The sequence below is a fragment of the Flavobacterium zhairuonense genome, from assembly GCF_004352915.1.
Classification (GTDB): domain Bacteria; phylum Bacteroidota; class Bacteroidia; order Flavobacteriales; family Flavobacteriaceae; genus Flavobacterium; species Flavobacterium zhairuonense.
Window position 1 is genome coordinate 1 of record NZ_SJSY01000066.1, and the last position, 57,671, is coordinate 57,671.

At 34.9% G+C, this 57,671-nt stretch carries 48 protein-coding genes and 1 tRNA gene (1 of these 49 running past the window's edge); 30 read left to right on the top strand and 19 right to left on the bottom strand.

From position 1 onward, the window contains the following. Positions 1-33 precede the first annotated feature (33 nt). Positions 34-645, bottom strand: a complete 612-nt coding sequence (locus tag EYY60_RS04170; protein ID WP_026727205.1) for a 50S ribosomal protein L25/general stress protein Ctc — start codon at positions 643-645, stop codon at positions 34-36. Positions 646-771: 126 nt separating this feature from the next. After that, the gene (locus EYY60_RS04175) at positions 772-1,713 is read right to left on the bottom strand and encodes a ribose-phosphate pyrophosphokinase (protein WP_012023211.1); all 942 of its coding nucleotides are present in this window, start codon (positions 1,711-1,713) and stop codon (positions 772-774) included. 286 nt (positions 1,714-1,999) lie between these two features. On the opposite strand from EYY60_RS04175, the gene EYY60_RS04180 reads away from it, so the two are divergent. Next, positions 2,000-2,079, top strand: a tRNA-Leu gene (locus EYY60_RS04180). A gap of 105 nt (positions 2,080-2,184) precedes the next feature. On the opposite strand, the gene EYY60_RS04185 is transcribed toward EYY60_RS04180, so the two are convergent. The 14 genes from EYY60_RS04185 to EYY60_RS04250 all read right to left on the bottom strand — a co-directional run bounded on the left by EYY60_RS04185 (position 2,185) and on the right by EYY60_RS04250 (position 23,872). Further along, positions 2,185-2,646, bottom strand: coding sequence for an OsmC family protein (locus tag EYY60_RS04185; protein ID WP_132988142.1), 462 nt, complete (start codon positions 2,644-2,646; stop codon positions 2,185-2,187). Positions 2,647-2,868: 222 nt separating this feature from the next. After that, complete coding sequence (locus EYY60_RS04190) at positions 2,869-4,053, bottom strand: aldose epimerase family protein (protein ID WP_132988143.1); 1,185 nt, start codon at positions 4,051-4,053, stop codon at positions 2,869-2,871. 107 nt (positions 4,054-4,160) lie between these two features. After that, entirely contained in the window at positions 4,161-5,669 is a 1,509-nt protein-coding gene (araA, locus tag EYY60_RS04195) for an L-arabinose isomerase (protein WP_132988144.1), read from the bottom strand. Between the two features lie 136 nt (positions 5,670-5,805). Further along, on the bottom strand, positions 5,806-6,507 hold the full coding sequence (locus tag EYY60_RS04200) for an L-ribulose-5-phosphate 4-epimerase (RefSeq protein ID WP_132988145.1): 702 nt from the start codon (positions 6,505-6,507) through the stop codon (positions 5,806-5,808). Beyond that, on the bottom strand, positions 6,491-8,182 hold the full coding sequence (locus EYY60_RS04205; protein ID WP_132988146.1) for a ribulokinase: 1,692 nt from the start codon (positions 8,180-8,182) through the stop codon (positions 6,491-6,493). The genes EYY60_RS04200 and EYY60_RS04205 overlap by 17 nt, the downstream gene beginning before the upstream one ends. Before the next feature lie 167 nt (positions 8,183-8,349). After that, entirely contained in the window at positions 8,350-10,335 is a 1,986-nt protein-coding gene (locus EYY60_RS04210; RefSeq protein ID WP_132988147.1) for an alpha-L-arabinofuranosidase C-terminal domain-containing protein, read from the bottom strand. A gap of 223 nt (positions 10,336-10,558) precedes the next feature. Further along, positions 10,559-12,547, bottom strand: a complete 1,989-nt coding sequence (locus EYY60_RS04215; RefSeq protein WP_132988148.1) for a glycoside hydrolase family 127 protein — start codon at positions 12,545-12,547, stop codon at positions 10,559-10,561. Positions 12,548-12,561: 14 nt separating this feature from the next. Next, on the bottom strand, positions 12,562-13,542 hold the full coding sequence (locus EYY60_RS04220; RefSeq protein WP_162847847.1) for an arabinan endo-1,5-alpha-L-arabinosidase: 981 nt from the start codon (positions 13,540-13,542) through the stop codon (positions 12,562-12,564). 99 nt (positions 13,543-13,641) lie between these two features. Then, positions 13,642-14,586: a glycoside hydrolase family 43 protein gene (locus tag EYY60_RS04225; RefSeq protein ID WP_132988149.1), complete on the bottom strand. Its 945-nt coding sequence runs from the start codon at positions 14,584-14,586 to the stop codon at positions 13,642-13,644. 200 nt (positions 14,587-14,786) lie between these two features. Continuing rightward, the gene (locus EYY60_RS04230) at positions 14,787-16,412 is read right to left on the bottom strand and encodes an arabinan endo-1,5-alpha-L-arabinosidase (protein ID WP_132988150.1); all 1,626 of its coding nucleotides are present in this window, start codon (positions 16,410-16,412) and stop codon (positions 14,787-14,789) included. Between the two features lie 11 nt (positions 16,413-16,423). Then, on the bottom strand, positions 16,424-17,971 hold the full coding sequence (locus tag EYY60_RS04235) for an alpha-N-arabinofuranosidase (protein ID WP_132988151.1): 1,548 nt from the start codon (positions 17,969-17,971) through the stop codon (positions 16,424-16,426). 60 nt (positions 17,972-18,031) lie between these two features. After that, positions 18,032-19,042: an arabinan endo-1,5-alpha-L-arabinosidase gene (locus EYY60_RS04240; protein WP_132988152.1), complete on the bottom strand. Its 1,011-nt coding sequence runs from the start codon at positions 19,040-19,042 to the stop codon at positions 18,032-18,034. 194 nt (positions 19,043-19,236) lie between these two features. Further along, on the bottom strand, positions 19,237-20,799 hold the full coding sequence (locus EYY60_RS04245) for a RagB/SusD family nutrient uptake outer membrane protein (RefSeq protein ID WP_132988153.1): 1,563 nt from the start codon (positions 20,797-20,799) through the stop codon (positions 19,237-19,239). A gap of 28 nt (positions 20,800-20,827) precedes the next feature. Further along, complete coding sequence (locus EYY60_RS04250; RefSeq protein ID WP_132988154.1) at positions 20,828-23,872, bottom strand: SusC/RagA family TonB-linked outer membrane protein; 3,045 nt, start codon at positions 23,870-23,872, stop codon at positions 20,828-20,830. A gap of 556 nt (positions 23,873-24,428) precedes the next feature. Between EYY60_RS04250 and EYY60_RS04255 the strand changes: the two genes are divergently transcribed. Further along, positions 24,429-25,118 (top strand): NUDIX hydrolase, encoded by a 690-nt coding sequence (locus EYY60_RS04255; protein WP_132988155.1) that lies wholly within the window; start codon positions 24,429-24,431, stop codon positions 25,116-25,118. A 238-nt stretch (positions 25,119-25,356) separates the two neighbouring features. Here EYY60_RS04255 and fsa read toward each other — a convergent pair whose 3' ends face one another. Together fsa and EYY60_RS04265 are read right to left on the bottom strand one after the other, a co-directional pair. Continuing rightward, entirely contained in the window at positions 25,357-26,013 is a 657-nt protein-coding gene (gene fsa / locus EYY60_RS04260; protein WP_132988156.1) for a fructose-6-phosphate aldolase, read from the bottom strand. Between the two features lie 507 nt (positions 26,014-26,520). Further along, positions 26,521-27,519: a GntR family transcriptional regulator gene (locus EYY60_RS04265; protein ID WP_132988157.1), complete on the bottom strand. Its 999-nt coding sequence runs from the start codon at positions 27,517-27,519 to the stop codon at positions 26,521-26,523. A 102-nt stretch (positions 27,520-27,621) separates the two neighbouring features. On the opposite strand from EYY60_RS04265, the gene EYY60_RS04270 reads away from it, so the two are divergent. The 6 genes from EYY60_RS04270 (at position 27,622) to EYY60_RS04295 (ending at position 36,419) form a co-directional block, all read left to right on the top strand. After that, positions 27,622-28,674 carry an aldose epimerase family protein gene (locus EYY60_RS04270; RefSeq protein ID WP_132988158.1) on the top strand — a complete coding sequence of 351 codons (1,053 nt, stop codon included), beginning with the start codon at positions 27,622-27,624 and terminating at the stop codon, positions 28,672-28,674. Positions 28,675-28,679: 5 nt separating this feature from the next. Then, positions 28,680-29,717, top strand: a complete 1,038-nt coding sequence (locus EYY60_RS04275; RefSeq protein ID WP_132988159.1) for a glycoside hydrolase family 53 protein — start codon at positions 28,680-28,682, stop codon at positions 29,715-29,717. 170 nt (positions 29,718-29,887) lie between these two features. Further along, positions 29,888-32,230, top strand: coding sequence for a glycoside hydrolase family 2 TIM barrel-domain containing protein (locus EYY60_RS04280; protein WP_132988160.1), 2,343 nt, complete (start codon positions 29,888-29,890; stop codon positions 32,228-32,230). Continuing rightward, entirely contained in the window at positions 32,230-33,390 is a 1,161-nt protein-coding gene (gene galK / locus EYY60_RS04285) for a galactokinase (protein WP_132988161.1), read from the top strand. Before EYY60_RS04280 ends, galK begins: the two co-directional genes overlap by 1 nt. Before the next feature lie 17 nt (positions 33,391-33,407). Beyond that, the gene (locus EYY60_RS04290) at positions 33,408-34,457 is read left to right on the top strand and encodes a UDP-glucose--hexose-1-phosphate uridylyltransferase (RefSeq protein ID WP_132988162.1); all 1,050 of its coding nucleotides are present in this window, start codon (positions 33,408-33,410) and stop codon (positions 34,455-34,457) included. A gap of 276 nt (positions 34,458-34,733) precedes the next feature. After that, positions 34,734-36,419, top strand: coding sequence for a sodium/sugar symporter (locus EYY60_RS04295; protein WP_132988163.1), 1,686 nt, complete (start codon positions 34,734-34,736; stop codon positions 36,417-36,419). A gap of 208 nt (positions 36,420-36,627) precedes the next feature. On the opposite strand, the gene EYY60_RS04300 is transcribed toward EYY60_RS04295, so the two are convergent. Beyond that, on the bottom strand, positions 36,628-37,881 hold the full coding sequence (locus EYY60_RS04300; protein ID WP_132988164.1) for an NAD(P)/FAD-dependent oxidoreductase: 1,254 nt from the start codon (positions 37,879-37,881) through the stop codon (positions 36,628-36,630). Between the two features lie 101 nt (positions 37,882-37,982). On the opposite strand from EYY60_RS04300, the gene EYY60_RS04305 reads away from it, so the two are divergent. The 22 genes from EYY60_RS04305 to EYY60_RS04415 form a co-directional block, all read left to right on the top strand. Further along, positions 37,983-39,503, top strand: coding sequence for an HAL/PAL/TAL family ammonia-lyase (locus EYY60_RS04305; protein WP_132988165.1), 1,521 nt, complete (start codon positions 37,983-37,985; stop codon positions 39,501-39,503). Positions 39,504-39,533: 30 nt separating this feature from the next. Continuing rightward, positions 39,534-40,643: a WG repeat-containing protein gene (locus EYY60_RS04310; RefSeq protein ID WP_132988166.1), complete on the top strand. Its 1,110-nt coding sequence runs from the start codon at positions 39,534-39,536 to the stop codon at positions 40,641-40,643. Between the two features lie 42 nt (positions 40,644-40,685). Next, positions 40,686-41,909, top strand: coding sequence for a WG repeat-containing protein (locus EYY60_RS04315; protein WP_132988167.1), 1,224 nt, complete (start codon positions 40,686-40,688; stop codon positions 41,907-41,909). A 100-nt stretch (positions 41,910-42,009) separates the two neighbouring features. Then, positions 42,010-42,741, top strand: coding sequence for a 3-oxoacyl-ACP reductase FabG (fabG, locus tag EYY60_RS04320; RefSeq protein ID WP_132988168.1), 732 nt, complete (start codon positions 42,010-42,012; stop codon positions 42,739-42,741). Between the two features lie 208 nt (positions 42,742-42,949). Then, positions 42,950-44,185, top strand: a complete 1,236-nt coding sequence (locus EYY60_RS04325) for a beta-ketoacyl-[acyl-carrier-protein] synthase family protein (RefSeq protein ID WP_132988169.1) — start codon at positions 42,950-42,952, stop codon at positions 44,183-44,185. Beyond that, positions 44,178-44,432, top strand: coding sequence for an acyl carrier protein (locus tag EYY60_RS04330; RefSeq protein WP_132988170.1), 255 nt, complete (start codon positions 44,178-44,180; stop codon positions 44,430-44,432). The genes EYY60_RS04325 and EYY60_RS04330 overlap by 8 nt, the downstream gene beginning before the upstream one ends. Beyond that, positions 44,432-45,310: an LpxL/LpxP family acyltransferase gene (locus EYY60_RS04335; protein WP_132988171.1), complete on the top strand. Its 879-nt coding sequence runs from the start codon at positions 44,432-44,434 to the stop codon at positions 45,308-45,310. The genes EYY60_RS04330 and EYY60_RS04335 overlap by 1 nt, the downstream gene beginning before the upstream one ends. A 325-nt stretch (positions 45,311-45,635) precedes the next feature. Continuing rightward, positions 45,636-46,538, top strand: a complete 903-nt coding sequence (locus EYY60_RS04340) for an NADPH-dependent FMN reductase family protein (protein WP_132988172.1) — start codon at positions 45,636-45,638, stop codon at positions 46,536-46,538. A gap of 19 nt (positions 46,539-46,557) precedes the next feature. Then, positions 46,558-47,691, top strand: a complete 1,134-nt coding sequence (locus EYY60_RS04345) for a beta-ketoacyl-ACP synthase III (RefSeq protein ID WP_132988173.1) — start codon at positions 46,558-46,560, stop codon at positions 47,689-47,691. Then, positions 47,691-48,122: a hypothetical protein gene (locus EYY60_RS04350; RefSeq protein WP_132988174.1), complete on the top strand. Its 432-nt coding sequence runs from the start codon at positions 47,691-47,693 to the stop codon at positions 48,120-48,122. The genes EYY60_RS04345 and EYY60_RS04350 overlap by 1 nt, the downstream gene beginning before the upstream one ends. Before the next feature lie 8 nt (positions 48,123-48,130). Continuing rightward, entirely contained in the window at positions 48,131-48,595 is a 465-nt protein-coding gene (locus EYY60_RS04355) for an ABC transporter permease (RefSeq protein ID WP_132988289.1), read from the top strand. A gap of 281 nt (positions 48,596-48,876) precedes the next feature. Then, positions 48,877-49,281: a hypothetical protein gene (locus tag EYY60_RS04365; protein WP_132988176.1), complete on the top strand. Its 405-nt coding sequence runs from the start codon at positions 48,877-48,879 to the stop codon at positions 49,279-49,281. Further along, entirely contained in the window at positions 49,281-50,279 is a 999-nt protein-coding gene (locus tag EYY60_RS04370; RefSeq protein WP_132988177.1) for a BtrH N-terminal domain-containing protein, read from the top strand. The genes EYY60_RS04365 and EYY60_RS04370 overlap by 1 nt, the downstream gene beginning before the upstream one ends. Before the next feature lie 7 nt (positions 50,280-50,286). Beyond that, positions 50,287-51,039 (top strand): ABC transporter ATP-binding protein, encoded by a 753-nt coding sequence (locus EYY60_RS04375; protein ID WP_132988178.1) that lies wholly within the window; start codon positions 50,287-50,289, stop codon positions 51,037-51,039. Then, positions 51,029-52,312, top strand: a complete 1,284-nt coding sequence (locus tag EYY60_RS04380) for an ABC transporter permease (RefSeq protein ID WP_162847848.1) — start codon at positions 51,029-51,031, stop codon at positions 52,310-52,312. The genes EYY60_RS04375 and EYY60_RS04380 overlap by 11 nt, the downstream gene beginning before the upstream one ends. Further along, entirely contained in the window at positions 52,287-52,736 is a 450-nt protein-coding gene (locus tag EYY60_RS04385) for an acyl-CoA thioesterase (RefSeq protein ID WP_132988180.1), read from the top strand. The genes EYY60_RS04380 and EYY60_RS04385 overlap by 26 nt, the downstream gene beginning before the upstream one ends. 98 nt (positions 52,737-52,834) lie before the next feature. Then, positions 52,835-53,986, top strand: coding sequence for a beta-ketoacyl synthase N-terminal-like domain-containing protein (locus tag EYY60_RS04390; protein WP_132988181.1), 1,152 nt, complete (start codon positions 52,835-52,837; stop codon positions 53,984-53,986). A 30-nt stretch (positions 53,987-54,016) separates the two neighbouring features. Further along, positions 54,017-54,709 (top strand): hypothetical protein, encoded by a 693-nt coding sequence (locus EYY60_RS04395; RefSeq protein ID WP_132988182.1) that lies wholly within the window; start codon positions 54,017-54,019, stop codon positions 54,707-54,709. A gap of 97 nt (positions 54,710-54,806) precedes the next feature. Further along, positions 54,807-55,424 (top strand): 3-oxoacyl-ACP synthase, encoded by a 618-nt coding sequence (locus EYY60_RS04400; RefSeq protein WP_132988183.1) that lies wholly within the window; start codon positions 54,807-54,809, stop codon positions 55,422-55,424. A gap of 2 nt (positions 55,425-55,426) precedes the next feature. Then, positions 55,427-55,684 (top strand): phosphopantetheine-binding protein, encoded by a 258-nt coding sequence (locus tag EYY60_RS04405; RefSeq protein WP_008465883.1) that lies wholly within the window; start codon positions 55,427-55,429, stop codon positions 55,682-55,684. Positions 55,685-55,794: 110 nt separating this feature from the next. Continuing rightward, on the top strand, positions 55,795-56,997 hold the full coding sequence (locus EYY60_RS04410) for a beta-ketoacyl-[acyl-carrier-protein] synthase family protein (protein WP_132988184.1): 1,203 nt from the start codon (positions 55,795-55,797) through the stop codon (positions 56,995-56,997). Positions 56,998-57,207: 210 nt separating this feature from the next. After that, on the top strand, positions 57,208-57,671 hold the start of the coding sequence (locus EYY60_RS04415; protein WP_132988185.1) for a beta-ketoacyl synthase N-terminal-like domain-containing protein. The gene runs 598 nt beyond the window's last position; only the first 464 of its 1,062 coding nucleotides appear in the window; the start codon lies at positions 57,208-57,210; the stop codon falls past the right edge of the window.

Genomic DNA, 57,671 nt, shown 5'->3' on the forward strand with positions numbered 1-57,671 from the left:
AAGATTGAGGCTTTTTGTATAGTTTGAAAAAAATTACTTTTTCTTTCCTTTTGCAGGAGCTTTTGCAGCTTTTGCAGCTTCTTGAGCAGCTTTCATAGCAGCACGAGAGATTCTCACTTGACAAACAACTGTGTTGTCTGGGTGCATAATTTTGTACTCTGGTTTTCCAACTTTAGTAACGTATAATTTGTTACCCATTTCAAGTGGAGTGATGTCAGCTTCAACGAAATCAGGAAGATTTGCTGGTAAAGCTTTAACTTTTAATTTACGTTGGTTCAAACGTAAAACACCTCCCGCAAGAACACCTTTAGATGTACCAACGATTTTAACTGGAACTTCCATTGTGATTTCTTTATCATCAAATAATTGGAAGAAGTCAATGTGTAAAATTTTGTCAGTAACTGGGTGAACTTGGATATCTTGCAAAATTGCATTGAATGATTTTCCTTTTCCAAGCTCAATCACAACTGTGTGTGCGTTTGGAGTGTAAACCAAGTTTTTGAACGCTGCAGCGTCTGCTGAGAAGTGTACTGCTTGATTTCCTCCGTATAACACGCAAGGAACCGCTCCAGCATTACGTAAGGCTTTAGTTGACACTTTGCCCACGCTTTCTCTTTCTGATCCTTTAATTGTAATCGATTTCATTGTAAAAAAATATAGTTATTAAATAAATATTCTAATTTGCTATGGCTTTAGGCAATACGCTTTAAGCTTTAGGCTTTTTAAAATGCGAAACTAAGCTTACGGCTAAAAGCCTACAGCCTACTGATTCTACATAATGAATTTTCCACTAATGGAATTGTTGTGGTGCACCATGTGCATAACTTCTGCAAAAAGAGGTGCACAACTCACTACTCTAATTTTGTCTGAATGTTTCTTTAACGGAATAGAATCAGTTACGATCAATTCTGTTAATTTCGAATTTTCAATTTTCTCATACGCACCACCAGATAAAATAGCGTGTGTACAAATTGCTCTTACACTTAGTGCTCCTTTTTCGATCATTAGGTCTGCAGCTTTTGCTAAAGTTCCTCCTGTATCGATCATATCGTCTACTAAGATTACGTTACGACCTTTTACTTCACCAATCAATTCCATAGTGTCGATAACGTTGGCTGCTTTTCTTTGTTTGTAACAGATTACTACATCTGATTCTAAAAACTTAGAGTAAGCATATGCTCTTTTTGAACCTCCCATATCTGGAGATGCAATGGTCAAATTTTCTAAATTCAAACTTTGCACGTAAGGCAAAAAGATTGTAGATGCAAATAAATGATCTACTGGTTTTTCAAAGAATCCTTGAATTTGGTCTGCATGCAGATCCATTGTCATGATTCTTGTTGCTCCTGCAGCTGTTAGTAAATTTGCTACTAACTTAGCTCCAATCGGCACTCTTGGTTTGTCTTTTCTGTCCTGTCTTGCCCAACCAAAATAAGGCATAACAGCTGTAATATGTCTTGCTGATGCGCGTTTTGCAGCATCAATCATTAATAACAATTCCATCAAATTATCTGCCGATGGGAAAGTTGAACATACGATGAACACTCGTAAACCTCTAATTGACTCTTCGTAAGATGGCTGAAATTCTCCATCACTATACGTTGACATCGTTACTTTTCCTAACGGAATTCCGTACTGCTCTGCAATTTTTTCTGCAAGATAAACACTTTGTGAACAAGCAAAAATTTTAGCTTCTGGTTCTAGGTGCGACATTATAATTTGTTGTTTTATTCCGCGACTTTCCGTCAATTGAGCTAATTTTTTTTTGTTTTAGCCAGATGATGTATTTGCCTCGGTTGTAGTTAGTTGTGTGTGCGTCGTTTTAACGAGCTGCAAATTTATAAAATTTATTGAACACTGAAAGCAAAAAATTAAGTATTTTTATTAGAATGTTTAAATTTATTTTTTACATTTGCACCGTGTTAAAGGAACGACATCATTTATGACTTCGTTCTATTGCGTTAAAATAATCGCTTTTGATTATTTTTTCGTCTGCTAAGCCCGGATGGCGGAATTGGTAGACGCGCTGGTCTCAAACACCTGTGGGAAACCGTGCCGGTTCGACTCCGGCTCCGGGTACTTAAAACCTCTTCTTAACGGAAGAGGTTTTTTTGGTTTTATACTACTCCAATATTAATAGAATATATTGCGTTCCAGTGGTTGAAACCACTGGCTATGTTTATCTTAAACTTCACAACTCACCTCGTGCAAAACCGGAAAATTGCAAGAATTAGCAATAAAACACAATTGATTTGCTTTGTGATGCAGTTCTAAAGCCAATTGAATTTTATCAGGATTTGAGAGTTTTACTTTCGGAAATAATCTAACCTCAACAAAACGCCCGCTTCCGTCTGGGTTTACTTCTAATGTTGCTTCAGCATTGTCTGAATATTCAAGGACTTCTATTCCGTTTTGGGAGCAGACATATAAATAGGACATCATGTGGCAGGAAACCAAACTGCTTAACAACAAATCTTCGGGATTGTATAATTCTGGATCACCTTTGAAGGCTTTTGCGGCTGAAATATCTAGAGCTGGCTTTCCTTCAATTTTGATTTGATGGGTTTTGTTGTAGAATCTTTTTGATGATTCAGTTGGATTTTGTTTGGAAGTCCAATTTAGCTTTGCTTTGAATAAATGTTTCATTTTGCCTTTTTATTGCTAAGTTAAGTTTTTTATGTTGCAGATAAATTAATCTCACAAAGTCGCAGAGTTACAAAGAAAATAAAAACTTTGCGTCTTCGCGACTTTGCGAGATTCAAAAAAATTCACTTTAATTAAAAAACGGGCTTAAAACAAAAAACCTCGAAAGCTTAATACTTTCGAGGTTTTTCAGAGAATTAGAACTAACTAAACAAATTCTAAAGATTATTTTTGAACAGAAAACTTGAATGTAGTTTTTGTTTTATAATTTTCTCCTGGGTTTAAAACCGTTGTTGGGAAGTTTTTCTGGTTTGGTGAATCTGGATAATGTTCTGTTTCTAGACATAATCCTGTTCTGTGCGCGTAAGTTCCGCCATTGCGCGTTGGTAAAGTTCCATCAAGGAAATTTCCTGAGTAAAACTGAATTCCAGGTTCGTCTGTTGTCATTTCCATAACTCTTCCGCTTGCTGCGTGGTATACTTTTGCAATAATTGTTTTTCCTTTTTCAGGATTGTTTAACACCCAGCAGTGATCGTAACCTTTTCCTTTTTCTAACTGATCATTTTTAGCATTGATGTCTTTTCCAATTAATTTTGGTTGTCTGAAATCGAAAGGCGTTCCAGCAACATCGTCTAATTTTCCTGTCGGAATTAAAGTTGCGTCAACCGGAACTAATTTATCAGCATTTAAAGTCAATTCGTGATCTAAGATGGTTTTTGTAAAATCTCCAGATAAATTAAAATAAGAATGCTGTGTCAAGTTAACAACCGTCTTTTTGTCTGTAGTTGCTTCATACAAAACCTCTAACTGATTGTCATTTGTCAAGGTATAAGTCACAAAAACTTTTAAAGTTCCTGGGTAACCTTCTTCCATATCTTTACTTACATAAGACAATTTTAAAAAAGCTGTTTCACCAGATTTAACCTCATCAGCTTTCCAAACTACATTAAAAAACCCTTGCGGTCCACCATGCAAAGCATTTGGCGCATTGTTGATTGCCAATTGATATTCTTTTCCATCTAAAGAAAATTTCCCTTTAGCAATTCGGTTTCCGTATCTTCCGATTAAGGCTCCGAAAAACGGATTTTCTTTTTCATATTGTGCCAAAGAATTAAATCCGATTACTACATTTTCAGAAACACCTTCTTTATTTGGCACTTTCAAATCTGTAATTCTTCCTCCAAAAGTGATGATATCAACTTCCATCCCATTTTGGTTTTTCAGTTTATAACTTTCAACTTTTTCTCCTTTTGCAGTTGTCCCGTATTCTGATTTTTCAATTGAAACTAATGCTTTTTCATCAGTTGCAACTTTTTCTGTGTCAGCTTTTTTATCACCTTTACATTGAACTGAAACTGCAGCCAAACTCAAAAGGCTTAATCCGAAAACACAACGTTTTAATACATTCATAAATGGTTATTTTTTAGTTAGTAAAGTCTTAAAGTCAAAAGTCATAAAGTCTTTTCTTCAAAGTAACTAAAACTTTCGGACTTTATGACTTTCGGCTTTTGACTAATTTATAGTCCGTGTTGAAACAAATGATAATAGGCTTCGTTTGCGTTGATTTTATCTTTGAAATCTCTTACTGTAGTTTTTTCATCAATTACTAATAATTCGATTCCAGCAATATCAGCAAAATCTTCCATATACTCAGTTGTCAATGATTGGCTATAAACCGTGTGGTGCGCTCCTCCAGCAAGAATCCAAGCTGTTGCTGCGATATCAAGGTTTGGTTTACAATCCCATAAAACTCTCGCAACTGGCAATTTTGGTAATTCAGCCATTGGTTTAACTGCCTCAACTTCGTTTACAATTAAACGGAAACGAGTTCCCATATCAACTAAAGAAACATTGATTGCATCTCCAGCTGGCGAATTAAATACCAAACGAGCTGGATCTTCTTTTCCTCCAATTCCTAATGGATGCACTTCGCAAGAAGGTTTTCCATCAGCAATAGAAGGGCAAATTTCCAACATATGCGATCCTAAAACGTATGATTTTTGTGGTGTGAAGTGATACGTATAATCTTCCATGAAAGAAGTTCCGCCTTCTAAACCAATATTCATCACTTTTAAAGCTCTAACCATTGCAGCGGTTTTCCAGTCTCCTTCTCCACCAAAACCATAACCGTCAGCCATTAATCTTTGTGTCGCGATTCCTGGTAATTGTTTCCAAACGCCAAGGTTTTCAAATGTATCCGTGAATGCGCCAAAACCTCCTTCTTCAAGGAAAGCTCTTAAACCTAATTCAATTTTTGCCGCTTCCGCTAAAGAACTTCTTTGCGCCCCGCCTTCTTTTAAAGAATCAGTTAAGTTATATGATTGTTCGTAAACTGCTAATAAATCAGCCAATTGTTTGTCGGTTACTTTTTCGATGTGTTTTGTAACATCAGAAGAATCGAATCCGTTTACCGAAACGCCAAAACGAATTTGAGCTTCAACTTTATCGCCTTCTGTAACAGCAACTTCACGCATATTGTCTCCAATACGAGCTACTTTTAGGTTTTGAAGTTCATCCCAACCAAGAACAACTCTTGACCAAATTCCTAATTTTTTCTGAACTCTTTCGTCTTCCCAATGCCCAACAACAACTTTACGTTTTTTGCGCATTCTTGACATGATGAAACCAAATTCACGATCTCCATGAGCCGATTGATTCAAGTTCATGAAATCCATGTCGATAGATCCCCACGGAATTTCAGCATTGTATTGTGTATGTAAATGACATAATGGTTTTTTCAAAATACTCAAACCGCCAATCCACATTTTTGCTGGTGAGAAAGTGTGCATCCAAGCGATAATTCCTATACAGTTTTTCTCTGAATTTGCTGCCAAACAAACGTCTAAAATCTGAGAAGGCGATTTCACCACATCTTTGTAAACCACTTTTACAGGAATTGAAGACGAAGCATCTAATCCTTTTGCAATTATTTGCGAATGTTCTGCTACTTTTCTAAGTGTTTCTTCACCGTATAATTCCTGGCTTCCTACTACAAACCATACTTCTTTTTGAGATATATCTATCATGTTGTTTAATCGTTTATTTGTTTAATCGTCAAATCGTTTTTCTTTGTCTAAAATCCACTATTACCGAAAATCTTTTCTCTTTGTTCTTTATTCTATTTTCTTTAATCTAAAATCTGCACTCTAAAATCTAAAATAACTACTGTCCGTAATACGAATCTTTTCCGTGTTTACGGTTGTAATGTTTCTTAATTAATGAATCTTTTAATCTTGGTGCGTTCGGATTTATTTGTAAAGTCAAGTATGCCATTTCTGCCACCACTTCTAGAACTTTACTGTTGTAAACCGCTTTTGCAGCATTTTTTCCCCATGCAAACGGACCGTGATTTCCAATCAAAATCATTTCTACTTCTTCGTACGAAAGATTTTTTTCTTTGAAGCAATCTAAAATCTGAATCCCAGTATTGTGTTCGTAGTTTCCTTCAATTAAATGATCCGCCATTGGGGGCGCACACGGAATATCAGCCGTCAAATGATCGGCATGTGTGGTTCCGAAAATTGGAATATCTTGCTGTGCCTGTGCCCAAGCAACCGAATACGTTGCATGTGTATGTGCAACGCCTCCAATATTTGGCCAGTTTTTATATAAATAAGCGTGCGTTTTTGTATCTGAAGATGGACGCATGGTTCCTTCAATAACATTATTATCAAAATCGACAATTACGATATCTTCCGGTTTTAAATCTTCGTAAGGAACACCACTTGGTTTAATGGCAAAAACACCATTTTTCCTGTCCACTGCGCTCACGTTTCCAAATGTATACACAACCAAATTCAATGCATTTAATTGCATATTTGCTTCGTAACATTCTTGTTTTAAATCTTTATACTGAGAACTCATTTTGAGATATTTTAATAGTTGGATCTGCAAAAACACTTAATTGTTCGTAAGCGATAAGCAGTTTGTTATACGCTGCAACTTTGTCTAATTGAGGGAAATATTCTCCGTCAAAATCACTTCCGATTTTCTGGCTTGCTTCGATTACATTTGGATAAATTCCGGCTGCAACGGCTGCGTAAATTGCTGCGCCTAAAGCCGGAGTTTGGTCTGAAGCTGCAATTTTAATTGGCTTGTTTAAAACATTGGCCAAAGTCTGCATGATAAAAGGAGATTTACGAGCAACGCCACCAATTCCGATAACGCTGTCGATTTTTACACCTTCTTCTTCAAAACGATCTACAATTTTCTTCGCTCCAAAACAAATTGCATTTACTAAAGCTTTAAAAATATGAGGCGCTTTTGTTCCTAAAGAAAGGTTTGAAATCGCGCTTTTTACTTCCTGATTTGCATCTGGAGTTCTTCTACCATTAATCCAATCTAAAGCAATTGGAAGACTTTCTGAAACCGGAATTTTCTCCGCTTCTTTTGTTAATTCTACAATTAATTTATCGCTGAATTCTTCTCTCAATTGTTCTTTTTGAGCATCATTTAAAACAGAAGAAGCTTCTAATAAATGTTCTGTTGGCCACATCAATAATTCTTTGTACCAAGCCAATAAATCTCCAAAAGCAGATTGTCCTGCTTCAAGACCAATAAAACCTGGAATAACAGAACCATCAACTTGACCGCAGATGCCGCGAACGGTTTTTGTTCCTACTTCATCATAAGAACCAACTAGGATATCACAAGTTGAAGTTCCCATAACACGAACTAAAGTATTCTCTTCGATTTTAGCTCCAACTGCACCAGAATGCGCGTCGAAAGTTCCAACGGCCACAACTGTTTCTGTAGAAAGCCCTAAACGATCTGCCCATTCTTTGCTTAATTTTCCAGCAACTAAATCTGACGTATAGGTTTCATCATATAAATTACCACGAAGTTGCGCTAAATATGGATGCAGTTTTTCTAAGAATTCAACTGGAGGAAGTCCGTTCCAGTCTGTATGCCACATGGCTTTGTGTCCTGCTGCACAACGGCTTCTTTTGAAGGTTTTTAAATCTTTATCTTCAATTAATAAATAGGTCATTAAATCGCAGTGCTCCATCCAAGTGTGTGCTGCATTTCTAACCGCTTCGTCTTGTCTTGCAATGTGAAGGATTTTTGCCCAAAACCATTCTGATGAATAAATTCCGCCGACATATTTTGTAACGTCTTCTCCGCCCCAGCTTACTGCAAGTTCGTTGATTTCGTTTGCTTCATTAATCGAAGTATGATCTTTCCATAAAACCATCATTGCATTTGGGTTTTCTTCAAAACCTTTTGTCAATGCTAATGGCGTTCCGTCTTTTGTAACTGGAACTGGAGAAGATCCTGTTGTATCAATACAAATTCCGCGAACTAATGACGGATCAACTTTGCTTTCTTTTACAACATTTTGAATTGTAATTTCTAATCCTTCAATATGATCCAAAGGATGCTGACGAAACTGATTTATAGATGCGTCACAATATTGTTTGTTTTTCCATCTTTTATAATGAGAAACATTCGATGCCAATTCCTGCCCATTTTCAGTATCGATAAGCACCGCTCGAACAGAATCTGTTCCGTAGTCCAATCCTATAACGTAATTTTTCATTCGAAATTCATTTTAAATAATGACAAATATAATTATAATTCATTTATAAGTGTACAATAAACACTTAATAAAAATTGAGCTTTGAATTTTTACAAATAATGCATCAAAACAAGCAATTATGACAAAAACAGAAAATAAATGTTTGTTTTACATTTATTCTGTTGCGATTATTTCATCTTAATTTTCAAAACTGTTACTGAATAAGCTGGAAAATCGTACTGAACTTTGTTGCCGCTTACTTTAAATTCGCTTTCTTTCGGACTAATTTTAGTTGGGGCTTCAAAAGAATTTTCATCATTTATTCCGTCTCCTTTTAAAATTATTGCTGTTCCTTTTGAATCTAATTTTGCTCCTTTTAAATCAATTGAAACATTTTGAGAAGCAGCATTTGCATTCACAATTTTCAAAATCACTTCTTTAGAATTCACATCTTTTACTGCCGATGCAAACAAATCATTTTGGCCTGTAATTGCTTTTCCATCTTTTGTAATGTTGATTAAATCGGTTCCTTTATTATTAGAGAATAATTTCTGAACATAATAATTTGGCGTTCCGTATGACTGTAAATTGTTGAACCAAATCATATCTGGTGTCCATTGCCAACCTTCAACGTGAGCCAATAAAGGTGCATAAGATGTTAGCTGAACAACCTCAGCATTACGCTCCATTCCGGTCATAAAAGCCGCTTCAGAGAAAGCGCATTCCCAGTTGTTTTTGTTTTCTGGACTTGCAATCGCAACGCTTTGAGCCGCATATTCTCCTGCAAAAATCTTCGGTCCTTTACGGTCATAATTATCATAACGCGTTACATTTTTACGGAACCAAGCTGGATCTTTATAATAATGTTCGTCAACAATTTCAGCATTTAGTTTTTTAAGTTCTTTCATGCCGTAATCGTAAAAATCGCCATCAGGGAAAGGTCCTGTTCCAGAAACGATCGTGATGTTTGGATATTTGGCTTTAATCGCTTTTTGAAACACTTTGAAACGCTCAATATAATCAGGTCCCCATTGCTCATTTCCAACTCCAATGAATTTTAAATTGAATGGTTTTGGATGTCCCATTTCTGTTCTAAGTTTTCCCCAAACGGTTTCTGATCCGCCATTTGCAAATTCAATTAAATCTAAAGCGTCCTGAACATAAGGATCGATTTGATCCATTGGAACTAATTCTCCCGTATTGAATTGGCACGCCATTCCACAGCTTAAAATTGGAAGCGGTGAAGCACCAATATCTTCCGAAAGTTGAAAATATTCAAAGAATCCTAAACCAAAACTTTGGAAATAATCTGGCGCCGGACGGTGTGAAAATTCCATGTTCCAACGGTTTACTGCTGTTTCTCTGTCTTCAACATTTCCTACTGATTTTTTCCATTGGTAACGCTCTGCCAAAGTTCTTCCTTCAACAATACAACCTCCAGGAAAACGCAAAAATCCTGGTTTCAAATCGTATAATAATTGCACTAAATCCTTACGAAGTCCGTTTTTTCTTCCTGCCCACGTATCTTCTGGAAACAATGAAATATTATCTAAATCAATTACGCCATTTCCTTCAAAAGTGATTTTTAATTTGGCTTTGGCTTCTGTTGCTGAAGAGGTTAATTGAGCCGAATAATTTGACCAATCATTTGATGTCGGAACAACTGAAGTTTCTCCTAAAACTTTATTGTTTTTGTCAATAAATTGGAATTTGATTTTTGAAATATTTCCTGAAATTTTTGAAGCTTTTAAAGTCAGATTGTATTTTAAATCTTTCTTGATTCCCATTCCTCTGAAACCTTCATTAATCAACTCATAACCTGAAGCATCATTAATCGTAACTCGGCAATAATTATGGTTGGTTCCTTTTTGAGAATACTGAATCACGTTTGCAATTCCTGATTCGGTGTTTAATTTATGACGATCGCTTTTTGGCTGATTCCATCCCATTAATGGAAACTGAAATTCGAAAGATCTATTTTTGATCATTTCGGCATACAATCCGCCATCTGCAGCAAAATTGATATCTTCAAAAAACACTCCATACATCGTTGGCTGAATTTTAGTTACTGTTTTGGCAACATCAACTTGAAGATTATTTTTTTGTGCCGATGCATAAACGCCGCTCAGCAATAAACCGCAAAGGGTAATTTTTGTAATTAAATTGGACTTCATTTTTATTTATTTAAATGTGTTTTATGGCACGCGGATGACACGGATAAAACGGGTTTTATTTTTGTTTATCTTTATTTCCTTACGTTAAACCGGATTGAAATCCGGCCCTACAATATGAATCGTTCCTTCGGAACTTTTTAAAGCTTTTCTAATCCATCAATCTCTGGCTAAATCTTGCTTCTTCGCTCTCTATTCTATATTCTTAATACTTAATTCTCAATACTTAATTCCCTTTATAATCCAACCAAACCTTCATTTTTCCTACGCCACGGTTTGACCAAGAATAATATGGAATTGCTTTGAATTTTTCGTTTTCGATTACGTTTACACCATTCAATAAATTAGCTTCTTTTTTTACTTTGAAAGAATCTCCAGAAGCCACATTGATTTGATCAAAATTGTTTTTATTATCGATTTCTTCAACCGCGTAAACGATTGGGCCGTATTCTAAAGAAACTTTGTTTTTGTTGGTTTCAACTTTTGAATTGGTTTGAACTTCCTGAACTTCCATTGGGAAATTAAGAGTGATTTTGTCTCCTTTTTTCCAAGTTCTTGTTACATTGTAATAACCATTTTCTGGCTGAATCGCAACAGCTTCACCATTTATAGTAATAGTAGTTTTTTGAGTCGAAGCTTTTTTATAGGCGTATAAATCTCCCGGCAAAACTTCATTTCTAGCCCAGCCCGGAACGCGAAGTTTAATGGTAAATTGGCTTTCTTTTTTTGGATTAACAGCAATTGCTACTTTTCCGTTCCAAGGATATCCGGTTTGTTGTGAAATCTGTAAATCTGTTTTTCCTAATTTGAAAGAAGCGCTGTTTGAGGCATATAAATTTACAAATAATTCATTATTGGTTTTGGAATAAATCAATCCCGGAATCGACGGAATAAAACGAATCAAATTCGTAGGACAACAAGAACAGTCAAACCAAGCCTGACGCGTGCAAGATCCTCTGTTTGATTTATAAACGCCATCGGCTTCAAGCGCATTTGGGTAGAAAAACTCTTTTCCTGTCAATGAAATTCCCGAAATTAATCCGTTGTACATTGTTCTTTCAATCACATCAAAATACTCTGATTTTCCATATAAATTATGAAGTCTGTGATTCCAATAAACGTCACCAATTGCTGCGCAGGTTTCGTTATAAGCGGTTAAATTTGGAAGTTCATAATTGGCTCCAAAAGCTTCGCCGTCGTGTCTTGAACCAATGCCGCCAGTGATGTACATTTTTTTGTTCACCATATTATTCCATAAAGTGTTTACGGCATTTTCATATGATTTGTCTTTTGTCATTGCCGCAATATCCGTCATTCCTGCGTACATATACACCGCACGCACGGCATGTCCAACTACTTCATTTTGCTGGATTACCGGCATATGATCCTGTGCATATTCGCCATATAATTTATGATTGTTTGGATTACCACGATTGTCTAAAAAGTATTTCGCTAGTTTTAGATAATCCTCTTTTCCTGTAATTTGATATAATTTGATTAATCCCGTTTCTATAATTTGATGTCCTGGAACTCCTTTTACCTGACCTGGACCATCGCCAAATGTTTTCACAAACAAATCGGCATTTTTGATGGCAATGTCAAGGAAATTTCGTTTTCCAGTTGCTTCATAATGGACCACTGCGGCTTCGATCAAATGTCCTGCGTTGTAGCATTCGTGGCTGATTTGCAACGATTCCCAACGTTTTCCTTCAATAACCGGAACCCATGTTGCTGGCGGTTTTGCAGGATTGATTGTTCTCCAAGTTGTCAAATAACCATCGGCTTCTTGACCAATTTTTACAATGGCAATCAATGAATCTAAAACTCTTTCTAATTTCGGATTTGGAGCAGAAATTAACGTATTCGAAGCACCTTCAATTATTTTGTAAACATCGGTATCATCAAAAGGCATTTCGCCTCTAACTGTTCCTGTTTTTTTCTTTCCTGCGATTAGGAAATTCTCAAAACGACCTTCTTCATTACATTTTTGAATCGCATAAGCAATCGTAACTTCCTGTACTCTTTTGATAATTGGCAACCAAAAAGAATCATTCAGTTTTACATTTTGAATGTTGACTGGTTCTATTTGATAACCTGCTTTTAAAACCGAAGTTTTATCAGATGGTTGTACCGAATTGTTTTTAGTTTCTTTGCACGAAACCAAAATCAAAAGCGAGAGGAAAATGGTAATAATTGGAAAGGTAAATTTTTTCATTGTATTTGATTATTCTATTTTAAAATCGGCCATAAATCAGCATCCCATTGCATTTCTTTGACTACTAATCTTGGTGTTCCGTTAGTCTTTTTTTCGTAAGCGTGATAGAAAATATAATCTTTGCCGTCAAACGTGTAAGTGCTGTTATGGCCTACGCCAAAGTAATTCTCATCGCCTTGAACTACGATACTTCCACCGCCTTCGGTTAATAATTTTCCGTCTTTATCGACATAAGGTCCGGTTACGTTTTTAGATCTTCCAACAACAACTTTGTAGGTGCTTTTTTCTCCGCGACAGCATAAATCCCAAGAAAGAAATTGATAATAATAACCGTTTTTCTTAAAGATAAATGGAGCTTCAAGCGCGCCATCTCCGGGATCTGAATCGGCTAATTCGAAAGTTCTTTTTCGTTTTGAAATCGTGTGCCATTCCTGTGGCTGTGCAATCGATTTTAAATCGGGATTTAATTTTACCATTTTTAATCCTTCCCAAAAAGAACCGAAAGATAACCACGGCGTATTGTTTTCATCGAAGATTAAATTCGGGTCAATGGCATTCCACATATCTCGATTTGGCTGTGACTGAATCACAATTCCCTGATCGACCCATTTGTAGTTTTTATCGTTTGGATCTAAAGTCGTATTGGTCGCAACGCCAATCGCCGAAGTATTTTTGGCGAAAGCCGAAACGGAATAATACAGATAATAAACATTGTTATGAAACGAAATATCCGGCGCCCAAATATGATTTTTAAAATCGGCTGCAACGCCATCGGCCCAAACGGGTTTTTCTTTGAAAACCTGAGGTTGTTTGTCCCATTTTTTTAAATCTTTTGAACTGAAAACACTGATTCCATTTCCGGTGCAGAATAAATAATAAGTGTCTTTTTGTTTAATGACAACTGGATCGTGAACTACAATTTCCTGCGCAAATGAAACTGAAGCAATCAGCAACAAAAAACCAGAAAATGCATGTTTTATATTTTTGTAAACCATATAAGTGATATAAGTAAATTTAAGTTTTGGCTAACTGAAAACTATTTTTAAATCATATAAGTTAAAACTGCAAACTGCGACTGCGACTGTGACTGAAAACTATTGAATTCCTTCAGAAGTCATGACAACGCGTTTCATTGTTCCGTCTTTGTTATAATATAATTTGTCTACACAAACTGATCTTCTAAAACTTCCTCCATGTGGAATTGACGCTCCGTTGTGATAAATGAAATACGACTGTCCTTTAAAATCAATTATCGATTGATGATTTGTGTTGCTGTTTCCTGCCAACTCATTTAAAATTCCTTTGAATTCCCATGGACCAGTAATTGATTTGCTCATGGCGTAGGCAATTTTCTCTGGAAACTCATATGCATATGACAAATAATACCAATCATTATGTTTGTGAATCCATGGTGCTTCTGTATAATTTGGAAGTTTTATATGATGAATTTCTCCATCTATTTCGGTCATATTTTCTTTTAATTTGGTGTAATGACAAGAGGTATTTCCCCAAAACAAATACGCTTGTCCATCAGTATCAATATAAACTGTTGGGTCGATGTCGTCCCAGCTTATATCGGTATATTTGGTCATATCATTTGTAATCAAGGCTTTTCCTAAAGCATCTTTAAAAGGACCAATTGGACTGTCTGAAACCGCAACACCAATTGCTTTTCCCGGAATTGTTCCGTGTTCAACTGTTACATACCAATAAAACTTTCCATTTCTTTCAATTACCTGTGAAGCCCACGCATCGCTTTTTGCCCATTTAAAATCGGTTACTTTTAACGGAACTGGATGCGATTCCCATTTTTTCATGTCTGAAGAAGAATAAACAACCCATTCATTCATCTTATAAAAATTAAAATCGTTTGGCGCTTCGTCATGACCGGCGTACAAATACACTTTGTCCTTATAAACCAATGCCGCAGGATCTCCGGTATATTGATCCTTAATAATTGGATTATTGAATTTTATCGATTGCGCAGTTCCTGCTATCGATAAAAGCAAAAAAGACAAGTTTATAAATAGGTTCCTCATTGTTGTTTTGTTTTTTTGCCACGAAATACACAAATTTTCTCGAATTAAAATTTGTGGAAATTTGTGCAATTCGTGGCTTAATTTTTCTCTCACAGATTGAGCAGATTTTTTTTAGAATTTTAAAAATTGTAATTTTCTAATTTTCTAATTTTCTAATTTTCTAATTTTCTAATTTTCTAATTTTCTAATTTTCTAATTTTCTAATTTATCTTTTTACCCCAAACAGGCAATCCGGCTGCTGTATAACCCGAATAACTCAATGTTACTTTTCTGGTTGACAATTCCCAATCCCAAGAATCTGAGACATTGCATTTTACTCCGTTTACCGTTAAGATTTTTTTAGTGCTGTCGTACGACCAAGTTCCTGTTGCGTCTCCGCTTACTTTTTTATCGGCAGTCAAATAAATTGTTCCTGCTTTTTGCATGGTTTTGTATTGGTAATTCATTGTAATCTGTTCCCAAGTTCCTACGAAATTGGCATCCGTAATTGTAGTTGCTGGAACTCCTGCATAACGCTCCGCTTCAACAACTGGCCAGCCATCTTCTGTCCATTGAATGGCGCGAACATGTCCTATCATAACGGCATTTGAAACTGCAATTCCGGCAACACCTTCAGGCAAACGCGCTTGAGAAGCATAATACCATTGTTTTGTATCTGGATTTTGAAAAACCGCACAATGCGAAAATCCCACCCAACCTGTATGATTTTTAAATTGGTACGGATGTGTCACCATCGGATAACATTCCGCTCCAGTTGTGATACTGCTTCCGCTGATTGTCAAATAAGGTCCGAGAATGTTTTTTGAACGTGCTACACGAGTATTGTATGCAACTGATAATTCGTCATAAGCCAAAAACAAATAATAATATTGAGTATCTGGATTGTAGATAATTTCCGGACCTTCGAGTGCTTGCCAGCGGTTTGTGCTCACGTTTCCGCGTCCTGCAATTCTAACTCCATAATCGTCGATTGTTTTTAATTTATCTGGTTTTCCGGTTGCTGGATTTAGTTTTAACGCTGCAATTCCAGAATGCCAAGAACCATAAATTAAATATTGATCGCCTTCTGGAGTCTGAATAAAACTCGGGTCAATGGCGTTGAATTTAAAATACGCGTCCCAATCGTTTCCTCCGTTTCGAACATAACTTTTTACGCCATCAGGTTCTGAACAAACTACCATTCCTTTGTCAACCCAATTATTTGAAGCTAAATCTGTGGTTTCAGCCAAACCAATAAAAGCACGCTCTGACCAAGACGTATTTGTATCTGTTCCTGTGATAGGATTCGTAACTACAATGCTGTAATACATTCTGAAAACATTCCCCACTTTACGAACGCACGGCGCCCAATATCCGTAACTCGGATTTGTGATTGGAGGAAGTGCCGGATTCATTCTGGCTCTTTTGTTATTCAAAGAATCTTTTACCCAAGCTGGAGCCTGTGTCATTGAAGATCCCATGAATTCCCAATTGATTAAATCTTTTGATCTTCTGTAGAAAAAATGTCCATTTCCTTCATGTGCATTTCCGTAAGAGGCATCCGTTTGGTACATATAATAATATTCCCCAGATTTTTCTACCGATGGATCATGTACGTTGGCCAAATTCCATTGCGATCTATTTCCCCAACTCGAAATTGAAGTATAATTATCTGCATAAGTTGGCCCCGGAAAAGCCGGCGTAACCACTGGTGGATCAACCACAACAGGCGGATCTGGAGTTACAGGTGTGTCAGGACTGTCGCTTGAACAGCCAAAGACCAATAACGCACCTAAAAACATTCCGATATACGGCGCTATTTTTAGAATGGAATTTGATTTTTTCATCTTTATATTTTTTATTTTCCTTCTAAAACAACAACTGAGAAAGGAGGAATTGTGATTTCAAGTTTTCCTTTTTTGTTTTCGAAACCTTTAAAAACTGTTGGAACAATTTTATTTGGCGTATCAAATGAATTGTAATCTTGTAATTTCGCCGATGTTAACACGATTCCAGTAAACGTTTTAACACCAAGATCGTTCACATCGATTTCTATTTTGTTTTTATTTTTTGCATCCACATTTACTAAAGAAATATGAACTGCACCGTTTTTATCTTTTGAAGCCGAAGCTGAAACTGCAGGAAGTGTTTCTCCGTTAAAAGTATAATTTGGAGAAGTGAAACTTACCGGCAATAATTTAGCATCTTGATGAACGCTGTACATTTTCATTACGTGATACGTTGGCGTTGTAATCATTTTTGCTTTGTCTGTTAAGATTACTGCTTGCAAAACATTTACACATTGTGCCAAGTTTGCCATACGAACTCTGTCCGAATGATTATTGAAAATGTTCAACGTTGATCCAGCCAAAACAGCATCACGCATCGTATTTTGCTGATATAAAAATCCAGGATTTGTTCCTTTTTCAACTTCGTACCAGCCTCCCCATTCGTCAACTATCATAGCTACTTTTTTCTGAGGATCGTATTTGTCCATGATAGCTGCATGTTTTGTAACTAGCTCTTCCATTTTTAAGGCTGATTTCATTGTTTTGAAATAACCTTCTTCTGTAAAGTCTCTGTCATCTCCTTTTTTAGCCCATTCGATTACAGCATAATGATGTACTCCAAGTCCTCCTAACATATTGATTGGAATGTTTTTCATTAAAACTTCTGTCCAATTGTAATCAGCGCTGTTTGAACCTGACGCGATGCGTGTTAATCCTCCGGTGTTTTCCCAATCCGACATGAATGTTGCAAATTTTCTATATTCTCCAGCATAGTATTCTGCTGTCATATTTCCACCGCATCCCCAAGCTTCATTTCCAATTCCCCAGAATTTAACTTTCCAAGGTTCTTTTCTTCCGTTTTTTTGACGCAAGTCGCTCATCGGGCTTTTACCTCCAAAATTGGTGTACTGCACCCAATCCGCTAATTCCTGAACGGTTCCGCTTCCAACATTTCCTGATAAATAAGGTTCTGCACCAAGCAATTCGCACATATTCAGGAAATCATGAGTTCCAAAACTGTTGTCTTCAGTAACTCCTCCCCACCATTTGTTTACAATAGTTGGTCTTTGTTCTTGTGGGCCAATACCGTCTTTCCAATGATAAGTATCCGCAAAACAACCGCCAGGCCATCTTAAATTCGGAATTTTCAAATCTTTTAAAGCAGCAATAATATCATTTCTTACCCCCTTCGTATTTGGTATTTTTGAAGTGTCTCCCACAAAAAATCCGCCGTAGATACAGCGTCCTAAATGTTCGGCAAAATGTCCATAAATGTTTTTGTTGATTACCGGGGCATCAGGATTATTTTTTATAGTTACAACTGTGGTTTGATTTTGGGCAAAACTAACTTGATTACAAAGGGTAATAAGAAATGTGATTAAAAGTGCTTTTTTCATAATGGTTTTATAAGTTTATAAAGAGGAAAGCTCTTAAGAACTTTCCTCTAAATATTAAAATTAATAAGAAAGTGTAGGCCATCCTGATGACCATGTAAAATATACAATTTCTAGTTTTGGATTTCCGCTATCGGCTCCGTCATAATAATGAACAGATCCTTTTTGGGTTCCGGTAATTCTTGATAAATGTCCAGGACCTATATAGTTTCCTTGAGTTGCTAAAACTGTTGTGCCTCCACCATTTGTTAAAGCTACTCCGTTTTTATCCAGATAAGGTCCATATACATTTGTTGAGCGTCCAACTACAATGTAATAAGTGCTATTAACACCGTTACAGCAAGTACCTCTGTTTACAAACATATAATAGTAACTGCCTTCTTTGATCAAACAAGGAGCTTCCCAAGATGCGCTGTTTCCGCCAGCAACGATTGTTCTTGTTGCACTAGGTTTTCCTGTTGAAACGTTTATTGGAACAACTCCAATTCCGGCATGCCAAGAACCATAAGCCATGTAAACATTACTTCCGTCAACTAAAATTGAAGGATCTATTGCATTTACATCTGAAGCTGAAGAAGAAGAAACTACAACGCCTCTGTCTGTCCAAGTTGTTCCTGCGCTTTGAGAAATTGCCGGTGTAGTTACCAATCCAATGGCTGAAGTCGCTGATCCAAAAGTGGAGCAAGAATAATACATGTTCCAACGATTGTTAAACCAAGCTACATCTGGCGCCCAAAATGTTTTGGTAAAGCCTGGAACATATCCTGCAATCCAGCTTGGCGTTGATGAAAACACTGATGTTCCCCAAGTCCAACTTGTTAAATTTGTTGAATATGTCATCGGAATATTATCGCCTGTTGTGAAAACATAATAATTGACGCCGCTTTTTACAATTGTGCTGGGGTCATGTGAGGCAACTGTTCCTGTAACTGTTTTTGCTGTTAAATTTTTTACCTGAGAATTTTGAGTTTCTACAACTGCAGATGCCTCATCATTCGAAGGGATTATAGTATCTTCATTTTGACAACTTCCTAATAATAATGCTAATAAAACCAAACTTGTAATTGTTTTCATTTGTAATAATTTTAGTAAATGTTAATAATTTAATCTCTCTATAATCTCATTCTCTTTTAAAGATAATATCACATGGCAGCTTTTTTTAACCTGCCATATGATATTAGGTATTCTAACTAATTCAAAACATTATTTAGTCGCAGTTTTCAGTCTCGGTCTCAGTTGATACTGTGACTGAAAACTGCAAACTATTTTTAATAACTGTCATTTTGTTTTGTTCCCGGATTGTTATCCATTTCCAATTGTGGAATTGGGAAATATTCTCTTCCTGGCGCATATGAATTAAACTCAGCGTCTCTTGATTTCAACCAAGCCAATTTAGTAGCATCCTGAAGCCAGCCCCAACGACGGATATCGTCAAAACGGTGTCCTTCAAGAGGGAATTCCAAGAATCTTTCGTGACCAATCTGATCTCTCATTTGAGCTTGATTCATTCCTGGTTTTGCAGTTGCTAAATCAGGCAAGTTTACTCTGTTTCTTACCATTTGAATGTAAGTGTAAGCTCCCGGAGTATCTCCTGTTTCGTTTAAACATTCTGCATACATCAATAAAATATCAGCATATCTTAACAAACGCTCGTTGATTCCTGATCTCCAATCATATTCATCGGCAAATTGACCATCTGAGTTTTGATATTTTCTGCAGAATAAATCATTTAAATCGGCTGGACTTGTTGCGTAAAAAGTCGCAAAATCTTTGCCGTATAATTGCATTCCGCCTGGTTTGTTATAGAAAATTGTAGCATCTAAACGAGGATCTACAGCATTTGTTTTTGTTTTTTCTTGCTGATATTCATTAAATAATGCCCATGAAGGTTGAACGTCTGTCCATCCAAAAGCTCTTGGCGCATACGTAATTGCACGTGCAGATGTTTTTCCCCAACCTGACGCTGGCGCACCTCCCCATCCTAAGTCAACTCCACCGGCATCTCTACTGAATTGTACTTCAAAAAGAGACTCAGAATTGTTTTCATTTGCTGTAGTAAAGTTGTCACGATAGTTTGAAACTAAAGAGTAAACTCCTAAATCAATTACTTGTTTGAATGTTGTTTTAGCATTTGCAAAATCTTTAGTAAACAAATAGGCTTTTCCTAAATATCCTAAAGCAGCTCCTTTTGTAGCGCGTCCTTTTTGACCTTTATCAATTCCTGTAATGGCATCGTAGGATGTTGGAAGCAATTCTGCAGCAGCTTTAAAATCAGCTATAACTTGAGCCCATCCTTCAGCTTCTGTTTTTTGTGGAGTGTAAAGTTTGATTTCTGTTGGCAACGGAACATTTTTAAACATGTTTACTGCGTGGAAGAAATATAAACCTCTTAAAAAATAAGCTTGTCCTAAAATTCTGTTTTTAAGCGCTGCATCTTCAAATTGTATCTCTGGAACATTTGTCAAAACTTGATTTGCACGGTAAATTCCTTGATAATACGTTTCAAAAGCCCATCCATAAATTGCAGGATCTGTAGGGTTTGAGTTGAAACGACCTACATTGTACATTGCTCCCCAAGGGCTATTACTGCGAGTATCATCACCTTTTAAGTCTAAAAGCAAAGGCGTGCTTCTCATATACGTCCCATCAGTAAGCAAACTTCCATAAGCGGCGTTTACTCCTTCGATTGCATCTTGATCTGTTTTCCAAAATGAACCTGCAGTTTCAACGTTAGGATCCACTTGGTTCAAGTCTTCATTATCAACGCAGCTTGTGGTTACAAGTGCCAATGAAAAGAAAACTGTTATATAATTAAATACTTTATATTTCATTTTAATTCGTTTTAATGGTTAGGATAGATTAAAAAGTTACTTCAACACCCAAAGAAATTGTTCTTGGATTTGGGAATGATCCAGCGTCATATCCTCTAGAAAATAATCCGTCATTGTAATTAAAATCTGGATCGTAACCTCTGTATTTGCTGATGATCCATAAATTTTGACCATTTACATATACTTTCGCTCTTTGAATAAACAAATCTTTTGGCATTGGAATTGAATACCCAATTTCCAATGTCTGCAATTTGATATAATCACCACTTTCAATAAATCTGTCAGAATCTCTTGCGTTTCCGTTTGGATCTCCAATAATTGGACGAGGAACGTTTGTATTTGTATTTGTTGGTGTCCAGTAATTCAATGCATCCACACTATGGTTTCCATATTGCTCTGTCATTAAATTACGATACAATCCGTTGAATACTTTGTTTCCTCCTGAACCTTGCCAGAACATAGAGAAATCCCAATTTTTATAATTTGCACCAAAATTGATTCCGTAGCTGTATTTCGGAATTGAAACTCCCATAAACTTTCTATCAGCATCAGTAATCTGACCGTCACCGTTTAAATCAGCGAATTTAAGATCTCCAACACCCGCATTAGTCTGAGTAGGTGATGAAGCTAAGTCAGCAGCATTTTGGAAAATTCCAGCAACTTGATACGTATAAAGTTCTCCGATGGATCTTCCAACCTCTGTTTTAGATGCGGCTCCATAAATTGGATTTCCGTCAAGACCAATTTGTAAAACCTCATTTTTCAAGGTTCCTAAGTTTGCCGAAATATTGTATTTAAACTCGTGGTGATTGTTGTTGTACGTTGCTGTAAACTCAAAACCGCTGTTTTTAACCGCACCTGCATTTGTTGTAATACTTGCTGGGAATGCTCCTGTAGAATATGGCAACGGAACTCCAATCAATAAATCTGTTGATTTTTTCTGATAGTATTCAGCTGTAATCTGTAAATCGTTATCTAAGAATCCAAGTTCAACAGCAACGTTTGAAGTAGCTGTTTTTTCCCAGTGAACATTTGGGTCAATAGCGCTTACAACTGTTGTTCCTGGTGCTAATTGGTTGTTAAAATCATATCCTGCAAAAGCATTGATTGTTGGTGAATAGGCATAAACTCCAAGCGTATTGTTTCCTAATTCTCCGTAACCTCCTCTAAATTTGATGGTATTAAACCAATCTGGTAAATGGATGAATTTCTCGTTGCTTAATTTCCAAGCTCCAGAGAAAGAGTAGAAATTTGCTGTATTGTTGTCTTCGCTAAAAAGTGATGTTTTATCTTGTCTGAAGTTTCCAGTAATGAAATAACGATCATCATAAGAATAGTTCAAACGGCTTAAGTAAGAGATATTTGTAAGCGTATTTTTGTATTCACCAGCACTTGTAGCATCAGCATACTGAATTTGGCTGATTTCTCCAGGCGTATATCCAACACCTCTTGACCAATGTCTGTAGTAATCATTTCTTTCTTGAATCCATCCTCCTAAAGCATCGATTTTATGTTTGTCTAAAGTAATTTCGTAAGTCAATAAGTTGTTTACGAAAGTTCTTTGTTGGTTTCCGTTGTCAACATCTAAAGAAGCTTCATCATTTGTAGTAATATAATACCATCCTAAATCACTTGGCGGAATGAATTTTCTGTTTTGGAAATCTAATCTATCGTAGCTTAAATCTAATTTATATTTTAAGCCTTTGATGATTTCAAGTTCTCCCCAAATATCTCCAATAAAACGGCTTCTTTGACCATTGTTGGTAATCAAGTTATTGTAACCAATAACGTTCATAGAGATTGCTCTCTGCGTTAAGTTGTCAGTTCCACCGTAACCACCAAGTCTGTTAGAATCATAAACTGGCATTGTTGGAACAGCTCCTAACAAATCAACAATTGCTGATTCTCCGCCGTTGTATTCATTAAAGTTTTCTTTATCAGATTTTGTATATCCAATTTTTGAACCGTATCTGAATTTTCCTTTTTTACCATATAAATTCAAATTCATAGAATATCTCTCGTAATCCTGAGGCGAATTCAAATAACTTGTGTTTTTGAAATAATCAGTATTTAAGTTATAGCCTAAAGTTTCAGCTCCTCCGCTAAAAGTAAGCGAGTGATTTTGAACTAGACCTGTCTGAAAAGCTTCTTTTTGCCAATTTGTATCAACATTTTTAATATACGAAGGGCTGTTTGGATCATTTCCTGGCGCAATTCCTAATCCTGCATTTTGCTCAGCAGCCGAAGTGATTTTTTGATACCCTACACGGTCCGTTACATCCCATGTTTTAGCTACGTTCTGAAAACCTACAAGCGATTTATATTTAATGTCTAGTTTACCTGCTTTACCTTTTTTAGTAGTAATAATTACAACACCATTTGCTCCTTGAACACCGTAAATAGCCGCTGCAGAGGCATCTTTTAAAACCTGCATCGATTCGATATCTCCTGGTGCAAAATCATTTGGGCTTGATACAATCATTCCGTCAATAACAAAAAGCGGGTTATTATTTGTAAACGAATTGATACCTCTAATCTTCACATTTACAAATCCTCCAGGCTCTCCAGACGATTGTACTGTTACACCGGCAACTTGTCCTTGAAGCATTTTTGCAGGATCATACGTTACTGTTTTCTTAGCCGCTTCCATATCTACTACACCAATCGAACCTGTAAGGTCTCCTTTCTTTTGTGTACCGTATCCTACAACTACTACTTCGTTAAGTTTGTTTGTATCTTCTCCTAATTCAAGATCAATTTTTGATTGATTTCCTACTGTGATTTCTTTATTCTGAAATCCTATAAATGAAAAAACTAAAACATCACCTTGAGATGCTTTAATCGAATACTCTCCGTCAAAACCGGTTGTGGTAACGGTTTTGGTTCCTTTAATCATAATATTAACACCCGGCAAAGGCAGTTTGTCCTGAGCCGAGGTAACAACTCCGCTAATCGTTTTGCCTTGAGCCGACATTTGATTAACAGAAAAAAGCAGCATTACTAATGCTAAAATCCATTCTTTTTTTGGCAACAAAAAGTTGCAATAAAAAAATAATCGTTGGTTTGTTATCATAAGGTTTAATTAAGTTGGTTAGTGTATAATTATAAGTGTTAATTTTACATTTGTAAATTTAACTAAAAAAAAACCTCAAAAACAAATTAATATCATAAAAAAAACGCTTAAAAAAAATACATATCATAAATTAAGTGTGAAATACACATTAATAAATCGATGTTTTTTTCAAAAAAAAGACCTTTTTTGAAAGTTATTTGTGTAAAATATACACTTTTTATCAAAAAGCTTCTTTTTAAGCAAAAAATCGGCTTTTGAAAAAAAAATATAAATAGGCTGTTTTAGAATAATTTGAAGGTCAAAAAAAATTTTATTTGTAAATAAAATCCTGTTTATCGAGCGGCTTTTTTATATGGAAATGTTCTTATTTAGAAAAAAAGAGTTTATTTTTGTTTCGAAAACGTTTGAAAATGACAAAACAAGCGTCAGATTTAAAATTCGTCTCCTTTTTTTAACTTCCTTTTTTGATAATTTTTTGTTTTAAGTGTAAAATCTACATTAATAAATTATGAAACGTATTAGGAAGTTTATATATTTACAATCAAAATATTGATTTATGCTAAACAGTTATAGCTCTGCCGATAAAGCGTTATTAGCAGTAGATTGTATCATTTTTGGTTTCGACAATCAGGGTTTGAAAATACTTTTGATCAAAAGAGACTTTGAGCCAGAAAAGGGCAAATGGTCTTTGATTGGAGGATTTTTGAAACGTGACGAAGTACTGGACAATGCCGCGATTAGAATTTTAAATACATACACAGGTTTAAACGACATTTATATGGAGCAGCTTTATGCCTACTCTGAAATTGATCGTGACCCTGTCGAAAGAACTATTTCAGTTTCTTATTATGCTTTGATTAATATCGAAAATCATAATGCCGAACTGATCAAAAATTATCATGCACAATGGTTTAGTATTACCGATGCGCCAAACTTGATTTTTGACCACAATGAAATGGTGGAACACGCTATCAGAAGATTACGTTATAGAACTTCAATAAAACCAATCGGATTCGAATTGCTTCCTGAAAAATTCACCATGCGCCAGTTATTAGAATTGTATGAAGCAATCCTGAGCAAAGAATTGGACAAACGAAACTTTATCAGCAAAATCAACTCATTGGGAATTCTGAATAAACTAGATGAAAAAGATATGGGCTCTTCTCGAAAAGGTTCTTATCTGTACACTTTCAACAAAGAAAAATATGAAGAAAAATTACTCAACGATTTTGTTCTGAATTTATAAAAAAGTTTAGCCAAAGATTTCACAGATTAAAATGATTAAAAAATCTGTGTTAATCCGTGTAATCTGTGGCTGAAAAAAAACAAAACCCTGAAAGCCACAAACTTTCAGGGTTTTTACTTCAATAAAACTACTATTAAAAAACTAAACAAATTTTCTTTTTATTCTTTGCCACAGATTAAAAGGATTTTAAAAATCTGTGTTAATCTGTGAAATCTGTGGCTAAACTTTCAAATAAATATTAGCTATTCCCTTTTTGGTAATCTGCTAAAAATTGTGCTAAACCAATGTCTGTCAACGGATGTTTCAACAAACCTTCAATCGCGCTTAATGGTCCAGTGATAACATCAGATCCAATTTTTGCACAATTGATAATGTGCATTACGTTGCGAACTGAAGCGGCAAGAATTTGAGTTTCAAATCCAAAATTGTCATAAATCAATCTGATTTCTTCAATTAAATTCATTCCGTCTGTCGAAATATCATCAAGGCGTCCAATAAATGGCGAAACATAAGTTGCGCCCGCTTTGGCCGCCAATAAAGCCTGACCCGAAGAAAACACTAAAGTACAGTTGGTTCTGATTCCTTTATTCGAAAAATATTTGATTGCTTTTACACCATCTTTTATCATCGGAATTTTCACTACAATCTGAGGATGCAAAGCCGCCAATTTTTCACCTTCGGCAATCATGCCTTCAAAATCAGTCGAAATTACCTCAGCACTTACATCTCCATCTACCAATTCGCAGATTTTCACATAATGATCCAAAATATTCTGTGCTCCTGTAATACCTTCTTTTGCCATTAATGACGGATTTGTGGTTACACCATCTAAAACGCCTAAATCATTGGCTTCTTTAATATCTTTTAAATTTGCTGTATCTATAAAAAATTTCATTTCTCTGTTTTTTGGTTGGTTATAATTATTTTCTGTGCAGCTATTTTTATTAGAAAATCCGGAATTTCAAATAAAATAACTGGCCTTAAAATGTTTCTTTTGCAAAATTTCGGAAGAAAATCATTCTGTCAAAATGAAACAAATAAATAAGTGTAAAATTTACATTTACAAATGTATGTAAAATAATTCCACAAAAACAAAAAAAATTTTTCCTTATTTTTTTAATTAAAAAAGCGATGATTTAGCAAGCAAAAAGAAAATTGCTTGAAATAAAAACACAGAAAAGATAAAATTGTCTTTTGTGAAAAATTATTTTTAAACACATAGAAACATAGATTTTTTCTCTCTTGATCTAAAGAATAAAGAAAAGAAACTAATTTCTTCACACATAGCCAAAAAAGTATTTCTATGTTTATTTATGCAAGTGAAACGCCTTTTTTACAAAGCAACATAAGCTATGTGTCTATGTGTTTAAACAATTGTAGGCAAAGGTTGTTTAGCAAAACTCTACAACGAATTTCGCATTATCAATGACGATTTGTTTTCGATTTGCTCTTTTTTTCCTTTCAAAACCATTTCTGCCAAAATTTTTCCCATGGTCTCAAAATGTGTTGAAATAGTCGTAATTCCATTTGCTACGATTTTTTTTAATCGGGTTTCGTTATAGGAAATAATCCCAAAATCAATTCCTAATTTTAAATTCTGATTTCGTGCATTCTCAATTACATGAACCAATTCACGATCAGTTGGAATAATATAAACATCGCCAATATTGATTTTTCGATCTGTAAATTCACTTATAATTTCGTGTTCAAAATTGTATTCTGAGCAAAAAGCTTCAAAACCCATTTTCATACCAAGCGGTTCTCGAAATCCGGGGAAAATTAAAATTAGCTTTTTGTAATTTTTCAATCTTCCTTTTGCGTTATACAAACCTTCAAAAATGTCTTTCTCGTGATTTTGATAAATGGCTGGATATGCTTTCAAATCAGGATTCGTCTGATCCAGTATAATAACATCACCTACTGGTAGGGTTTTTATTGAAGGAGCCGTATCAAGCAAATTTGTTGGCATGATAATATATTTCGTGTAATTACCATTGCTGTCATTAATGAGCTTTTGAAAAACCTGAATATTGAAATGATGAAAGAAAATATCAACCTGGACATTTTTTCCGATATTTTTTAAAAACGAATTATAAATATCTTCCTTAAAAATATTCAATTCATCAAAAAGCAAAAAAACCTTCTGTTTTATAGTGGTTTCAACGCTTTTAACATAATAGCCTTTGCCCGGAATGGCATAAATAATTCCTCTTTTTTTTAAGTCATCATAAGCCAATAATACCGTATCACGAGACAATGAAAAAGCCAGGCAAACCTTATTTACTGATGGAAGTCTGTCGCCTTTTACTAATTTTTCATCGTCAATCGCTTTTTCAATTGAAAGAATTATCTGCTTATATTTTGGCAAACCAATATTATTCTGAATTGAAATTATATTCATAGAAATTGAAATTTTGGCGCAATATACAAAAAACTGGTAGGTACTGGTATGTAAAAGTAGAAAATGTTTCTAATTTTGAATTTCACTTTTGTCAAAAATAACATGGAAATAAAACATATATCGCATTTTCAAGATGCATCCGCTTTTAAATCTTTTGGTTTAACCCTTGATAACGAAGAAATTCTCTCTTTCGAATTATCAAACAAAAACGGAATGAAAGTACAGCTAATCAATTACGGAGCAACTGTAACTTCATTGCAAATTCCTGTTGACGGAAAACTGGTTGATGTGGTTTTAGGTTTTGATACATTAGAATCTTATATCGCTTCGTACAATTTGCCGAGTGCGCCATATTTTGGAACAACCGTGGGTCGTTATGCAGGAAGAATCAATAAAGGTGCTTTTTCTTTAAATGGGAAAGAATTTCAATTGGCTGGAAACAATAACGGAAATGCTTTGCACGGCGGAAATGTTGGTTTTGGAAAAAAAACTTGGAATGTAGCCGATATAACTTCGGACGAAAATCCTTCAATTACTTTTAGTCTTTTAAGCGAAAACTTAGACCAAAATTATCCAGGAGCTTTACATGTTGATTTAAAATATACTTTGACAGAAGCAAACGAATTGCAACTCGAATATAAAGCAACAACTACTGAAGACACGATTATAAACCTAACGCATCATAGTTATTTCAACCTAAATGGTCACGATTCGACTGTTTTGGATCAGGAAATGACTATTGTTTCGGATAAATTTTTAGAAACAAATTCAGAGAATATTCCAACGGGAAAATTCACGCCAGTTTCTGGCCACGATTTTGATTTTAGAACTCCGAAAAACTGTCCGGCATCAATTGACAACTCCTTTGTAATTGAACCTTCAAATGATGTTGTAGCAACATTATACAGTCCGAAAACGAAATTAAAAATGAGTGTTTACACGGATCAGCCAAGTGTGCATATATATGTAGGCGGAAATTGTTTTGACACTTTGAAAGGAAAAGAAAATGCAAATTATCATCCGTCAAGCGGAATTTGTTTTGAAACCCAAAATTTCCCTGACGCACCAAATCAGGAACATTTCCCAAATTCGGTTTTGAGAAAGGGTGAAGAATATCGTCAAAAAACAATTTACAAATTTGAAAATGTAATTTAAGATTTATGAAGAAGATCAAATTATTAATTAGCCTTGTTACTCTTGCAGTTTTTGCTTCATGCACGACAACAAAAGACAGCAAGGAAACAAAACCTGAAGAAAAAGGTTTTGCAAAAGGAGCCGATGTTGGCTGGTTGCCACAAATGGAAGCAACAGGCTATAAATTTTATGATACCGACGGAAAAGAAAAAGATTGCCTTCAATTATTAAAAGATAGAGGAATCAACACGATTCGTCTGCGTGTTTGGGTGAATCCAAATGATGATAAAGCGAGTGGACATTGTAGTCCGGAAGAAACAGTTGTAATGGCAGTACGCGCTCAAAAAATGGGAATGCGCATTATGATCGATTTTCATTACAGCGATTCTTGGGCAGATCCTGGAAAACAAAATAAACCTGCAGCTTGGGCCAAACATTCCTTTGCTGAACTTTTGAACGATGTTTACAATCATACATTTGATGTTTTGACTTTGTTGAAAAAGGCTGGCGTTAAGCCTGAATGGGTTCAAGTTGGAAATGAGATTCCGGGTGGTATGCTTTGGCCGGAAGGAAGTTCAGACAATTTTGGGCAATTGGCACAATTACTAAACAAGGGATATGATGCAACAAAAGCAATCGATTCAAAAATAAAAGTAGTCGTGCATCTTGACGAAGGAAACAAGAGTGAAAAATTCAGATGGTTTTTTGACAAAGCAACTGCCAATAATGTAAAATACGATGTAATCGGAATGTCATATTACCCGTATTGGATAAAAACCGATTACAAAAGCACCATTTTAGATTTAGAAAATAACTTGAAAGATATGGCTTCGCGTTACAATAAAGAAGTTATGGTTGTTGAAGTTGGCGGTGATTATACTTTGGTACAAAATACAAAAGAAATGCTTGAAGCAACAATAAAAGCAGTAAAAAGTGTTCCAAATAATAAAGGATTAGGTGTGATTTATTGGGAACCAGAAGGCGAAAAAAGCTGGAGCGGTTACCAATTAAGCGCTTGGCTTTCTGACGGAAAACCTTCACCAGCTTTAGATGCTTTCAAATAATAAACAATTAAAAATTTACCATTAAGACATTAAGGCTCATTAAGCTTTGTGTTGAATGAAAGATAATTCAGTTTTGTGTTTACTTAAAATACATTTATAGCTTGGCTTAATTCTCTTGACAAAGCTTAGACTTAATTTTCTTACTATCTTAATGGTTAAAAAAACAGAAAATGAAATTAATTTTTAAATCGATATTCTTCTTATTTCTGCTGACTTTTTCTTTCGGAAAAGCTCAGGCGCAATCCCGCACAAAAGTAAATTTTGGTGCCGATTGGGAATTTAAAAGAGAGGAAACTCCTGCGCAAGATTGGGAAAAAGTAACGATTCCGCATACCGCTAGATTAGAGAAATTAGTTGTAATCAAACAATTTCAAGGAACTTCTTGGTATCAGAAAAAATTCAAAACCAACATTTCAAAAGACCAAAAAGCCTTTATCTATTTTGAAGGTGTAATGCAGGAAGCAGATGTTTGGATAAACGACAAGAAAGTAACCAATCACAAAGGCGGTTATTTGCCATTTACGGTTGATGTTACGCCGTATTTGAATGCCAATAATGAAAACACAATTAAAGTAAAAGTCAACAACGAAGACAATCCAAACTTTCTTCCGGGAAAACCAATTAAGGATTTGGACTTTAATTATTACGGCGGAATTTATAGAAATGTTTATTTCATCACAACTTCAAAACTGCATATTACAGATGCTGTAAATGCTAATAAAGTAGCGAGCGGAGGAATTTATGCAAACTTCAATAACATCAGCAAAACTGAAGCTTCAGGAACGGTTCAGGTTCATTTGAAAAATGATTTTGAAGCAGAACAAAAAGCATCTCTAAAATTTATTCTGACGGATAATGCAGGTAAAAAAACAGAATTTAAGTCGGAAAACTTTTCTGTAAAACAGAATTCAGATTATACGCTGACACAGAAAATTTCAGTTAAAAATCCAAAACTTTGGTCAACTTCTAATCCGAATTTGTACAAATTAGAAGTTCAGATTATTTCGAACAATAAAGTTGTTGATTCTTATTCTGAAAAAATCGGAATCAGAAAATCAGAATTAAAAGCTGACGGTTATTATTTGAATGACCAAAAAATGTACATCAACGGAACAAACGAACATCAGGAATATCCGTATTTAGGATACGCACTTTCTGATGAAGCGCAATATCGTGATGCCGTAAAAATTAAAAATGCAGGTTTTGATTTTGTTCGTATGTCGCATTATCCGCACGCCGAAGCTTTCTTAAATGCTTGCGACGAATTGGGAATTTTGGTTATGAACAGTTTAACAGGCTGGCAGTTTTTTGGTGGAGAACAATTCCAAAAAAGCGCATATCAAGATATTCGCGATATGGCAAGAAGAGACAGAAATCATCCGAGTATTATTTTTTGGGAAGCTTCATTAAATGAAACTAATATGTCGCCAGAATTTATGAAAGAAGCGACAAAAACTTTAAAAGAAGAATTGCCTTTTAATGCTAATTATAGCGCAAGCTGGATTGACAACGACAATTACGACATCTTTATTCCGGCGCGCCAGCATGCAAAAGCGCCAGATTATTGGACAAAATACAACAAAGGAAATCGTAAAATTTTCATTGCAGAATATGGCGATTGGGAATATTATGCGCAAAATGCAGGTTTCAACCAAACAGAATTTGCCAACTTAAAAGAAGAAGAAAGAACTTCTCGTCAATTAAGAGGCGCAGGCGAAAAAAGACTTTTGCAACAAGCTTATAATTTTCAAGAAGCTTCAAACTCTAATCGAAGAGGAGCATCAACAATTGGAGAAGCAAACTGGTTAATGTTTGATTACAATCGTGGTTACAGTCCAGATTTAGAAAGTTCTGGAATCAGCGATATTTTCAGAATTCCGAAATTTGCTTATTATTTTTATCAAAGTCAGCGCGATGCTAATGTGGTTTTGGATAAAAAATTAACTTCTGGACCAATGGTAAATATTGCCAATTTTTGGACTCCAGAATCTCCGTTAAATATTACTGTTTACAGCAATTGCGACGAAGTAACTTTGTATGTAAATGATATTTTAATCGCAAAAGAAAAACCAACCGTAAACGGCAACAGCGATAAGTTGGCACATGCGCCTTTTATTTTTAAAGTAAGCGCGTTTCAAGCTGGAACTTTACGCGCTGAAGGATTTATCAATGGCAAAAAAGTCGCTTCGGATATTGTAAAAACTCCAGAAAAAGCTTCGAAAATAGAATTGAGCTATGATCTTTCTTCAGTAAAAATCAATCCTGATTCTCCAGATATGGTTTTTGTTTATGCTAAAATTACTGACGCAAACGGAACAGTAATACCAACTGCTACAAATGAAGTCACTTTTGCTTTAAGCGAAGGAAATGCTGAAATCATTGGTCAAAATCCTGTTCAAGCCGAAGCCGGAGTTGCAACGATTATTCTTAAAACGAAAGACCTAAAAAAGAAAATTATCCTAAAAGCAACATCAAATAATTTACAAGAAAATACTATTACAATTACCAAATAATGAACGAGATTTTAATACAAAACACCACAGCATTTTTTGAGAAATCCTTTGGATCTGCTCCTCAAAAAATTGTACTTTCTCCGGGAAGAATCAACATCATTGGAGAACATATTGATTATAACGACGGTTACGTTTTGCCAGCCGCAATTGACAAAGTAATTTGTTTTGCTTTTGAGAAAAACAACACCAAAAAATCGAAAGTAATCGCGATCGATTTAAATGAAGAATTTGAAATCGATTTGACTGAAAAAATTGAATTGAATGATGCCGTTTGGACCAATTACATCCGTGGTGTAATCAAACAGCTTCAGGATAATGGTTTTGCTTTTGAAGGCTTCAATTGTGTTTTCAGTAGTAATATTCCGGTTGGTTCTGGATTATCTTCTTCCGCGGCTTTAGAATGCGGCATGATTTTCGGAATTGCATCACTTTTTGATTTAAAAATTGAAAAGAAAGACATAGCATTATTAGGACAAAAAGCAGAACACTGGGTTGGAATCAACTGTGGGATTATGGATCAGTTTTCAAGCGTTCACGGTCTTGACAACAAAGTAATCAAATTAGACTGCAACACACTAGAATTTGAATATCACAATGCCGACTTTAAAGATTATTCTTTGATTTTAATGGACAGCAATGTGAAACATTCTCTTTTTACTTCAGAGTACAATACCAGAAGAATTGAGTGTGAACAAGGTTTAGCTATTATAAAAAAGAATTTCCCAGAAATAAAAACTTTTAGAGACTGCAAAGAAGAACAGCTTTTGAGCATTCAAGATCAGTTTGACCCAACAGTTTTTAAAAGAGTACATTTTGTTGTAAAAGAAATCAACCGTGTAATCAAAGCTTGTGAAGCTTTAGACAAAGGAAATATAGAACTTTTAGGACAATTGCTTTTTGAAACGCATTACGGATTATCTCAGGAATATGCAGTAAGCTGTGAAGAACTAGATATGCTTGTAGATACTGCAAAAGCTGATGATAACATAATTGGTTCTCGTTTAATGGGAGGCGGTTTTGGTGGGTGTACCATAAATTTAATTAAAAAAGGTCACGAAAATGAGATAAAACGTAAGTTTTCAAACCTTTATTTAAATACATTTGGAATTGAATTAAAATTCTATGATGTAAAAATCTCAAACGGAACACAACTACTTTAATACCACAACAACATTACATGAAAAATTTTGACATTAACGAAGATCCTCACAGACGTTTTAACCCTTTAATCAATGAGTGGGTTTTAGTTTCACCTCATCGCGCAAAACGCCCTTGGCAAGGACAAAACGAAACTATCACTACTGAAGCTTTGCCAAAATACGACCCAACTTGTTATTTATGTCCGGGAAATGTTCGCGCTAACGGAATGAATAATCCTAAATATGAAAGCAGTTTTGTTTTTGAAAATGATTTTGCTGCCATGAAACAAGATGAAATTATTTTTGAAGAAGATATCAAACACACTTTCTTTAAAGCAAAACCAGAACAAGGAATTTCAAGAGTAGTTTGTTTTTCACCAAGACACGATCTGACTTTGCCAGAAATGGAAATTGACGGAATTGAAAACATCATCAGAACTTGGCAAAAAGAATATACCGATTTAGGTAACATCAAATATATCAATCACGTTCAGATTTTTGAAAATAAAGGAAGCGTGATGGGTTGCTCTAACCCGCATCCGCATGGACAAATCTGGGCGCAATCATCATTGCCTACTCAAGTTGAAAAAACACAAAACAGCTTAAAAGCTTATTTCGATAAAAATAACAGAACACTTCTTGAAGATTACCTTCAGGCAGAATTAAAATCAGGTGAACGTATTGTAATCGAGAACGAGCATTTTGTCGCATTGGTTCCATTTTGGGCAATTTGGCCTTATGAAACTATGATTTTAAGCAAAAGAGCTTTTGGAAAAATCACCGATTTTACTTCTGAAGAAACTACTGCTTTTGCTAAAATCTTAAAACAGCTTACAATTAAATACGATAATTTATTTAGTACTTCCTTCCCATATTCATCAGGAATTCACCAAACACCAACAGATGGTTTGAAACATCCTGAGTGGCATTTTCACATGCATTTTTACCCACCATTGTTGAGATCGGCAACGGTTAAAAAATTCATGGTAGGCTATGAAATGATGGGCGAATCACAAAGGGATATTACTCCTGAGAAAAGTGCCGAAATTTTAAGACAGCAGTCAGATGTACATTATAAAAGTCTTTAAAACTAAGACAAAATCAACTCGATTTTAAAATTTAACATAATAAATCGATTATAAATGTAAAAAACACATTTGTAAATGGTGTAGATATGGAATTTTATTATACTTTTGGCTTTCGTTCTTATTTTCATAAAAAAATAACAGAATAAAAACGGATATCTTAGTTTTAACAAGATAAAAACAACAAAATAACAGGTTTCGAAATTATATTAAAAAATGAATTCATAAAACCACTTTACAAACAATCACCTATACTAATTTTTTAAAATACTATTAACAATGAACCAGAACCTCGCTTTCGCCGATTATGCGGTTTTTATTATTTATTTTATCGTAGTCTCTGTCTACGGTTACACGGTTTACCGCAAACGTAAACAAGACGAACATGATGCTAAAGCTTACTTTTTGGCTGAAGGAAACTTAACTTGGTGGGCTATTGGAGCTTCATTAATTGCTTCAAATATTTCAGCAGAACAATTCATCGGGATGAGCGGTGAAGGTTTCTTTTTAGGAATCGCTGTTGCTGCTTACGAATGGCTTGCTGCTATTGCGCTAATTATAGTAGCGGTTTGGTTTATTCCTGTATATCTTAAAAACAAGATTTACACGATGCCTCAATTCTTAAAAACACGTTACAACGAATCTACAGCTTTGATTATGGCTGTTTTCTGGTTGTTTTTATACGTTTTTGTAAACTTGACTTCTATCCTTTACCTTGGAGCTGTTGCTATTAACGGTCTTGCTGGAGGTGAATATTTGCACGTAATCATGATTGGATTGGCTGTATTTGCCTTATTCATTTCGTTAGGAGGAATGAAAGTTGTAGCTTATACAGACGTTATTCAAGTTGCTGTATTAATCATTGGTGGTTTAGTAACTTCATACATTGCCTTAACAACTGTTGGACGTTATTTTGGTGTTGGAGAAGATGCTATCGCTGGATTTAATGTTTTAATGGAAAAAGCTCCTGAACATTTCAAAATGATTATTCCGAGACCAACTGCAACTTCATCTCAACTTGAAATTGACAAATATTTGACTTTCCCAGGATTATTGTCTTATGCTGCTGGTATTTGGATCATCAACTTAAACTATTGGGGTTGTAACCAATACATTACGCAAAGAGCATTAGGTGCCGATTTGCAAACTGCTCGTACAGGTATTTTATTTGCTGGTATGTTGAAATTATTAATGCCACTTATTGTAATGTTGCCTGGTATTGCTGCTTTCGTTTTATACCAAAACGGACATTTACCTCAATTAGTTGGAGGAAAAGACGGTGCTTATTCTGCAATCTTAACGTTCTTGCCAACGGGTCTTAAAGGGCTTTCTGTAGCGGCTTTGACTGCTGCAATCGTTGCGTCGTTAGCGGGTAAAGTAAACAGTATTTCTACTATCTATACATTAGACGTTCATAAAAAATACATCCAAAAAGATGCTGGCGAAAAACAACAAGTAAATATTGGTAGAATCGCCGTTTTCGCTGCAATGTTATTAGCTGTTTTATTTACATGGAATGACCTTCTTGGAATTGGAGGAGTTGGTGGATTTACCTATATCCAAAAATATACAGGATTTATCAGTCCTGGAGTTTTTGCCATGTTCTTCTTAGGTATGTTCTGGAAAAGAACAACTGGAACTGCAGCTATCGTTGGGGTAATTCTAGGATTCTTATTGTCTGTTTTATTCAATGAATATGCACCAATGTTATTCGGAAACGATACTTTATTATACACAGCATACTCTAACGGGAAAGGAGCTTTCGAAATTCCATTCCACATTTGTATGGGATTATCATTCTTCTTTACAATGTTAGCGATGATTGCAATCAGTTTTGCGGGGCCAAAAGTAAATCCAAAAGCATTTGAAATTGACTCTGAAATGTTTAAAGTAAAACCGCAAACTACAGTTTTAATTGTAATTACATTATTGATTATTGTTGCGCTGTACGTTAAATTCTGGTAGTATAATTTTTTACTATATTATTTTTTGAAGATTAAAAAGGCTGCTCGATGATTGGGCAGCCTTTTTTTAACAGTTTGAATTTTGCAGTATTTTGTCAACATAGCCAATGGTTTCAACCATTGGGACGTATTGGATTAATTCGATTCGTTTCTCCAAGGTTAAAACCCTTGGCTATATATTGTCTCTCTGAAAAATAAAAGCCCTGAAATCACTCAGGGCTTTTTTGTTCTTTCTGCATATTCAGCAAATACGCCATATTTGCTATCACATGGTCATGCTTCTTGACAAACGGATTTTCTTCGTTCCAAACATATCCAGCCAAAACAGAACATATTTTCTCTTTCACATCTGGATTTTCCGGCTGATGAAAAAACAAAGTCTGTAAATTTCCTGTGTACCATTCTTGAACATAAGTAGTGAAAACTGCAATACCGCGTTTCATATATTGAGTAAATTCAACTTCCCAATCTACTTCAATTCCTTGTGATTCTTTTAAATATAGTTTCGCTGCCAACATTCCTGATTCGGTTGCAAAAGCAACTCCAGACGAAAAAACCGGATCAAGAAATTCAGAGCTGTTTCCTGTTAAGGCAAAACCATCGCCGTACATTCTTTTTACGGCTCTTGAATAATTTTCTAATTTAACGGGTTCGAATAAAAACTCCGTTCCTTTAAATCTTTTAATATAATAATCTGATTTCTGAATGGCGTTTCGCAACGCCTCCGCATTGTCTTTATTTTCTGAAAGTGAATTAATAAAATCTGTCGGACCAACAACGCCTAAACTCGTATTTCCATTCGAAAACGGAATTACCCAAAGCCAAACTTCAGTTTCTAAAATATCAAAAGAAATCTGCGTTCCCTCTTCGCCTTCTTCTCTATTAATATCTTTTACATGCGTAAAAATTGAAGAATGCGGATCTAGTTTTGATGGCGTATCCAAATCTAAAAGTCTTGGCAAAACACGCCCGTATCCGCTGGAATCAACGATAAATTTGGCGTGGATTTCTTTTAAATTTCCGTCCTTATCTTTTACAATTGTTTTCGAATTTTTTCCTTCAAAAGAAACTTCCAAAACTTCAGTTTCAAATTCCAAATCAATTCCTTTTCGCACTACTTCCTGCGCCATTGTATTGTCAAAATCGGCCCTTGGAACTTGCCAAGTCCAATCCCAGCCTTCTCCAAATTTCTGGCTAAAATCAAAAACACAAATTTCTTCGCCACGAATAAAACGGGCACCCAATTTTTTTTCAAAGTTCATTGCATTCAACGCATCATACAGCTCCGCCTCGGCAAAATGATCCATCACTCGCGGTATAAGGCTTTCACCTACTACAAGTCGAGGGAATTTTGTTTTCTCAACAACTTTTACCTTGACATTATTTTTATGAAGATATGATGCCGAAACGCATCCTGAAGGTCCTGCACCAATCACTAAAACATCAACAAACTCCTGTGTCATAATAGAAATGTTATGAATTATTAACTTACATTTGCGTTCATCAAAATAACTACATTTATTTTGATAAATAAAATTAAATTAGCACAATCAAATACGGTTTAATGAACACAATTAATGAATATTTAAGTTTAGCAGAATTCGAGTCAATCATTTTTGGAAATAACAAAGTTGCAATCAGTGATGTAGTTTTAAATCGAGTAAATGAAAGCTTTAATTTCTTGAAAGAATTTTCAGGAAACAAAGTAATATATGGTGTAAATACTGGTTTTGGACCAATGGCTCAATATCGAATTAAAGAGTCAGACCAAATTCAGCTTCAATATAATTTAATTCGAAGCCACTCTTCGGGAACAGGAAAACCTTTGAGTCCGGTTTGTGCGAAAGCGGCTATTTTGGCACGTTTGAACACACTTTCTTTAGGAAATTCTGGAGTTCATCCATCAGTTATTCATTTAATGGCCGAATTGATTAACAGAGATATTACGCCTTTAATTTTTGAACATGGTGGTGTTGGTGCGAGTGGTGATTTGGTTCAGTTATCACATTTGGCTTTAGTGTTAATTGGCGAAGGCGAAGTTTTTTACAAAGGCGGAAGAAGGCCAACTAAAGATGTTTTTGCCATTGAAGATTTAAAGCCGATTAAGGTTGAAATTAGAGAAGGTTTAGCATTAATTAATGGAACTTCTGTGATGACTGGAATTGGTGTGGTGAATGTTCATCATGCTAAAAAATTATTAGATTGGTCATTAAAATCTTCTTGTGCTATAAACGAATTAGTTCAGGCTTATGACGATCATTTTTCGGCAGAATTAAACCAGACGAAACGCCATAAAGGACAACAGGAAATTGCAGAAAGAATGAGACAAAATCTTTCTGATAGTACTTTAATCCGTAAAAGAGAAGACCATTTATATTCAGGAGAAAATACAGAAGAAATTTTCAAAGAAAAAGTTCAGGAATATTATTCTTTAAGATGCGTTCCACAAATTTTAGGACCAGTTTTAGAAACCATCAATAATGTCGCTTCAATTTTAGAAGACGAATTCAACTCGGCAAACGACAACCCGATTATAGATGTAAAAAACCAGCATGTTTATCACGGCGGAAATTTCCACGGCGATTATATTTCGCTTGAAATGGACAAACTGAAAATCGTTATTACGAAATTAACAATGCTGGCTGAACGTCAATTGAATTATTTACTGAATTCAAAAATCAACGAAATTCTTCCTCCATTTGTGAATTTGGGAACATTAGGATTTAATTTCGGAATGCAGGGTGTTCAGTTTACTGCGACCTCAACAACAGCCGAAAGTCAAATGTTGTCGAATCCAATGTATGTACATTCGATTCCAAATAATAATGACAATCAGGATATTGTAAGTATGGGAACAAATTCGGCAGTAATTACGTCAAAAGTAATCGAAAATGCTTTTGAAGTTTTGGCTATCGAAATGATTACCATCGTTCAGGCAATTGATTATTTGGGTCAAAAAGATAAAATTTCATCGGTTACTAAAAAATGGTACGATGATGTTCGCCATATTATTCCAGAATTTAAGGAAGATCAGGTTATGTATCCTTTTGTTCAAAAAGTAAAAGATTATCTCATTAACAGTTAATTTAAGACCTTAATACAGCTTTAAACAACCATGAAAAAAATATTTTTTTTACTCTTAATATCTATTCAATTAATCAATGCTCAAGAACTTGCCTTAATAAAAAAAGAAGGCAAATTTGGACTTATCAAAAACGACGGAAGTTTTGCTATTGCTCCAAAATTTGATAGCGCAAGAGATTTTTCAGATGGTTTAGCAGCTGTTAAAGAAAATGGAAAGTGGGGATTTGTAGACAATACAGGTGCTTTTGTAATTCCGCCAACTTTTGATAATGCTAAAGATTTTGACAGCGGAATATGTGTAATAGAAAAAGATGCTGTTTGGCATTACATCAATAAAAAAGGTGAAATATTAGATGGCAATCCGAAATCTGATAAATTATTTGATTTTCATTATGGTGTCGCATTTTTTAGACAAAATGACAAAGTTGGATTGATCAACAATAAATTTGAAATTGTTCTTGCTCCAAAATATGATGTCATCAGAGCTTTTTACAAAGGCTATGCGAGAGCAGCACTAAATGACAAGTGGGGAATTATTGATCCATCAGGAAAAGAAGTTGCAGAAGTTGTTTACGATGAAGTTGGTGATTATTTTAATAATACAACATGGGCTAAAAAAGGAAAAGTATATGGCCTAGTACACAATGGCGTTTTTATTGAAATACCAGATGTTACAGAATTCGGACCTTTTGGCACTCAAGATTTTATAGCGGCTAAAAAAGGCGGAAAATTTGGATTTGTAGATTTCGAAGGACATTGGGTTCTTAAACCAATGTTTCAAAAAGCCAAAGGATTTTCGCATGATTTAGCACCAGTCTTCTTGAGAGAAAAATGGGGTTATACCAATTTAAAAGGAGAATGTGTTGTTCAAGCAATATATAATGATGCAGAGCCTTTCAGCGAAAATGGTCTGGCAGCTGTTAAAATTCTTAGTAACTGGGGATTTATAGACAAAACAGGAAATTTAGTTATTCCGGCTGATTATGAAATTTCTGCTGCTTTTGGAAACTATACACGTGACGAAAAAGGATTCATCAATGGATTAGCAAGAGTTAAACGTAAAGGAAAATGGAGCTTTCTTAAACCAAATGGAGATCTTTTGATTGAATGGTCTCAGAATGCCGAGCTCTTTCAGAAATAGCAAGAATAAAATTTCACATATTAATTATTGAATCTTAAAATCATGAAAAAACCACTTATTTTTTTATTGCTAGTTTTCATTCAATTTGTTAATAGTCAAGAACTGGCATTAGTTAAAAAAAATTCAAAAATTGGATTCCTGTCAAAAGACGGATCTTTTAAAATCGAGCCTCAATTCAAATCTGCTCGAAGTTTTTCTGAAGGCCTTGCCGCAGTAGAAAACAACGGAAAATGGGGATTTATCGATGCAAAAGGCGCTTGGGTTATAGCAGCCGATTTTAATAATGCTAAAGATTTTAACAGCGGAATTGCAATCGTTCAAAAAGATAAGGAATGGGTTTACATCAATACAAAAGGCGAAATCCAAAAAGCTCCAGCCTCTGAAAAATTATTTGATTTTAATGATGGTGTTGCTTTTATCAGACAAAACAATAAAGTGGGTTTGATCAACAATAAAATGGCAATTGTTTTAGAACCAAAATACGATCAAATCAAACCTTTTGAAAATGGTTTTGCCCGAGTGGAACTAAACAAAAACTGGGGAATTATTAATACCGAAGGAAAAGAATTAGTTGAACCTGCTTATGCCGAAGTTGGAAATTATTTCAAAAACACAACTTGGGCCAGAAAAGACAAGACTTTTGGTTTGGTAAGTGCAGGAAAATTTATTCCTGTTGATGGCGCCGAAAAAATCTGGGATTTTGAAACTCAGGATTTGACATTTGCCAAAAAAAATGGAAAAATCGGTTATATTGATTTAAAAGGAAATTGGGTAATTCTACCGATATATGATAAAGGAAAAGCATTCTCAAAAAACCTAGCTCCGGTTTTAGTCGGAAAAAAATGGGGATTCATTAATCCAGAAGGAAAATTTGTAATTGAACCTACTTATAATGATGCCGAAGTTTTCAGTACAAATGGATTGGCTCCGGTAAAAGAAAACAACTGGGGGTTTATAAATGAATCAGGAAAATTAGTTATCCCTACACAATACGGTATTACAACAAATGCCATCATTGCCATGTTTACGCAACAAGACAAAGGATTTATCGACGGCGTTGCGAGAGTAAAAAATGAAGGAAAATGGGGATTTCTCAAACCAGACGGAACAGTTTTAAGCAACCAATGGTTCGAAAACGCCGAATTATTTTCTAAATCAGAAAAAAAACAAGTTGCTGAAGCTGCAGCCGAAAAACCGAAAGAGGAAACAAAAACAGTAAAAACTGCCACAAAACCGGTAAAAAAACCAGTTGGCAAGAAAAAATAAAATCAACATAAATGAAATTGCCACTAATAAAAATTGCGTTAGCAAAACCATTATAAAAGGCAATACCATTTATGACCTATTAAAAATAAAATCAACATAAATGAAATGTGTATTAGTAACAGGCGGTTCGAGAGGAATTGGAAGTGCAATTTGTAAAAAATTAGCCGTTGAATCTGATTATCATATTCTGATAAACTATCATTCCAACCAAACTGCTGCTGAGGAAACACTTCAGGAAATACAAAAATTAGGCGCAACTGGAGAAATTCTAGGTTTTGACGTTTCTAATTTTGAACAAGTACAAGATGTTTTAACTAAATGGCAGGAAGCAAATCCTGAAGCCCTAGTTGAAGCTATTGTAAACAATGCGGGAATTACAAAAGACGGTCTTTTTATGTGGATGACACCACAAGACTGGAATAGTGTAATGAATACAAGTACAAACGGATTTTTTAATGTTACGCAGTTTTTTATTCAAAAAATGTTGCGCAACAAATATGGCCGAATCGTAAATATGGTTTCGGTTTCTGGAGTTAAAGGAACTGCTGGACAAACCAATTATTCTGCAGCAAAAGGTGCTATTGTTGCGGCAACAAAAGCTTTGGCTCAGGAAGTGGCAAAACGCAACATTACCGTAAATGCTGTTGCACCAGGCTTTATCAGAACTGATATGACAAGCCAACTCGACGAAAAAGAATTATTAAAGCTGATTCCTGTAAATCGTTTCGGCGAAGCAGAAGAAGTTGCCGATTTGGTAAGCTTTTTGATTTCTAAAAAAGCAAGTTATATTACCGGCGAAATTATTAACATAAACGGAGGAATATATTCTTAAAGAATACTATGTTTGCGAAGTTTATTTTTAAGTTTTTTACTTAACAAAAAAAATGCTCGCAAAGTCGCAGAGTCGCAAAGTTTTATTAAAAAAAGACTTTAAAAAAGAACCTTTGCGACTCTGCGACTTTGCGAGATTAAAAAATAAAAACTTTGTGCCTTTGTTTTAAAAATTACACTTTAAGGATAAAAAATTACTTTGAAAGACGATGAATAAGAGAGTTGTAATTACTGGAATGGGAATTTATTCTTGTATCGGAACTTCTTTAGACGAAGTAAAGGAATCTCTATACCAAGGAAAATCGGGTATTAAGTTTGATTCTGAACGAAAAGAATTTGGCTTCCAATCGGCTTTGACCGGAATGGTTCCAAAAGCTGATTTAAAAAATTTATTGACACGCAGACAACGTATGAGCATCGGTGAAGAAACCGAGTATGCTTATATGGCAACTATAGAAGCTTTAAAAAATGCTAATATCGACGACGCTTTTTTCGAAAGTCGCGAAGTTGGAATTATGTATGGGAATGACAGCGTTTCTAAAGCAATTATTGATGCTACAGATATTGTCCGCGAGAAAAAAGATACTGCATTAATAGGTTCTGGAGCGATTTTCAAATCGATGAATTCCACGGTTACCATGAATCTTTCGACAATTTTTAAACTTCGTGGTATCAATTTAACAGTAAGTGCGGCTTGCGCGAGCGGCTCTCATTCTATCGGATTGGCTTATTTTTTAATTAAAAGCGGATTTCAAGATATCATAATTACCGGCGGAGCACAAGAAATCAACAAATATGCCATGAGCAGTTTTGATGGCTTAGGCGTTTTTTCAAACAGAGAAAGCGATCCTGAAAAAGCTTCTCGCCCATTCGACAAAGATCGCGACGGATTAATTCCGAGTGGCGGTGGCGCAACTTTAATTTTAGAAAGCTACGAATCTGCAATTGCAAGAGGCGCAAATATTATCGCCGAAGTTTCTGGCTACGGATTTTCATCAAATGGCGGACATATCTCGACTCCAAATGTCGAAGGACCTGCAACTGCAATGCAACGCGCACTCGACGAAGCAAAATTAAAAGCATCAGATATTGAATATATAAATGCGCATGCAACTTCAACTCCGGTTGGAGATGCAAACGAAGCAAAAGCAATCTTTGAAGTTTTTGGCGAAAAAAACCCTCCTGTAAGCTCTACAAAATCAATGACAGGCCACGAATGCTGGATGGCCGGAGCAAGCGAAATCATTTATTCTATTATAATGATGCAGAACGATTTCATTGCACCAAACATCAATTTGGAGAATCCAGATGAAGATGCCATGAAATTAAATTTAGTTAAAACTACGTTAAACAAAAAATTTGACATATTTTTGTCCAATTCTTTCGGTTTCGGAGGAACCAACTCTGCGTTGGTGGTTAAAAAGTTTAAATTGGACAATGAATAAAGAAGAGATTATAACGAAAATTAATGGTTTTTTGGTTGATGAATTTGAAGTAGATAATGACGAAATTGAACCAGATGCTAATTTAAAAGATACACTTGGGTTAGATAGTTTAGATTATGTTGATTTAGTAGTTTCAATAGAATCTAACTTTGGTGTAAAACTAGTAGAGGCAGATTTCGTTGGTATCGCAACTTTTCAAAACTTCTATGACCTTATCGAAACCAAATTAAAAGCTAAAACCGCTTAATGAGTCAATGGGATGGCAAATCAAAAGGTACAGTTTTAGGCTATAGAATATTCGTTTTTTTGATACAAAAAGCGGGTGTCAAATCTGCTTATGTCTTACTTTATTTTGTCGCTTCTTATTATTTTCTGTTTTTAAAGAAAAGCAATAAAGCTATTTTTTACTATTTCAGAGAAAGACTTCAATATTCTAATTTTCAAGCAAAAAAAATGGTTTTCAAAAGTTATTACACTTTTGGACAAACTATTATTGACAAAGTTTCCATTTCGGCCGGGCTTCGAAATAAATTCACTTATGAATTTGACGGAATCGAAATCCTGAAAAAACTTTTGGCAGAGAAAAAAGGTGGCGTTTTAATCAGCGCGCATGTTGGAAATTTTGAAATCGCCGAACATTTTTTTGGAGACATTGACCTTGATTTCCAAATCAATTTGGTTACAACCGATTTAGAACATTCTGCAATTAAGAATTATCTGGAAAGTGTTACACAAAAATCTGCGGTAAAATTTATCATCATCAAAGACGATTTGTCTCATATTTTCGAAATTAATTCGGCTTTAGCGAACAACGAATTGGTTTGTTTTACTGGCGATCGTTATTTTGAAGGAACTAAATCATTGTCTGAAGAAATTTTAGGTAAAGAAGCTAATTTTCCTGCCGGTCCTTTCTTAATCGCTTCAAGATTAAAAGTTCCTGTTGTATTTGTTTATGTAATGAAAGAACCAAATCTTCATTATCATTTATACGCACGCGAAGCAACTGTAAAACATCGCGACGAAAAAGGTTTATTAAAAGAATACGTAAAAAGTGTTGAAAGTATTCTGCAAAAATATCCTTTGCAATGGTTCAATTATTTCGATTTTTGGAATGATTTGACATAATGCAAAAAGAATCTCGCAAAGGCGCAGAGGCGCAAAGTTTTTCTCATTTTTGTCATTTCGATGGAGGAGAAATCTCCACGAAAAGCTCTACAAAGATTGGCTTATAGGAACGGAGTTACTTGCGGAGATTTCTCCTCCGTCGAAATGACAAACTGCACTTTAAAATTCATTTTAAATTTAACCTTTGCGCCTCTGCGTCTTTGCGAGATTAAAACTCAACGTAAATCCGAGCTTAAAAAAAACTTATAAAACGAAACATTAAACAAGAAAATTCGTTTAAAATAATTTCCCTATTTTTGTTTGCAACCAAAGACAGCAAACCTAAATGAAAAATGTTCTCGTAATTTATTATTCGCAATCCGGACAGCTGGAATCTATTGCACGAAACATTGCAAAACCCTTTTTAAATTCAGAAGAAATCAACGTAACTTTTCACGAAATACAGTTAGAAAAGCCCTTTCCTTTTCCGTGGAATAAAACTACTTTTTTTGATGCTTTTCCTGAATCTTTTCTGCAAATACCAACAGCTTTAAAACCAGTTCCGGAAGAAATTTTAAACACAAAATTTGATCTTGTTTTGCTTCATTATCAAGTTTGGTATTTAACGCCTTCAATTCCGATGAACTCTTTCTTAAAAAGTGCTGAAGCCAAGACTATTTTAAACAATACTCCCGTTATTACTATAAACGGTTCCCGAAACATGTGGATAATGGCGCAGGAAAAAGTGAAAGTTTTATTGAAAGAAGCCAATGCAAAATTGGTTGGAAATGTAGCTTTAGTCGATCGCGTTGGAAATTTAATCAGCGTCATTACGATTGTAAATTGGATGTTTTCGGGGGTAAAGAAAAGATATTTAGGTTTTTTCCCGTTGCCTGGAGTTTCGGATAAAGACATTCAGGAATCAGATCAATTTGGCGAAGTGATGCTTTCGCAATTCAAACAAAACAAACTGGAAGATTTACAGCCAAAATTAGCCGAAATTGGAGCAGTAAAAATCAGTCCATATTTAGTGACTGTGGACAAAACCGCTAACAAAATCTTTGATAAATGGTCTAATTTCATACATAAGAATCAAAAAAACAGAAAACTGCTTCTTAAATTATTTTATGTTTATTTATTCCTTGCAATATGGGTAATCTCGCCAATAGTATATATATTGCATGTTATTAGCTATCCGTTTAAAATTAAAACTATAAAAAAAGAAACTCAATACTATCAAGGAGTTTAGAAGAGGAGAAAATTATATTATGTTTGACGTATATATTACCAAAGCTGCAAAATATTTGCCAAATGAAGCTGTTTCAAACGATGAAATGGAGAATTATTTAGGGCTGATAAACGACACTGCTTCAAAAGCAAGACGTATTATTTTGCGCAATAATAAAATTACAAGCCGATACTATGCCGTTGACAAAAACGGCAAAAGCACACATAGTAATGCCGAATTGGCAAAAAGTGCAATTGAAAAATTGTTTGATGAAAATTTCACTGACCAGGATTTAGAAGTGCTTTCTTGCGGAACATCGTCACCAGATGTTTTTGCACCTTCGCACGCCGCAATGGTTCACGGATTGCTGAGAAACAAATCGGTTGAATTAAACTCTTCTTCTGGAATTTGCTGTTCTGGAATGAATGCTTTGAAATATGGTTTTCTTTCTATAAAATCTGGAAATTCAAAAAATGCTGTCTGCACAGGATCTGAAAAAGTTTCGACTTGGCTTTCGGCACAACAATACAATCAGGAAATCATCAACTTAAAAAATCTGGAAGAACAGCCAATTATTGCTTTCAAAAAAGATTTCTTGCGTTGGATGTTGTCTGACGGAGCTGGTGCTTTTTTATTAGAAAATAAACCAACCGGAAATATTTCTTTAAAAATCGAATGGATGGAAGCGTATTCTTATGCATTCGAATTAGAAACCTGCATGTATGCCGGTGGAGATAAATTGGAAAACGGCGAAATAAAACCTTGGAGCGAATACAAACCTGAACAATTGCTAAACGAATCTATTTTGGCTGTAAAACAGGATGTAAAATTATTGGACGAATTTATTCTGCCAAAAGGTGTCGAAAGTATGACCGACGCTATGGCAAAACATAATGTTACTGCCAATGATGTTGATTACTTTTTGCCACACGTTTCTTCGTACTTTTTTGTTGAAGGATTGAAAAAAGGTCTCGACGAAAAAGGAGTTGTAATTCCATCTGAAAAATGGTTCATGAATCTTTTACAAGTTGGAAATGTTGGTTCTGCCTCAATTTATATTGCAGTTGAAGAATTAATGAATTCTGGAAAATTAAAAAAAGGAGACAAAATTTTATTGTCGGTTCCAGAAAGCGGACGTTTTTCATTTGCTTATGCGTATTTAACTGTTTGCTAATGGAAACCGTTGTACTTTTAGAAAAAGAAGCCGTTGAAAATCTACTTCCTCAAAAGTTTCCTTTTGTAATGGTAGATCGCATGTTTTCTTATTCAGAAACGGGATTAATTTCTGGTTTGAAAATTCAGAATGACAATATTTTTTTAGAAGAAAACACTTTTTTAGAAGCTGGATTAATTGAACATATGGCGCAATCTGTTGCCTTGCACACCGGTTATCAGTTTTTTTTGAAAAATGAAATTGCGCCAACTGGTTATATTGGTTCTATTAAAGATATTCAGATTAAAAAATTGCCTAAAACAAACGATACGATTCAATCGAATGTTACCATTTTACAAGAATTTGGCGGAGTTACTTTAGTTGATATTGTGACTTTTTTAAATGATGAAGAAATTGCAAGCGGACAAATGAAAACCGTTTTAGCAAAATAATTAGGATGATGAAAGTTGGAATCGACATACAAAATTATTTACCGCACCGCGCACCAATGCTGATGGTCGATTTGATTTTGGAAATTGACGCCACTTCTGTTGAAACCGAATTTTTAATCAAAGAAGACAATATTTTCGTAGATAATGGCATTTTTATAGAAGCCGGCTTAATCGAAAATACGGCACAAACTTGTTCGTCAATTGTTGGAAAAAAATACTTTTTTGAAGAAGACGGAACTGAAAATGAAAACGTAAATGTTATTGGTTTCATCAGCGCTTTAAAAAATCTAAAAATACATGCATTGCCAAAAGTTGACGACGTTATTACGACCAAAGCAATTTTGGTTTCCAAATTTGTTGGCGACGATTATACTTTGTGCACAATGAAATGCGAAAGTTTATTGGCAGACAAAATACTGTTAGAATGCGAAATTAATTTGTTTATTCAAAAGACGATTTCGGTTGAAAAATAATTAAATATCGAAATGGATAGAAAAAAACCGCTTTATCATTTATTAATTCGATTAGGAATTTTAATATTGGTACTTATTGCTGTTTTCAAAATAAACTCTGATGAATTAGCTTTCTTTTTAAGTCAAGTTTATTGTCTATTTCTCTTAGTAGAAATGATTTATTTTTTTGTCAAAAAAAAGAAAAATTTAGCCTTAATAAATCTTGCCTTATTAATTATAATTGAAATATTACCTGTTTTGGTTTTGATACGTTTACTGGTATAGATTAAAAAAACACCGTCATGGAAAAAGAAAATGTACCTCAGCACGATGGAAATTTAAGCAAAAAAGATCTTAAAGAACTCGTTTACGCCACAGACGAAAACGGCAATTATACAACTGCTTTGAGTACGGGCTGGGAACCAAAAGCCATTGCACTTTCGAATGCAATTGAAGATATAAAAGAACGCGCCGAAGAAGCCAGAATTAAAGTTCAAAACGGAGAAGTAAGTCCGATTTGTTATTTTATGGAATTGAATAAAATGGATTTAGGCATTCTTGCGGGTTATGTCGAAATGTGGAAATGGCGCGTAAAAAGACATTTTAAACCGTCCGTTTTTGCCAAACTGAACGACAAAATTTTACAAAAATATGCCGACGCTTTTGACATTTCATTAGCCGAATTAAAAAACTTTAAAACAGATTAATGCAAGTTACTTTTACACATCATCAATCTGCTCATTGTGAAAACGGAGTAGCTTCAAACCTCTTAAAAAACAGCGGACTCAATATCAGCGAACCGATGGTTTTCGGAATTGGTTCGGGACTTTTTTTCGTGTATTTGCCTTTTTTAAAAGTAAATCACGCGCCGGCAATCAGCTATAGAACTTTGCCTGGACATATTTTTAATAAAGTTGCAAATCGTTTAAATCTTAAAATAAAAAGACAAAAATTTTCTTCAGTTGCCAATGCGAATAAAGCTTTAGAAGAAAATTTAAAAAACAATATTCCAACCGGACTTCAAGTTGGTGTTTATCATTTGAGTTATTTTCCTGACGAATATCGTTTTCATTTCAACGCGCACAATTTAGTCGTTTACGGCAAAACCGAAACCGATTATTTAATCAGCGATCCGGTGATGGAAACCGTTACGACTTTGACACACGAGGAAATGGATAAAGTGCGTTTTGCCAAAGGTGCTTTTGCGCCACGCGGACAAATGTATTACCCAATTCAGATTCCGAGTGAAGTTGATTTAAAAAGCGCGATTATTAAAGGAATTAAAAATACCTGTCGCGATATGCTAGCGCCAATGCCAATTGTAGGCGTTCGCGGAATCAAAATGGTTTCGCGTCAAATTCGAAAATGGCCTAAAAAACACGGTGTTCGAAAAGCCAATCATTATTTGGCACAAATGGTTAGAATGCAGGAAGAAATTGGAACCGGAGGTGGTGGTTTCCGATTTATTTACGCCGCATTTTTACAAGAAGCTTCAGTTGTTTTAGGCAACGAAGAATTGAAAACACTTTCGAAAGAAATGACACAAATTGGAGATTCATGGCGCGATTTTGCCGTTGAAGCTTCGAGAATTTATAAAAACCGAAGCGCCAAAGAAGACGCGTACAACGCCATTGCCGATGAACTTTTGGACATTGCGAATCGCGAAGAAATCTTTTTCAAAAAACTAAAAAAAGCAATCAGCTAATTATATTTTGAATTCCATTATAAAAATAGAATCCCTTTCGAAAAAGTACAAAGATGCCGATCAGTTTTCTTTGAACGATGTTTCGCTGGAGATAAATGAAGGGCAAATTTTCGGATTATTAGGCCCGAATGGCGCTGGAAAAACAACTTTAATTTCAATGCTCTGCGGATTGATCAAACCAACTTCGGGACATTTTTCAATTGATGATTTGGACTATCATCATCATTCATCCAAAATCAAAAAAATCATTGGCGTTGTTCCTCAGGAATATGCTTTGTATCCAACTTTGACCGCAAGAGAAAATCTGCATTATTTTGGAAGCATGTACGGTTTGAAAGGTTCAGACTTGAAAGATAAAGTAATCGAAACTTTAGATCTTTTGGGTTTATTGAAATTTGCTGATAAACAAATTCACACCTTTTCTGGCGGAATGAAACGCCGTGTGAATTTGATTGCCGGAATTCTTCATAATCCAAAAGTTTTATTTTTAGATGAACCAACTGTTGGTGTTGATGTTCAATCAAAAAATGCTATTTTGGATTATCTGAAAATATTAAATCAAAACGGAACTACAATTATTTATACCTCGCATCATTTGGCTGAAGCCGAAGATTTCTGCACGAATATTGCCATTTTGGACCGAGGCAAAATTTATGCAAAAGGAACTCCTTCAAGCTTAATTGAAACGACAGAAAATGCTCGAAATCTCGAAGACGTTTTTATTTCATTAACCGGTAAAGACTTGAGAGATGCTATATAAAATTTGGATGTCAATAGTAAAAGAATTTCTTTTATTAAAAAGAGATTTAGGCGGTTTGATCATATTATTTATCATGCCATTGGTTTTGGTTATTACGGTTACCATCATTCAGGACAGTACTTTTAAAACCGTCAGCGATAATAAAATTCAGATTTTATTGGTTGACAATGATAAAGGTTCGGTTTCGAAAACGGTTTTTGATAATCTTCAAAAGAATAATTTATTCAGCGTTGTAACGCAACTTGACAATAAAACAATTACCGAAGAAGTTGCCAGAGAAAATGTCTACAAAGGAAAATTTCAATTGGCGATCGTAATTCCGAAAAACCTCAGCGCCGATTTGCAAGCTAAAGTTGATCAGAATGTCGAAAACATTGTGAGCAAAATGGGTTTTACAGACAGCGTTGCAAAACCGGAGAAACCAAAAGTTATCGCGCAAAAAGAAGTAAAATTATATTTTGATCCGGCAGTGCAGCTGAGTTTCAAAAACTCCGTGATGAGTTCGATTGACAAAATGATTTCGCAAATTGAAACCAAATCAATTTATACTGCTTTCCAGAATCAGTTTGGCGAAGAAAACACCGAATTTGATCAAAAGAGTTTTATTACGTTCAAAGAAATAATTCCAAGAATCAACAACAAAGAAGTATTGCCAAATTCGGTTCAGCATAACGTTCCGGCCTGGACACTTTTTGCTATATTTTTTATCGTGATTCCGCTTTCAATCAATATTGTAAAAGAAAAATCACAAGGAACTTTTGTTCGATTATTGACCAATCCGGTTTCTAATTTAGTAGTCATTATTGGTAAAACGATTACCTATTCTGTTATTTGCATGATTCAGTTTTATATGATGGTTGCTGTTGCTATTTTCCTGTTTCCGCACATTGGTTTGCCTCCTTTAAATGTTGAAGGACATTTATTTTTAATGAGTGTTGTCGCTTTATTTTCAGGTTTTGGCGCCATCGGATTCGGAATTTTATTGGGAACCGTTGCTAGCACTCAGGAACAATCGGCTCCGTTTGGTGCAACAAGCGTTATCATTCTAGCCGCAATTGGTGGAATTTGGGTTCCGGTTTTTGCAATGCCAAAAATCATGCAGATTATTGCCAAATCTTCACCTATGAATTGGGGATTAGAAGCCTTTTATGACGTTTTATTACGCAACGTTTCTTTCGTCGAAATCATTCCAAAAATAAGTTTGTTATTTTTGTTCTTTATAATCACAACTTCCATTGCCTTATTTTATGACAAAAAGAAAAGAACAGTATAACGAAGCCTCAGACTTAACCGTTTCACACGAAATCAGAATTCGTTTTAACGAAACTGATCCGCTTGGAATTGTTTGGCACGGCCATTATATTACTTATTTTGAAGATGGTCGTGAAGCCTTTGGACGCCAACACGAACTTACGTATTTAGACATTGCAAAAACAGGTTACACGACTCCAATTGTAAAATCAAAATGCGAACATAAATTGTCTTTGCGCTATGGCGATGTTGTCACAATCGAAACCACAGTTGTCGATACTCCGGCCGCAAAAATAATTTATCGTTTTAAGATTATTGATGATAAAGGCGAAGTTGCCTGCACTGGCGAAACGACTCAGGTTTTTTTAGATAAAGAAGGAAATTTAATGCTGACAAATCCTCCTTTTTATGAGGAATGGAAAAGGAAAGTTGGGCTGTTGAAATAAAACACGAATTTCACAAATTAGCACAAATTAAAAATTAAAATAATCCAAATGCGTTTCCTGCAAGGTTTCCAAAACCTTGCAGGAATAAAAAATATAAAATGTCAAAAGAAATATACATCAACGAAACGAATTGTATCACACCTTTAGGTTTTGATATTGAATCGAACATCGAAGCGATTTTGCGTGGTGATTCTGGAATTCAGCTTCATAGCGATATTTCTTTAATGCCGAATTCATTTTATGCTTCGATTATTTCTGATGAAAAAATAAACAGTGCTTTTGCAAAAATCAGCACTAAAAAAAAATATTCCCGTTTAGAGAAAATGATGATTTTGGCTTTAGAGCCGATTATCAAAAATTCGAAAGTTGAATTGAATTCAAAAACTGCTTTTATACTTTCGACCACAAAAGGAAATGTTACGGCTTTAAAAAAGAATTCGGAAGAAAATTTCAACAATGCACATTTAAATGTTTTGGCTAAAAACGTTGCCAATTTCTTCGGATTTCAAACACAACCAATTGTCGTTTCAAACGCCTGCGTTTCTGGAATTTTAGCCGTTTCTGTTGCTAAAAGGATGATTCAATCTGAATTGTATGATAACATTTTTGTTGTAGCCGGCGACGAAGTTTCAGAATTTGTTTTGTCTGGATTTAATGCTTTTCAGGCGATGAGCGAATTGCCTTGTAAACCCTATTCTAAAAACAGAACCGGAGTAAGTTTGGGCGAAGCAACTTCAGCAGTTTTAGTTTCGGCGGAAGCCAAAAATTCAAAAATAAAAGTAATTGGCGACAGTTCAATAAACGATGCAAATCATATTTCGGGACCTTCAAGAACTGGCGAAGGTTTGTTCAGAAGTATTCAAAATGCTTTGAAAGAAGCAAAAATTGAAGCCAATAAATTAGATTATATTTCCGCACACGGAACTGCAACGCCATTCAACGACGAAATGGAAGCCATTGCCTTAAATCGATTGGATTTACAAAATGTTCCCATCAATAGTTTAAAAGGATTTTACGGTCATACATTAGGCGCTTCGGGATTATTGGAAACGGTAATTGCGATTGAATCAGCGAATAAAAATATGCTTTTTGAATCAAAAGGTTTTGATGAAATTGGAGTTAGCGAAGTTGTAAATGTTATTGAGAAAAATAAAGAAGCAAGTATTGTGTATTTTTTGAAAACGGCTTCTGGATTTGGAGGTTGTAATACGGCTGTGGTTTTTGAAAAAGTGAAACACGAATTACACTAATTTTCACGAATTAAAATTAGTTTTAAATAAATGAAGCTGTCAAAATTTATATTTATAACTCTAATTCTTCTTTCTTCTTTTGGATGTAAAAAGAAAGAAGTTGAGAAGGTAGACGAACTACAATTTGAGAAAGGCGTCTTAAACAATGTCTTTGTAGAAATTGTAGACTCTATCTATATGGATCGAAGAATAATTGTTCCGCCACCGCCACCAAGATTTAATTCAGAAACAAATAAAGTGGATACAACCGGTCATCATAAAGAATTAAAGGAATATTGGCGTAACCGAGATAGAATCAAAAATGATAAAACAAGAATACTTCTTGGCGTTTATACCGATATAGAGAAAATTAGTTCTTTTGAAACTGAAATGATTCTTAGGCAATTAAATATCGCAGGCTATTTATATGACAATTCAAAAGAAACAGACAAATACAAATTGGATTTAAAACCTTTTGAAAATAACAAAAAATTTAATTTTCAGAACTCATCAAAATACCCTCATGAAAAAAATTGGGACTTAAATGATAAAAGTAATGTACGATTTCCTGTTGGAACAATTTCTGTATCAAGAATTCAATTCAATAAAGCAAAAACGAGAGGAATTTTAACAGCTGGAGCTTCTTGTGGTGGCGGAAAATGCGGAAGAGGTTTTTTAATTATAATTGAAAATAATTCTGGAACGTGGAAAATTGCCGAAGTAATTCATACTTGGGTTTCTTAAAACACAAATTGCACAAATTTTCACGAACTAATTAGTGTAATTTTTAGCCAAAGAATAATCTGTGTTAATCTGTGAAATTCGTGTTTAAATTAAAATAATGACTCAAAATAAAACCCACATACAATCCTATATCACCATTCAAAACAACGAAATTGTTTTGAACGGAACTTCTGTATTCAAAATTGAACCGACGGATTTCGCTGATTTCTCCAAACAAGCATTGCGTAATTTTGAAATCCAATATCCAAAGTTTTTCAAAATGGATGCTTTGAGCAAATTGGCTTTTTTAGGTTCAGAATTGCTTTTGAGTGCGATAACTTCTTCGGAAGAAGAAAATAATATCGCTTTAGTTTTGGCCAATAAATCATCGAGTTTAGATACCGATGTAAAATATCAGGAATCGATTTCTGACAAAGAAAACTATTATCCGAGTCCGGCAGTCTTTGTTTATACACTACCAAATATTTGTTTGGGCGAAATAAGTATCCGTCATCAGCTAAAAAGTGAGAATTCTTTCTTTATATTTGATGCTTTCAACACTGAATTCATGTCGAATTATTCGAATATTTTATTGAATTCAGATAAAGCAGATAAAGTTCTTTGTGGCTGGGTGGAATATTTTAACGAAGATTACAAAGCTTTTCTCTGCGTAATTGGCAAAGAAGAAAACGAGAAATATAGAGACGAAAATATCAATACATTATACAATAAATAATCATGGAAGCATTAAAAGAAGAATTAAAAAATAAAATCATTACGACTTTAAACTTAGAAGATATCGCTGTTGAAGACATTGCAGACAACGATCCTTTGTTTGGAGACGGTTTAGGTTTAGACTCGATTGATGCACTTGAATTGATCGTGATTTTGGATAAAGATTACGGAATTAAATTAGTTGACCCGAAAGAAGGAAAAGCAATTTTCCAGTCAATCGAAACTATGGCAGCATATATTAGCGCCAACAGAACTAAATAAATTTTAGATTTTAGACTTTAGATTTTAGATTGCCGAGGGTAATCTAAAATTTAAATTTATCAACTTTGACAAAGTTCTAAGAATCTACAATCATAAATCTAAAATCTAAAATGGCAAGAGGTGTCGCAATAACGGGAATGGGAATTATCTCTTCGATTGGAAATTCAGTCGAAGAAAATTATATTTCCTTGATCGAAAATAAAATCGGTATTTCCCGAATTGAAAATATTCCGACGGTTCATGCCGATGTCATCAACGTTGGTGAAATCAAAAAAACCAACGAAGAATTGATTGCCGAATTACAACTTTCGGAAAATAATAATTTTTCGAGAACCGCAATGATTGGCGCTTTGGCAGCTAAACAAGCAGTTGAAAATGCTGGAATTACTTCCATAAACGAATTTAGAACCGGACTTATTTCTGCGACAAGCGTGGGCGGCATGGATATGACCGAAAAACATTATTTCGATTATTTCGAAAAACCAGAATTGGTCAAATACATAACTTGTCACGACGGCGGTGATGTTGCACAAAAAATCGCTGAAGAACTTGGTTTAAAAGGAATGGTTACGACAATTAGTACGGCTTGTTCTTCTGCGGCAAACTCGATTATGTTGGGTGCTAGACTGATTAAAACCGGAAAACTCGATCGCGTAATTGTGGGCGGAACAGATGCTTTGGCAAAATTTACCATCAACGGATTTAAGACTTTGATGATTTTATCTGACGATTATAATAAACCTTTTGACAACAACAGAAAAGGTTTAAATCTTGGAGAAGCGGCTGCGTTTTTGGTTTTAGAATCGGATGAAATTGTGGCGAAGCAAAACAAAAAAGTCTTGGCACGAGTTTCGGGTTACGGAAATGCAAATGATGCTTTTCACCAAACTGCTTCTTCAGAAAACGGCGACGGCGCTTATTTGGCCATGAAAAAAGCCTTTGAAGTTTCGGGAATAAAACCTTCTGAAATTGATTATATCAATGTTCACGGAACTGCAACGCCAAACAATGATTTATCTGAAGGAAGAGCTTTACTCCGAATTTATGAAGATCAAAAAGTTCCGGATTTCAGTTCGACAAAACCTTTTACCGGCCACACTTTAGCGGCGGCGGCGGCGATTGAAGCCGTTTATTCTGTTTTGGCCATTCAAAATAATGTGGTTTACCCGAATTTGAATTTTGAAAATCAAATGGAGGAGTTTGATTTGAAACCGCAGACTTCTTTAAAAAATAAAAATATCGAACACGTTTTATCTAATTCTTTTGGTTTTGGAGGAAATTGTTCAACCCTTATATTTTCGAAAAACGCATGAAATCGCCATGATTCTAATAAAAGCTTAATTTAAACCGCAAATTACACAAATTCACACAAATTAATTTGCGAAAATTTGTGTAATTTGTGGTTTAAAAAAATTCAGAAACTGAAGGCAAAATCTCCTAAAGTATATAGTTTTAAACTATTTTGAAACCAATAGTAAGAATGACAATTCCGTATTCCCTTAAAAAACAAATTTAATCTTCGCATGAAAAAAACATATATAAATGGAGTAGGCTGTATTTCAACTCAAAAAACATTTGATACTGTTTTTTTAGAAGAAGCTGTTGTAAATAACAGCGAGACCGTTTTACAAATTATTCCTCCCGTTTACAAAGATTATATTTCTCCTGCTATGATTAGAAGAATGGCAAAAGGAGTAAAAAACGGAATCGTAGCTTCGGCTTTGGCGATGAAAGATGCCAATGTTGAAAATGTTGACGCGATCATTACCGGAACCGGTTTGGGCTGTATTGAAGATTCTGAAAAATTCCTGAAAAACATTCTCGACAATAATGAAGAGTTTTTAACCCCAACTTCTTTTATTCAATCTACGCATAATACTGTTGGTGCACAAATTGCACTTTCACTACAATGCAAAGGTTATAATTTTACCTATGTAAATGGTGCGGTTTCTTTTGAATCTGCCCTTTTAGATGCTAAAATGCAAAT

Bases quoted from the DNA above. Each gene is read 5' to 3' on its own strand.
- EYY60_RS04340 (WP_132988172.1), top strand. From the start codon at position 45,636: ATGAAAAATGTTCTCGTAATTTATTATTCGCAATCCGGACAGCTGGAA.
- EYY60_RS04250 (WP_132988154.1), bottom strand. From the start codon at position 23,872: ATGATAACAAACCAACGATTATTTTTTTATTGCAACTTTTTGTTGCCA.
- fsa (WP_132988156.1), bottom strand. From the start codon at position 26,013: ATGAAATTTTTTATAGATACAGCAAATTTAAAAGATATTAAAGAAGCC.
- EYY60_RS04200 (WP_132988145.1), bottom strand. From the start codon at position 6,507: ATGAGTTCTCAGTATAAAGATTTAAAACAAGAATGTTACGAAGCAAAT.
- EYY60_RS04315 (WP_132988167.1), top strand. From the start codon at position 40,686: ATGAAAAAACCACTTATTTTTTTATTGCTAGTTTTCATTCAATTTGTT.
- EYY60_RS04275 (WP_132988159.1), top strand. From the start codon at position 28,680: ATGAAGAAGATCAAATTATTAATTAGCCTTGTTACTCTTGCAGTTTTT.
- EYY60_RS04230 (WP_132988150.1), bottom strand. From the start codon at position 16,412: ATGAAAAAATCAAATTCCATTCTAAAAATAGCGCCGTATATCGGAATG.
- EYY60_RS04365 (WP_132988176.1), top strand. From the start codon at position 48,877: ATGGAAAAAGAAAATGTACCTCAGCACGATGGAAATTTAAGCAAAAAA.
- araA (WP_132988144.1), bottom strand. From the start codon at position 5,669: ATGATAGATATATCTCAAAAAGAAGTATGGTTTGTAGTAGGAAGCCAG.
- EYY60_RS04370 (WP_132988177.1), top strand. From the start codon at position 49,281: ATGCAAGTTACTTTTACACATCATCAATCTGCTCATTGTGAAAACGGA.
- EYY60_RS04280 (WP_132988160.1), top strand. From the start codon at position 29,888: ATGAAATTAATTTTTAAATCGATATTCTTCTTATTTCTGCTGACTTTT.
- EYY60_RS04245 (WP_132988153.1), bottom strand. From the start codon at position 20,799: ATGAAATATAAAGTATTTAATTATATAACAGTTTTCTTTTCATTGGCA.
- EYY60_RS04345 (WP_132988173.1), top strand. From the start codon at position 46,558: ATGTTTGACGTATATATTACCAAAGCTGCAAAATATTTGCCAAATGAA.
- EYY60_RS04265 (WP_132988157.1), bottom strand. From the start codon at position 27,519: ATGAATATAATTTCAATTCAGAATAATATTGGTTTGCCAAAATATAAG.
- EYY60_RS04185 (WP_132988142.1), bottom strand. From the start codon at position 2,646: ATGAAACATTTATTCAAAGCAAAGCTAAATTGGACTTCCAAACAAAAT.
- EYY60_RS04395 (WP_132988182.1), top strand. From the start codon at position 54,017: ATGAAGCTGTCAAAATTTATATTTATAACTCTAATTCTTCTTTCTTCT.
- EYY60_RS04215 (WP_132988148.1), bottom strand. From the start codon at position 12,547: ATGAAAAAATTTACCTTTCCAATTATTACCATTTTCCTCTCGCTTTTG.
- EYY60_RS04400 (WP_132988183.1), top strand. From the start codon at position 54,807: ATGACTCAAAATAAAACCCACATACAATCCTATATCACCATTCAAAAC.
- EYY60_RS04225 (WP_132988149.1), bottom strand. From the start codon at position 14,586: ATGAGGAACCTATTTATAAACTTGTCTTTTTTGCTTTTATCGATAGCA.
- EYY60_RS04210 (WP_132988147.1), bottom strand. From the start codon at position 10,335: ATGAAGTCCAATTTAATTACAAAAATTACCCTTTGCGGTTTATTGCTG.
- EYY60_RS04220 (WP_162847847.1), bottom strand. From the start codon at position 13,542: ATGGTTTACAAAAATATAAAACATGCATTTTCTGGTTTTTTGTTGCTG.
- EYY60_RS04295 (WP_132988163.1), top strand. From the start codon at position 34,734: ATGAACCAGAACCTCGCTTTCGCCGATTATGCGGTTTTTATTATTTAT.
- EYY60_RS04240 (WP_132988152.1), bottom strand. From the start codon at position 19,042: ATGAAAACAATTACAAGTTTGGTTTTATTAGCATTATTATTAGGAAGT.
- EYY60_RS04330 (WP_132988170.1), top strand. From the start codon at position 44,178: ATGAATAAAGAAGAGATTATAACGAAAATTAATGGTTTTTTGGTTGAT.
- EYY60_RS04175 (WP_012023211.1), bottom strand. From the start codon at position 1,713: ATGTCGCACCTAGAACCAGAAGCTAAAATTTTTGCTTGTTCACAAAGT.
- EYY60_RS04310 (WP_132988166.1), top strand. From the start codon at position 39,534: ATGAAAAAAATATTTTTTTTACTCTTAATATCTATTCAATTAATCAAT.
- EYY60_RS04335 (WP_132988171.1), top strand. From the start codon at position 44,432: ATGAGTCAATGGGATGGCAAATCAAAAGGTACAGTTTTAGGCTATAGA.
- galK (WP_132988161.1), top strand. From the start codon at position 32,230: ATGAACGAGATTTTAATACAAAACACCACAGCATTTTTTGAGAAATCC.
- EYY60_RS04235 (WP_132988151.1), bottom strand. From the start codon at position 17,971: ATGAAAAAAGCACTTTTAATCACATTTCTTATTACCCTTTGTAATCAA.
- EYY60_RS04380 (WP_162847848.1), top strand. From the start codon at position 51,029: ATGCTATATAAAATTTGGATGTCAATAGTAAAAGAATTTCTTTTATTA.
- EYY60_RS04170 (WP_026727205.1), bottom strand. From the start codon at position 645: ATGAAATCGATTACAATTAAAGGATCAGAAAGAGAAAGCGTGGGCAAA.
- EYY60_RS04410 (WP_132988184.1), top strand. From the start codon at position 55,795: ATGGCAAGAGGTGTCGCAATAACGGGAATGGGAATTATCTCTTCGATT.
- EYY60_RS04205 (WP_132988146.1), bottom strand. From the start codon at position 8,182: ATGAAAAATTACGTTATAGGATTGGACTACGGAACAGATTCTGTTCGA.
- EYY60_RS04255 (WP_132988155.1), top strand. From the start codon at position 24,429: ATGCTAAACAGTTATAGCTCTGCCGATAAAGCGTTATTAGCAGTAGAT.
- EYY60_RS04385 (WP_132988180.1), top strand. From the start codon at position 52,287: ATGACAAAAAGAAAAGAACAGTATAACGAAGCCTCAGACTTAACCGTT.
- EYY60_RS04190 (WP_132988143.1), bottom strand. From the start codon at position 4,053: ATGAATGTATTAAAACGTTGTGTTTTCGGATTAAGCCTTTTGAGTTTG.
- EYY60_RS04350 (WP_132988174.1), top strand. From the start codon at position 47,691: ATGGAAACCGTTGTACTTTTAGAAAAAGAAGCCGTTGAAAATCTACTT.
- EYY60_RS04270 (WP_132988158.1), top strand. From the start codon at position 27,622: ATGGAAATAAAACATATATCGCATTTTCAAGATGCATCCGCTTTTAAA.
- EYY60_RS04305 (WP_132988165.1), top strand. From the start codon at position 37,983: ATGAACACAATTAATGAATATTTAAGTTTAGCAGAATTCGAGTCAATC.
- EYY60_RS04355 (WP_132988289.1), top strand. From the start codon at position 48,131: ATGAAAGTTGGAATCGACATACAAAATTATTTACCGCACCGCGCACCA.
- EYY60_RS04300 (WP_132988164.1), bottom strand. From the start codon at position 37,881: ATGACACAGGAGTTTGTTGATGTTTTAGTGATTGGTGCAGGACCTTCA.
- fabG (WP_132988168.1), top strand. From the start codon at position 42,010: ATGAAATGTGTATTAGTAACAGGCGGTTCGAGAGGAATTGGAAGTGCA.
- EYY60_RS04405 (WP_008465883.1), top strand. From the start codon at position 55,427: ATGGAAGCATTAAAAGAAGAATTAAAAAATAAAATCATTACGACTTTA.
- EYY60_RS04290 (WP_132988162.1), top strand. From the start codon at position 33,408: ATGAAAAATTTTGACATTAACGAAGATCCTCACAGACGTTTTAACCCT.
- EYY60_RS04390 (WP_132988181.1), top strand. From the start codon at position 52,835: ATGTCAAAAGAAATATACATCAACGAAACGAATTGTATCACACCTTTA.
- EYY60_RS04325 (WP_132988169.1), top strand. From the start codon at position 42,950: ATGAATAAGAGAGTTGTAATTACTGGAATGGGAATTTATTCTTGTATC.